This is a genomic window from Affinirhizobium lemnae (genome assembly GCF_022968395.1).
GTDB classification, from domain to species: domain Bacteria; phylum Pseudomonadota; class Alphaproteobacteria; order Rhizobiales; family Rhizobiaceae; genus Neorhizobium; species Neorhizobium lemnae.
Genome location: NZ_JALJQZ010000007.1, coordinates 110,484 through 157,079 on the forward strand (window position 1 = coordinate 110,484; position 46,596 = coordinate 157,079).

35 protein-coding genes and 1 tRNA gene (1 of these 36 cut by a window edge) are annotated in these 46,596 nt (G+C 58.6%); 20 read left to right on the forward strand and 16 right to left on the reverse strand.

The genetic code is table 11. From position 1 onward, the window contains the following. From MUU53_RS06705 to MUU53_RS06730, 6 genes are all read left to right on the forward strand, one after another. On the forward strand, window positions 1-953 hold the 3' end of the coding sequence (locus tag MUU53_RS06705) for a heme lyase CcmF/NrfE family subunit (RefSeq protein WP_247260210.1). The gene continues 1,045 nt to the left of window position 1, outside the view; 953 of the gene's 1,998 nt are visible here — the last part of the coding sequence; its start codon lies off the left edge, out of view; it ends in the stop codon at window positions 951-953. Window positions 954-1,117: 164 nt separating this feature from the next. Further along, on the forward strand, window positions 1,118-1,564 hold the full coding sequence (locus MUU53_RS06710; protein ID WP_377307103.1) for a cytochrome c-type biogenesis protein: 447 nt from the start codon (window positions 1,118-1,120) through the stop codon (window positions 1,562-1,564). Between the two features lie 144 nt (window positions 1,565-1,708). Beyond that, complete coding sequence (locus tag MUU53_RS06715) at window positions 1,709-3,256, forward strand: Do family serine endopeptidase (protein ID WP_247260212.1); 1,548 nt, start codon at window positions 1,709-1,711, stop codon at window positions 3,254-3,256. A 95-nt stretch (window positions 3,257-3,351) separates the two neighbouring features. Next, window positions 3,352-4,089, forward strand: coding sequence for a response regulator transcription factor (locus tag MUU53_RS06720; RefSeq protein WP_062553221.1), 738 nt, complete (start codon window positions 3,352-3,354; stop codon window positions 4,087-4,089). A 2-nt stretch (window positions 4,090-4,091) separates the two neighbouring features. Next, window positions 4,092-5,507 (forward strand): sensor histidine kinase, encoded by a 1,416-nt coding sequence (locus tag MUU53_RS06725; RefSeq protein ID WP_247260213.1) that lies wholly within the window; start codon window positions 4,092-4,094, stop codon window positions 5,505-5,507. 102 nt (window positions 5,508-5,609) lie between these two features. Beyond that, window positions 5,610-8,588, forward strand: a complete 2,979-nt coding sequence (locus tag MUU53_RS06730; RefSeq protein ID WP_247260244.1) for a bifunctional [glutamine synthetase] adenylyltransferase/[glutamine synthetase]-adenylyl-L-tyrosine phosphorylase — start codon at window positions 5,610-5,612, stop codon at window positions 8,586-8,588. Here the strand turns inward: MUU53_RS06730 and MUU53_RS06735 are convergent. After that, window positions 8,518-10,869 carry a PAS domain-containing sensor histidine kinase gene (locus tag MUU53_RS06735; protein WP_247260214.1) on the reverse strand — a complete coding sequence of 784 codons (2,352 nt, stop codon included), beginning with the start codon at window positions 10,867-10,869 and terminating at the stop codon, window positions 8,518-8,520. The two genes, MUU53_RS06730 and MUU53_RS06735, sit on opposite strands and share 71 nt — an antisense overlap. Window positions 10,870-11,031: 162 nt before the next feature. Further along, the gene (pepN, locus tag MUU53_RS06740) at window positions 11,032-13,683 is read right to left on the reverse strand and encodes an aminopeptidase N (protein ID WP_247260245.1); all 2,652 of its coding nucleotides are present in this window, start codon (window positions 13,681-13,683) and stop codon (window positions 11,032-11,034) included. Between the two features lie 291 nt (window positions 13,684-13,974). Here pepN and MUU53_RS06745 point away from each other — a divergent pair, with 291 nt between their 5' ends. After that, window positions 13,975-14,913 (forward strand): DMT family transporter, encoded by a 939-nt coding sequence (locus tag MUU53_RS06745; RefSeq protein ID WP_247260215.1) that lies wholly within the window; start codon window positions 13,975-13,977, stop codon window positions 14,911-14,913. An 18-nt stretch (window positions 14,914-14,931) separates the two neighbouring features. Here MUU53_RS06745 and MUU53_RS06750 read toward each other — a convergent pair whose 3' ends face one another. From MUU53_RS06750 to MUU53_RS06780, 7 genes are all read right to left on the reverse strand, one after another. Further along, on the reverse strand, window positions 14,932-15,078 hold the full coding sequence (locus MUU53_RS06750; protein ID WP_247260216.1) for a hypothetical protein: 147 nt from the start codon (window positions 15,076-15,078) through the stop codon (window positions 14,932-14,934). A gap of 17 nt (window positions 15,079-15,095) precedes the next feature. Further along, window positions 15,096-15,287, reverse strand: coding sequence for a hypothetical protein (locus MUU53_RS06755; RefSeq protein WP_247260217.1), 192 nt, complete (start codon window positions 15,285-15,287; stop codon window positions 15,096-15,098). Between the two features lie 135 nt (window positions 15,288-15,422). Next, on the reverse strand, window positions 15,423-16,298 hold the full coding sequence (locus tag MUU53_RS06760) for a uracil-DNA glycosylase (protein WP_247260218.1): 876 nt from the start codon (window positions 16,296-16,298) through the stop codon (window positions 15,423-15,425). Window positions 16,299-16,343: 45 nt separating this feature from the next. Further along, window positions 16,344-17,639, reverse strand: a complete 1,296-nt coding sequence (locus MUU53_RS06765) for an Hsp70 family protein (RefSeq protein WP_247260219.1) — start codon at window positions 17,637-17,639, stop codon at window positions 16,344-16,346. A gap of 202 nt (window positions 17,640-17,841) precedes the next feature. Continuing rightward, window positions 17,842-20,970, reverse strand: coding sequence for an efflux RND transporter permease subunit (locus tag MUU53_RS06770; RefSeq protein WP_247260220.1), 3,129 nt, complete (start codon window positions 20,968-20,970; stop codon window positions 17,842-17,844). Further along, window positions 20,967-22,298, reverse strand: a complete 1,332-nt coding sequence (locus MUU53_RS06775) for an efflux RND transporter periplasmic adaptor subunit (protein WP_247260221.1) — start codon at window positions 22,296-22,298, stop codon at window positions 20,967-20,969. The genes MUU53_RS06770 and MUU53_RS06775 overlap by 4 nt, the downstream gene beginning before the upstream one ends. Before the next feature lie 181 nt (window positions 22,299-22,479). Further along, the gene (locus MUU53_RS06780; RefSeq protein WP_247260222.1) at window positions 22,480-23,268 is read right to left on the reverse strand and encodes an SDR family oxidoreductase; all 789 of its coding nucleotides are present in this window, start codon (window positions 23,266-23,268) and stop codon (window positions 22,480-22,482) included. Between the two features lie 367 nt (window positions 23,269-23,635). Here MUU53_RS06780 and MUU53_RS06785 point away from each other — a divergent pair, with 367 nt between their 5' ends. The 6 genes from MUU53_RS06785 to MUU53_RS06810 all read left to right on the forward strand — a co-directional run bounded on the left by MUU53_RS06785 (window position 23,636) and on the right by MUU53_RS06810 (window position 30,369). Next, on the forward strand, window positions 23,636-25,294 hold the full coding sequence (locus MUU53_RS06785) for an electron transfer flavoprotein-ubiquinone oxidoreductase (protein WP_247260223.1): 1,659 nt from the start codon (window positions 23,636-23,638) through the stop codon (window positions 25,292-25,294). A 147-nt stretch (window positions 25,295-25,441) separates the two neighbouring features. Beyond that, the gene (locus MUU53_RS06790) at window positions 25,442-26,215 is read left to right on the forward strand and encodes a pentapeptide repeat-containing protein (protein WP_247260224.1); all 774 of its coding nucleotides are present in this window, start codon (window positions 25,442-25,444) and stop codon (window positions 26,213-26,215) included. 152 nt (window positions 26,216-26,367) lie between these two features. Beyond that, window positions 26,368-27,474: a cache domain-containing protein gene (locus MUU53_RS06795; protein ID WP_247260225.1), complete on the forward strand. Its 1,107-nt coding sequence runs from the start codon at window positions 26,368-26,370 to the stop codon at window positions 27,472-27,474. A gap of 3 nt (window positions 27,475-27,477) precedes the next feature. Then, window positions 27,478-28,548, forward strand: a complete 1,071-nt coding sequence (locus tag MUU53_RS06800) for a ligand-gated ion channel (protein WP_247260226.1) — start codon at window positions 27,478-27,480, stop codon at window positions 28,546-28,548. 78 nt (window positions 28,549-28,626) lie between these two features. After that, window positions 28,627-29,250 (forward strand): L,D-transpeptidase, encoded by a 624-nt coding sequence (locus MUU53_RS06805; RefSeq protein WP_247260227.1) that lies wholly within the window; start codon window positions 28,627-28,629, stop codon window positions 29,248-29,250. Window positions 29,251-29,412: 162 nt separating this feature from the next. Continuing rightward, window positions 29,413-30,369 carry a diacylglycerol/lipid kinase family protein gene (locus MUU53_RS06810; RefSeq protein WP_247260228.1) on the forward strand — a complete coding sequence of 319 codons (957 nt, stop codon included), beginning with the start codon at window positions 29,413-29,415 and terminating at the stop codon, window positions 30,367-30,369. Here MUU53_RS06810 and MUU53_RS06815 read toward each other — a convergent pair. Next, entirely contained in the window at window positions 30,366-31,724 is a 1,359-nt protein-coding gene (locus tag MUU53_RS06815) for a glutamine synthetase family protein (protein ID WP_247260229.1), read from the reverse strand. The two genes, MUU53_RS06810 and MUU53_RS06815, sit on opposite strands and share 4 nt — an antisense overlap. Before the next feature lie 142 nt (window positions 31,725-31,866). On the opposite strand from MUU53_RS06815, the gene MUU53_RS06820 reads away from it, so the two are divergent. After that, window positions 31,867-33,231, forward strand: coding sequence for an aspartate aminotransferase family protein (locus tag MUU53_RS06820; RefSeq protein ID WP_281435018.1), 1,365 nt, complete (start codon window positions 31,867-31,869; stop codon window positions 33,229-33,231). 8 nt (window positions 33,232-33,239) lie between these two features. Here MUU53_RS06820 and MUU53_RS06825 read toward each other — a convergent pair whose 3' ends face one another. Further along, window positions 33,240-34,757 (reverse strand): ArnT family glycosyltransferase, encoded by a 1,518-nt coding sequence (locus MUU53_RS06825; RefSeq protein WP_247260231.1) that lies wholly within the window; start codon window positions 34,755-34,757, stop codon window positions 33,240-33,242. Next, on the reverse strand, window positions 34,738-35,757 hold the full coding sequence (locus MUU53_RS06830; protein WP_247260232.1) for a glycosyltransferase family 2 protein: 1,020 nt from the start codon (window positions 35,755-35,757) through the stop codon (window positions 34,738-34,740). Before MUU53_RS06830 ends, MUU53_RS06825 begins: the two co-directional genes overlap by 20 nt. 126 nt (window positions 35,758-35,883) lie before the next feature. Here MUU53_RS06830 and MUU53_RS06835 point away from each other — a divergent pair, with 126 nt between their 5' ends. Beyond that, window positions 35,884-36,849 carry a lysylphosphatidylglycerol synthase transmembrane domain-containing protein gene (locus tag MUU53_RS06835; protein ID WP_247260233.1) on the forward strand — a complete coding sequence of 322 codons (966 nt, stop codon included), beginning with the start codon at window positions 35,884-35,886 and terminating at the stop codon, window positions 36,847-36,849. Window positions 36,850-36,959: 110 nt separating this feature from the next. Here MUU53_RS06835 and amn read toward each other — a convergent pair whose 3' ends face one another. Together amn and MUU53_RS06845 are read right to left on the reverse strand one after the other, a co-directional pair. Beyond that, window positions 36,960-38,456, reverse strand: coding sequence for an AMP nucleosidase (gene amn, locus MUU53_RS06840; protein WP_247260234.1), 1,497 nt, complete (start codon window positions 38,454-38,456; stop codon window positions 36,960-36,962). 404 nt (window positions 38,457-38,860) lie between these two features. Beyond that, the gene (locus tag MUU53_RS06845; protein ID WP_377307104.1) at window positions 38,861-39,193 is read right to left on the reverse strand and encodes a DUF2147 domain-containing protein; all 333 of its coding nucleotides are present in this window, start codon (window positions 39,191-39,193) and stop codon (window positions 38,861-38,863) included. A gap of 478 nt (window positions 39,194-39,671) precedes the next feature. Here MUU53_RS06845 and MUU53_RS06850 point away from each other — a divergent pair, with 478 nt between their 5' ends. Next, the gene (locus tag MUU53_RS06850; RefSeq protein WP_247260235.1) at window positions 39,672-39,938 is read left to right on the forward strand and encodes an SEL1-like repeat protein; all 267 of its coding nucleotides are present in this window, start codon (window positions 39,672-39,674) and stop codon (window positions 39,936-39,938) included. Between the two features lie 62 nt (window positions 39,939-40,000). Here MUU53_RS06850 and MUU53_RS06855 read toward each other — a convergent pair whose 3' ends face one another. Together MUU53_RS06855 and MUU53_RS06860 are read right to left on the reverse strand one after the other, a co-directional pair. Then, a complete protein-coding gene (locus MUU53_RS06855) occupies window positions 40,001-41,113 on the reverse strand; it encodes a pyridoxal phosphate-dependent aminotransferase (protein ID WP_247260236.1) in 1,113 nt (370 codons plus the stop codon). A gap of 113 nt (window positions 41,114-41,226) precedes the next feature. Continuing rightward, a complete protein-coding gene (locus MUU53_RS06860; protein WP_247260237.1) occupies window positions 41,227-41,577 on the reverse strand; it encodes a hypothetical protein in 351 nt (116 codons plus the stop codon). Between the two features lie 210 nt (window positions 41,578-41,787). Here MUU53_RS06860 and MUU53_RS06865 point away from each other — a divergent pair, with 210 nt between their 5' ends. From MUU53_RS06865 to MUU53_RS06880, 4 genes are all read left to right on the forward strand, one after another. Further along, window positions 41,788-43,005, forward strand: a complete 1,218-nt coding sequence (locus MUU53_RS06865; RefSeq protein ID WP_247260238.1) for an NAD(P)/FAD-dependent oxidoreductase — start codon at window positions 41,788-41,790, stop codon at window positions 43,003-43,005. A 114-nt stretch (window positions 43,006-43,119) separates the two neighbouring features. Next, window positions 43,120-43,210, forward strand: a tRNA-Ser gene (locus tag MUU53_RS06870). Between the two features lie 390 nt (window positions 43,211-43,600). Further along, window positions 43,601-44,641 carry a porin gene (locus MUU53_RS06875; protein WP_247260239.1) on the forward strand — a complete coding sequence of 347 codons (1,041 nt, stop codon included), beginning with the start codon at window positions 43,601-43,603 and terminating at the stop codon, window positions 44,639-44,641. 746 nt (window positions 44,642-45,387) lie between these two features. Continuing rightward, window positions 45,388-46,428: a porin gene (locus MUU53_RS06880; protein ID WP_247260240.1), complete on the forward strand. Its 1,041-nt coding sequence runs from the start codon at window positions 45,388-45,390 to the stop codon at window positions 46,426-46,428. The last annotated feature ends 168 nt before the right edge of the window (window positions 46,429-46,596 follow it).

Below are 46,596 nucleotides of genomic sequence, written 5' to 3' on the forward strand. Positions count from 1 at the left end.
GCGCCCTGGTTCTCAACAATCTGATCCTGACGGTATCCACCGCGACGGTGCTGACCGGCACGCTTTATCCGCTGGTTCTGGAGACGCTGACGGGTGAGAAGATTTCCGTCGGCGCGCCTTTCTTCAACCTGACCTTCGGCCTGTTGATGATTCCGCTTCTGCTGATCGTGCCCATGGGGCCGCTTCTGGCCTGGAAACGGGGGGATCTTCTGGGCGCGATGCAGCGGCTCTATCTCGTTGCGGGGCTGGCGCTGGTTGTAGGGCTCGGGCTCTACTACGTGGAAAATGGCGGCCCAGTTCTGGCCTTCCTCGGTCTGGCGCTCGGCATCTATCTTATTCTCGGTTCGCTGGTCGACCTCTGGTACCGCGCCAACTTCGGCAAGCTGGCTTTTTCCATTGCATTTGCCCGGTTGAAGGGGCTTCCACGCTCTGCCTTCGGAACGGCGCTGGCGCATATGGGCCTTGGCGTTACCGTGCTGGGCATCGTGGCAGTGACGGCTTTCGAGACCGAGCATGTGCTGGAAATGAAGCAGGGCATGACAGCGGATGCAGGCGGCTATACGCTCGTATTCGATGGCATGAAGGAAGCGGTCGGTCCGAACTTTACCGAAGAGCGAGCGCATTTCACGATCAGCAAGGCGGGCGTTGCCGTTGCCGACGTCTGGTCTTCGAAGCGCATCTACACCGCACGCCGCATGCCGACGACGGAAGCCGGTATCGTCAGCTTCGGTCTCAGCCAGCTTTATGTGTCGCTGGGCGACCCGATGGCCGATGGCGGCATCGTGGTGCGTATCTGGTGGAAGCCGTTCATTCTGTGCATCTGGCTTGGTGGCTTGATCATGATGATTGGCGGCTTTGTTTCGCTCTCTGACCGCCGCCTGCGCGTTGGTGCGCCGAGCCGCAGAGCAAAGGCAGCAAAGCCGGCCAAGCCCGCCATGGAGGCTGCGGAATGAGCAAGCGGTCTCGCTGGTCAACCCCTCCCCAACCCCTCCCCACAAGGGGGAGGGGCTTAACTTGCCGCACTCTCGCAGCCCAAATCTGGCGGAGACGCAGCCGCGAGTCTTCTCCCCCCTTGTGGGGGAGATGGCCGGCAGGCCAGAGGGGGCTCTTTGCGCTACTGATCCTTCTGCTCCTCGCTCCCCTGCCAGCCTACGCCGTCAATCCCGATGAGGTTCTGAAGGACCCGAAGCTGGAGCAGCGCGCCCGTGACCTGTCCGCTCAGCTTCGCTGCATGGTCTGCCAGAACCAGTCCATCGACGATTCGAACGCCGAGCTTGCCAAGGACCTGCGCGTCCTGGTGCGCGAGCGAATCACGGCGGGTGACAGTGACGAGCAGGTGATCAACTATCTCGTGTCGCGCTACGGTGAATTCGTGCTGCTGAAGCCGCGGCTGAGCGCCCAGACGATCGCACTTTGGGCAACGCCTGTTGTTCTGTTCATCATCGGCGGAGTGGCTGTCTACCGGCTGTCTCGTCGCTCCCGTCCCGCGACGGGTGCCGAGAAGGCCCTGACGGCGGAAGAGCAGGCTCGGCTGGCGGAACTGCTGCGCAAGGAAGAGGGCTGAGCGGCGCTAACCCGCTCTCCGCAACATTACAAACATTTCACCCGTCGGACACGTGCAGTTAAGGTCGCGGCACCTATATCTTCTGTCATCCACCGCCGCCGGACCTCCGGCAAACAGTCTGAATGAAGATAAAGGTATCGAACCATGAGCAAGATCGGACGCCCCTCCCTGAAGACCATTCTCAAGGGAACCACTGTGGCGGGCCTCGCAGCCGTAATGCTTTCGACCGGCATTCCCGCGCAGATCTATCAATCCTATGCTGAGCCGGTGACAGTTGCCTCGCCGCAGGTTCCAAGTTTCGCAGACGTCGTTTCCGCCGTATCGCCCGCCGTTGTTTCTGTCCGTGTAAAATCCGATACGACGCCAGCCTCTGACGATGCGAGCAACGGCTTCTCCTTCGGAGGGCGCGGCTTTGATGAACTTCCGGACGATCATCCACTGAAGCGCTTCTTCCGTGAATTTGGCGGCCAGATGCCGAACGGACGGAACCAAGAGCACGCCGAGCGCAATAACCGTAACCGCCAGCATTACATGCGTCCTGTCTCACAGGGCTCCGGCTTTTTCATCTCGGAAGACGGCTATCTCGTCACCAACAATCACGTCGTGGCTGACGGTTCGGCCTATACGGTTGTCATGAACGACGGGACCGAACTCGATGCGAAACTGATCGGCAAGGATAGCCGCACGGATCTCGCTGTCCTGAAGGTCGATACCAAACGCAAGTTTACCTATGTGAAGTTTGCCGATGACGCGAAAATTCGCGTTGGCGACTGGGTCGTTGCTGTCGGTAACCCCTTCGGTCTCGGTGGCACAGTCACGGCCGGTATTGTCTCTGCCCGCGGCCGTGATATCGGTTCCGGTCCCTATGACGACTTCATCCAGATCGATGCGCCGGTCAACCGCGGTAACTCCGGTGGCCCGACCTTCAACCAGAACGGTGAAGTGGTCGGTATCAACACGGCGATTTTCTCGCCCTCCGGCGGCAGCGTCGGCATCGCGTTCGCGATTCCCGCCTCCACAGCAAAGGATGTGGTGGCTGACCTGATGAAGAGCGGCAAGGTGGAGCGCGGCTGGCTTGGTGTCCAGATCCAGCCGGTGACGCAGGAAATCGCGGAATCGCTCGGTCTTGCCGAAGCCAAGGGTGCGCTGGTCGTGTCTCCGCAGAACGGTTCTCCGGGCGCCAAGGCTGGCATCAAGCAGGGTGATGTGATCACCGCCGTCAATGGCGAGCCGATCAAGGATGCCCGTGACCTGGCCAAGAAGGTTGCAGCCATCGGCCCGAACAAGAAGGTGGATGTTTCCATCTGGCGCGGCGGCAAGGCGCAATCCGTTGAAGTGACGCTCGGCAATCTCGCAAGCGACGAAGCCTCCAAGGCCGAAACGCAGCAGAGCCAGCAGCAGGCGCAGCCTTCGAGCGAAAAGGCGCTGGCCAACCTTGGCATCACTGTCGGCCCTTCCGATGATGGCACGGGCGTTGCGGTGACCGATGTCGATCCGGACTCGGAGGCTGCAGCCAAGGGACTGAAGGAAGGTGAGAAGATCACCGCCGTCAACAACCAGCAGGTCGCAACGGCAGCCGACATTACCAAGGCCATCGCCGCCGCCCGCAAGGATGGCCGTACCCGGGCGCTGTTCCAGATCGAATCGCAGAGCGGCAGCCGCTTCATCGCGCTTCCGATCAACGAAGGCTGATAGCTCGGCAAGGGTCCATTCTTGGGCACCGAGCCAGCGATGGTTCGGTGCCTTTCTTTTTGATGGAGGCGGATATGCAAACGCAGCAGGAAAGCATGGAGAAGCCCGCTGAAACCCCTTCCACCGGGCAGGGTCGCGAAGCTATTGTCCCGCACATGAAGATTCTTGTGATTGAAGACGATCTCGAAGCCGCCGCTTACATGACCAAGGCCTTTCGCGAGACGGGTATTGTGGTCGATCACGCCAGCGATGGCGAAAGCGGCCTCTTCATGGGTTCGGAAAACGCCTATGACGTGATGGTCATCGACCGCATGTTGCCACGTCGTGACGGGCTTTCCGTGATCAGTGAATTGCGCAAGCGCGGCATCAATACGCCCGTTCTCATTCTCTCCGCGCTTGGACAGGTGGACGACCGCGTGACGGGCCTGCGGGCGGGCGGCGATGATTACCTGCCCAAACCCTATGCCTTCAGCGAGCTTCTGGCGCGCGTGGAAGTGCTGGGTCGGCGAAAAGGTACGCCCGAGCAGGAGATGACCTACCGTGTCGGCGATCTCGAGCTTGACCGGCTTTCCCATGAGGTTCGCCGCCAGGGCAAGGAGATCCTCCTTCAGCCGCGCGAGTTTCGGTTGCTGGAATATCTCATGAAGAATGCCGGTCAGGTTGTGACCCGGACGATGCTTCTGGAGAATGTCTGGGACTATCATTTCGATCCGCAGACGAATGTCATCGACGTGCATGTTTCGCGCCTGCGCTCGAAGATCGAGAAGGATTTTGACAAGCCGCTGCTGAAGACCATTCGCGGTGCCGGTTACATGATCAAGGACGAAGCTTGAGCATGAGCCGCCTTCGCCTGCTGTTTCGCTCGACCAGCGTTCGGCTGTCGGCGCTCTACATCATCCTGTTCTCGCTCTGCGCTGCTTTTCTGGTCGTCTATGTGACGGCAATGTCAGAGCGAATTCTGACGCAGCAGGTTCGAGAGAGCATCAATCAGGAAGCCGCAGATATTCGTGCCGCCTATGATCGCGGCGGCATCAACCTGCTACTGAGGACCATGGAGCGGCGTGCACGGCAACCGGGCGCCAACCTCTATGTCATTGCCAGCCCGACCGGCGAAATGCTGGCCGGGAACGTGGCTTCCGTCGAGCCGGGCGTTCTGGATCAAGAGGGCTGGACGCGGATGCCGTTCCGCTACGAGCCCTTTACGGAGCAGGGGCCGCCGCGTCCGCATGTTGCGACGGCGAATGTATTTTTCCTCGACAACGGCCTGCGGGTGATGGTGGGACGCGACCTGGGCGAACCGGGGCGTTTCCGAGGCATTGTGCGCCGCGCGCTGATGGTGGCGCTGGCCATCATGGGTCTCGGTGCACTGGTGATCTGGTTCGGCATCGGGCGAAACGCCCTGCGGCGCATCGATCGCATGTCGGCAGCAAGCACTAAGATCATGGCGGGCGATCTGTCACAACGGCTGCCGGTCGGCGTTTCTGGCGACGAATTCGACCGGCTTTCCGAGTCTCTCAACGCCATGCTCGAGCGCATCGAGAAGCTGAATGAGGGGCTGCGACAGGTTTCCGACAATATCGCCCACGATCTGAAGACGCCTTTGACGCGGCTGCGCAACAAGGCAGCCGACGCGCTGGATGAGGATGACGGAGAGGTTCGGCGTGTGGCGCTGGAAGGCATCATCAGCGAGTCAGACCAGCTGATCCGGACGTTCAACGCGCTTCTGATGATCTCCCGGGTTGAGGCCGGTTCGATTGCAGCCGAAATGACGCCGGTGGACATCTCCGCCATCTGCGCCGATTCCGCCGAGCTTTACGAGCCGGTTGCGGAAGAGGCCGGACTTTCGCTGGTGACTGAAATCGAGCCCGGCCTGGCTGTGCAGGGAAACCGGGAGCTTATCGGGCAGGCAATGTTCAACCTGCTCGACAATGCCATCAAATATGCGGCCGAAGGCGAGCAGGACCGCCCGATCCTGATGCGTCTGAAGCGACAGGGCGAGGAATTGCATCTATCCGTCTGCGATCACGGGCCGGGCGTGCCGGAGGACAAACGCTCCGAGGTGGTGAAGCGCTTCGTGCGGCTGGACGAGAGCCGCTCAAAGCCGGGAACCGGTCTTGGCCTATCGCTCGTTGAGGCGGTCATGGAACTGCATGGCGGGCGTCTGGAACTGTCACAGACCAATGCCGGGGCAGATGTCCATCCGGGTCTGACCGCGACCATGGTATTTCCGGCTTCAGCGCGAAGCATGTAGCCTATTTATGCAGCATATGCCTCTTTTGTGGTGAGAGCGGGCTGACAGATTGCTATCCCCGCGCTACAGCCTGAACATGTGCGGCAGAATTGGGAGGTTCGTATCGTGGCTGAGCAGGTACACTCTCTGGGCGAGCTTCGCGACAACCCCTTGCGCGCCTTCAACCAGACGGAGGCGAGGGCTGCCAATGCGGTTCTGAAAGAGATCGCCGGACAGGAGCCCGTTGTCGCCGAGATGCTGAAGGATGGCGGCGTACTGAAGGAATTCCTGGCCGCCGCACTTTCGCTTTCTCCCTACCTGCGTGAGAGCCTTTCCATCCGTCCCGCGATGCTGGCGCGCTACCTGTCTGCACCGGTAGAACAGCTGCTGGCGCAATCCGTGGAGGCCGCGCGGCAAAGTTGGGAACCGCGTTCCGATGGATCCATGCCCACAGAAGCCGAAGTGATGACGGCGCTCCGAAATGCCAAGAGGGAGGTCAGTGTTCTTTTGGCGCTGGCCGATCTGGCGCGTCTGCACGATGCAACACAGACGACCCGCTGGCTGACAAGGCTGGCGGATGTGGCCGTCGCCGCATCGATTGATCATCTGTTGGTGACGGCGCACCACGCAAGCAAGATGACCTTGAACGATCCCGCACGACCCAGTGAAGGGTCCGGGCTGATCGTGCTCGGCATGGGCAAGCATGGTGCGGAGGAGCTGAATTACTCGTCAGACATCGATCTGGTTGTCTTCTATGACCCGGAAAGCGGCATCCTGCCGGACCCGCTGGAGGCGAGCGAGCTTTACGGTCGCATGATGCGCCGGATGATCCGCATGCTGCAGGAACGCACGGGCGATGGCTATGTGTTCCGCACCGATTTGCGTCTGCGGCCTGATCCAGGCTCGACCCCACTGGCCGTCTCCGTCGAGGCAGCGCTCGTCTATTACGAAGGGCGGGGGCAGAACTGGGAACGTGCCGCCTACATCAAGGCAAGGCCCATTGCTGGCGACCTTCAGGCAGGCACCGATTTCCTGCGCCAGCTGGTTCCTTTCGTTTTCCGCAAATATCTCGACTACGCAGCGATTGCCGACATTCACTCGATCAAGCGCCAGATCCATGCGCACAAAGGCCACGGCGCCATTGCCGTGAAGGGCCATGACGTAAAGCTCGGTCGCGGTGGCATTCGGGAAATCGAGTTCTTCGTGCAGACCCAGCAGTTGATCGCGGGAGGCCGCATGCCCCCCTTGCGGGCGCGCCGCACTGATGACGCACTTTCCGCTCTTGCCGATGCGCAGTGGATACGGCCCGAGATCGCCATGGAACTCACGGAGGCCTACTGGTTTCTGCGGGATGTGGAACATCGTATCCAGATGGTGCGCGACGAGCAATCGCACCGCTTGCCCGAGGGCGAGGCGGAGCTGAAGCGGATTGCCTTCATGATGGGCTTTGCCGATACCAAGGCGTTTGGCGACAGGCTGGAAGAGATCCTGCGCACCGTGGAGAAACGCTATGCGCGGCTGTTCGAGCAGGAGACAAAGCTTTCCGCCGCCGATGGCAATCTGGTTTTCACCGGCCAGAACGACGATCCGGAAACTCTGAAGACATTGGAGCGAATGGGCTTCGAGCGGCCTGCCGATATGTCCCGCATCATCCGCACCTGGCATTACGGACGATACCGCGCCACGCAATCGGTCGAGGCCCGTGAACGGCTGACGGAACTGATGCCGGAACTGCTGATGGCCTTTGGCAAGAGCAAGCGCGCCGATGAGGCGCTGCTGCGGTTCGATGGCTTTCTCAAAGCGCTGCCAGCCGGTATCCAGCTTTTCTCGCTTCTCGGCAACAATCCCAACCTGTTGAGCCTGGTGGTGACGGTCATGTCGGCGGCACCTCGTCTTGCGGATATCATTGCCGCGAGGCCGCATGTTTTCGATGGCATGCTGGACCCGGGCCTTATGGCCCAGATGCCGACGCGCGATTACCTGCAGGAACGATTGACCACCTTTCTCGGCGGTGCGCGGCACTATGAGGATTTGCTTGACCGACTGCGCATCTTTGCCTCGGAGCAACGCTTTCTGATCGGCATAAGATTGTTGACGGGCAGCATCAGCGGCATTCAGGCGGGGCATGCCTTTACCGATCTTGCTGACCTGATTATCGCCAAGGCGCTGGAGGGCGTGCGCAGCGAGATCCGGCAGGCGCATGGGGACTTTCCGGGCGGGCGGATCGCGGTGGTCGGCATGGGCAAGCTTGCAAGCTTCGAGCTGACCGCCGGTTCCGATGTCGATATCATCCTGCTCTACGACTATGATGACGGCGCCCTCGAGTCGGACGGAGATAAGCCGCTCGATTCCCTCCGCTATTTCACACGCATCACGCAACGGCTGATCGCAGCGCTGTCCGCTCCGACTGCGGAGGGCATCGTTTTCGAGGTGGATCTGCGCCTGCGGCCATCCGGCAACAAGGGGCCGGTTGCAACGCGGATCAATTCCTTCCGCAAATATCAGGAAGAGGAAGCCTGGACCTGGGAGCACATGGCGCTGACGAGAGCACGGCTGATCTGCGGCGACGACAGCCTGATGCGGGAGGCGGATGATGTGATCGCATCGATCCTCAACCGCCCACGGGAGCGTGACAGAATTGCAGCCGATGTGGCCGAGATGCGCGCGCTGATCGAACAGGAAAAGCCGCCACGCGACCAATGGGATCTGAAGCTTATACCCGGCGGCCTGATCGATATAGAGTTTCTGGCGCAGTTTGCCCGGCTGATGAACGGGCAAGCCAGCAGCCTGACCGGTGAGGAGCGTCAATTGACGGGCACCGGCAGAAGCCTGATGCTCTATGCGCAGGACATGATCAGCCGTGACGATCTGGATCTGTGCCTTCAGGCACTCGCCGTCTACACGGAACTTTCGCAGATCATCCGGCTGTGTGTCGGCGGCGAGTTCGACCCGAAGGATGCGCCCGCAGGTCTGATCGAGCGGCTATCCACGGCTGTGGACGCCCCGAACCTCAAACTTGTGGAGGCAGACCTCAAACGGCTGTCGAAGGGCGTGCGATCGGTTTTCCAGTCGACGACGCGCCGCCGTCCCCCGGGATCGTAAGCGCGACGACCGTGCCGTGCTTCATGCGGGAACGGATGCGCATGGAGCCGCCATGGAGCGTGACCAGCGAGCGGGAAATGGCAAGGCCAAGGCCCGAGCCTCCCTTGCTCTTGGCATACTGGCTCTGAACCTGCTCAAACGGCTGGCCGATCTTCCCAAGCGCCGCCTTCGGAATTCCAATCCCCGTATCGGCAATGGTGAGGCGCAGGCCCTTGGCCGTTTCCCGGGCGCGCAGTTCGATCCGTCCGCCTTCGTTGGTGAACTTCACGGCATTGGACAGAAGGTTCAACAGGATCTGCTTCATCGCGCGGCGATCGCCCACCATGCGCAGATCCGGGCTGAGGCGTTGCGTCACGATAATCGATTTTTCCTCAGCCGGGATTGAGGTGAGGCGAAGGCTCTCCTCGATCAGGGGCGCCAGATCAATCGACTCGCAATGGATCTTCATGTGGCCTGCTTCGATCTTCGACATGTCGAGAATGTCGTTGATGACGTTCAGCAGATGCTTGCCACTTTCGTGGATGTCCTTGGCATATTCGCTGTATTTCGGCGAGCCGACCGGGCCGAACATGCCGTTCAACAGGATTTCAGAGAAACCGAGAATCGCGTTCAAGGGTGTGCGCAACTCATGACTCATATTCGCAAGAAATTCGGACTTCGCCTTGTTCGCGGCTTCCGCTCGATCCTTCTCGGCCAGATAGTTGGCATTGGCGACGGACAGCTCTGCCTTCTGGCGCTCCAGCTTTTTCTGGGATGACGAGAGATCGCCGATGGTTGCCATCAGCCGACGCTCGGATTCGCGCAGGCGCCCCTGATGCCGCTTGAGCAGTGTGATGTCGGTACCGACAGACACAAGACCGCCATCACGCGTGCGCCGTTCGTTGATCTGCAGCCAGCGTTCGTCGGCCAGTTGCACTTCGATTGTGCGCGAAAAGCCGTTCTGGTCCGGATCCGCAATCCGCCGCTCCACCACCGGCCGAGAGGCCGCAGCCGTCACGATGGCCTTTTCCGTGCCGGGGACGAGAACATTGTCCGGTAGACCGTATGCCTGTTGGAAGTGCGTGTTGCACATGACCAGACGGTCGTTCTTGTCCCACAGGACAAAGGCTTCCGAGGTGCACTCGATGGCGTCCGCCAGACGCTGATCCGCCTCCGCATAGCGCTGGGCAAGACGGTGCTGTTCCGTCACGTCCATGGCGATGCCGATGACATGAGTCCGACCCATGCCTGTTTTCACCACCTGCGCGCGGGCCCTCATCCAGACGTAATGGCCGGCCGCATGGCGCATGCGGAAAACCTGATCGACCTGTTTTGCATTGCCGCGACCGACCGCGCGGGCAAGCGCAAAGAGATTGCCATCCGCCGGATGCATCATCCGGGCAGCCTCGCTGAAGGAAAGCACATTGCTGCCGGGGGGAAGCCCCAGCATTTCATACATGGAGCGCGACCAGAACAGCTTGCGGTTCGTGAGATCGAAATCCCAGAGACCGCAGCGTCCACGCGAAAGGGCCGTTTCGACGCGCATGTTGGATTCGAGAAAGATCTCGTCGGCTTCGCGGGCACGTTTGGCCTGCACGTAGTAAGCGTAGAGGATGACCAGCATGACCGAGGAAATGCCGGTGAAGAGCGTCACATTCAGTGAGACCTGCTGGCGCCAGTATTGATCGATCTCATCCAGAGAATGACCCGCCACCAGCAATCCGCCGCCGATGCTGCGAATGGCCGCATAATGGGGCGCGCCCTCAAAGGTGGTTTCGATGATGCCATTGCCTCCGCCGAAGCGTCGCAGGGCCACCATTTCCGGCAAAAAGGAATCGAACCGCGCCCCGATGAACGACTTGGCGCTGCCAGTCGCGCTGAAGATCCGACCCGTGCTGTTGACGAGAAGGATGAAGCTCTGCCGATCCAGATCCTGCGGCAGTGTTTTGAGGCGCTGCTCAGCGGCTGCCTGATCGGCGGCAACAAAAATCTCGTCGTGACCCTGTAGGGCGGAGGTGCCGATGGCGGCCAGAAGCGCTGTGGTTTGCCGGGCATCCTCTTCCATCCGGGCACGTTCGGACACGAGACCCATCAGTCGGGAAATGGCAATGACGCTGAGAAAGGCGATGATGAGGACGGGGATTGCGCGTTTCAGCCAGACATCGAGGTTCGGAATGGCCTGCAGACGCTGACCAATGCGCAGCGATCGGTCTCCGATGGCCAGCAGCCACAGCAGCACCCGATCCCAGAATTTGAAAAACAGCCGCCCTTCGGCCGCGGTTTCCCGCTGCACGTCCGCCATCGCTTTGCTTGATCCCTCGTGATTGATTCGCAAATCATGTTGCGATCCGAAGGCAGTGAATCATTGCTGATTCGCCTTGTCCAGATGCGGTTTTAAGAAAAATTTAACCATATTGCGGAAATGGCGCCCCGCGATCCGGCAGGGGCGCCAGACTGGCTGATCTCAGCTGTCTTTCAGCATCCGCTCGATAAGATCCCGAACATCGGTCGAGAGCTTTGGCGCGCGATCGATTTCCAGCAGTGCCGCACGTGCATGGTCGGCGCGGCTGGCATCCAGCGCCCGCCAGGAGCGCATGGCCGTCAGCAGTCTCGCAGCAAGCTGCGGATTGCGCGGATCGATCTGCGTGACCTGAGCGCCAAGCAAACGGTATCCTTCGCCATCGGCGCGGTTGAAGGCGGTCGGATTTGCAAATGCCAGCGAGCCGACCAGCGAACGAACTCGGTTCGGGTTCGTCGCAACGTAGAGCGGATGCTCCATCAGGGCGTTGACACGGTTCAGCGTATCTCCGCCCGGAATGGTGGCCTGCAGTGCAAACCACTTGTCCAGAACAAGCGGGTTGTTCTCGAAACGTTTGACGAAGGTTGCCAGCGCTTCTGCCGTTGCCGCATCCTCCGGGAAGCGGTGCGCCAGAACCGTCAGGGCCTGAACCATATCGGTCATGTTGTCCGCATCCGCGAAGGCCTTGGCGGCCCGCTCGGTGCCGCCCGTGACATAGGCTAGATAGCCGAGCGCGCTGTTGCGCAGTGCCCGTTTGCCAGCGCTTGCCGCATCAGGGCTGAAGGCGCCTTCCGGCTTCATCGTGTTGAACAGTCTTTCGAAAACAGACTGGCCGCTTTCGGCAATGGCCTTCAGGATAGCCTGACGGCCCTTATGGATGGCGTCAGGATCAATGTTGCTGCCAAGCTCACGGGCAATGTCTGCCTCGCTGGGAAGAGCGAGCGCCTGAGCACGGAAAGCCGGCTCGAGTGCTTCATCGGCTGCCGCTTCCAGCAAGGTGGAGATGAAAACCGGATCGCAGCTGATGGCCTTGCCCTCACGCGCATCCTTGGCCGCCTGCAGGAGGTTGGGGAGCGCCAGATCCGTCAGCGCCTGCCAACGGGCAAACAGGTCCGTATCGTGGCGGGCAATGCGCACCAGATCCTCGGTGCTTTGCTTGAAATCGAGATTGATCGGAGCAGAGAAGCTGCGGTTCAGCGAAAGCACCGGACGTGTCGGTACATTTTCGAAAACGAAGACCTGGGCCTTTTCCGTCAGGTGCAGAACATCGCCCGTGACCTGACCGCCGCTGACCTTGGGTGCATCAAGCAGGGCGCCATTGTCCTGAATGAGGGCATAGGACAGCGGGATATGCATCGGCTGCTTGGTGGATTGCCCCGGCGTGGCCGGGATCATCTGCTCCAGAGAGAGCGTGAAGGTCTTGGCCACCGCATCATAGATGCCGGATGCCGTCACCAGTGGCGTTCCCGCCTGATGGTACCAGAGCGAGAACTGCTTGAGATCGACGCTGTTGGCATCTTCGAAGGATTTCACGAAATCCTCGACCGTCGCCGCCTCGCCATCGTGACGCTCGAAATAGAGGTCCATCCCCTTCTTGAAGCCATCCTTGCCAAGAATCGTCGCGATCATCCTCGTGACTTCGGAGCCCTTCTCGTAGACGGTCGTCGTGTAGAAGTTGTTGATCTCGCGATAGGCTGTCGGACGCACCGGATGCGCCAGCGGGCCGCCATCTTCCTGGAACTGTTCGGCCTTCAGATGGCGCACTTCGGCAATCCGCTTGACTGCCCGCGAGCGCTGATCGGCGGAGAACTCGTGATCGCGATAGACGGTCAGGCCTTCCTTCAGGCACAGCTGGAACCAGTCGCGGCAGGTAATGCGGTTGCCCGTCCAGTTGTGGAAGTATTCGTGGGCAATGATGGCTTCGATATTGGCGTAGTCCTGGTCCGTTGCCGTTTCGGGATCTGCCAGAACATACTTGTCGTTGAAGACGTTGAGGCCCTTGTTCTCCATGGCCCCCATGTTGAAATCCGATACGGCGACAATCATGAAGATGTTGAGGTCGTATTCGCGACCAAAGACTTCCTCGTCCCACTTCATCGACCGCTTCAGCGCATCCATGGCATAGGCTGCGCGATCTTCCTTGCCGTGTTCGACATAGATCTTCAGCGCGACCTCGCGTTCCGACATCGTGATGAAGGTGTCTTCCACGACACCGAGATCACCGGCGACGAGCGCAAACAGGTAGCTTGGCTTGGGGAAGGGGTCGAACCAGGCGGCGAAATGCCGGCCTTCGTCGTAATTGCCGCCGCCCAGGAAATTGCCGTTCGATAGCAGAACCGGATTGGCTGCCTTGTCGGCAATGATGGTCACCGTATAGGGCGCCAGTACGTCCGGACGGTCCGGGAAATAGGTGATGCGACGGAAACCTTCCGCCTCGCACTGCGTGCAATATACGCCATTGGTGCGGTAGAGACCCATCAACTGGGTGTTGGCTTCCGGATTGATGGTCGTGATGACCGTCACTTCGAACGGTTCGCTTCCCGGCAGGTCGCGGATCACCAGCTGATCGGGAGAAAGATCGTACTGGCTGGCAGGCATCTCGTTCTGGTCGAGACGCAGTTCGGTGAGAACAAGTTCGTCACCATCCAGAACCAGAGGCGCCGATGCGTCCACGCCCTCACGCCGATGGAAGATGAGCCGGGATTCCAGGCGCGTTGCCTGCGGATCAAGTTCAAAGGTCAGATCGACGCGTTCCAGGACGAAATCGGTGGGGCGATAATCTGCCAGATGTACGATCTGACCCGTGTCTGTACGCAGCATGTTGCTTCCTGAAATGGAATGACCGATCGGTTTTGACGAGCTCTACTTGCCCAGTTTCGCGGCACTATTGCATCCAAAACTGAACGATTGCTAAAGCGGTCCCAAATAAAAACACTAATCACTCAACGCGTCTGCTAACACCTGCGTGTGATTTCCGAAAATGATCATTTTATCAAAAGTCGTGATGAAACGTTTCACCAAATCGGGTTACACTTTTCCCCAGCCCGCCTGATCCCCGAATTTTGCGAATGGCTTGGATCTCCCGAAACAAGCCGCCACGAGTGAAGAATGAGTTCCGAAGCCCCGGATCCCTTGAGGGGGATCCTCATGAAACTATTGTCCGTCATGGCTTTTCTTGGCATGCAGACCTTCATCAAGGCCGCAGGCTCAGGCATTCCGGCAGGACAGATTACGTTCTATCGCTCGTTCTTCGCGCTCATCCCGATTTTCGTCTATCTGGCTATGCGAAAGGAACTGGCCTCTGCCTTCCGGACGTCCAGCTTCACCGGCCATCTCAAGCGCGGCACGCTGGGAATGATCGCCATGGTCATGGGTTTCTTCGGCCTGATCCATCTACCGCTGCCGGATGCCATTGCCATCGGATATGCCTCGCCGCTGATGGCGGTGATCTTTGCCGCGCTGATCCTGAAGGAAAAGGTGCGGATCTATCGCTGGACTGCGGTTGCGATCGGGATTCTCGGCGTTCTGATCATTTCATGGCCGAAGCTGACCATGTTTGAACAGGGCGGAATGGGGGGCAACGAGGCGACGGGGGCCATAGCGGTATTACTCTCGGCAGTGATCGGCGGCCTTGCCATGGTTCAGACCCGCCAGCTCGTGAAGACAGAGAAGACATTTACGATTGTGCTCTATTTCTCGCTTCTGTCTGCGGCCTTCTCGCTCATCAGCCTGCCGTTCGGGTGGAACGGGCTTTCCTGGGAGACGAAATTGATCCTGGTCTGTGCAGGCATCTGTGGCGGACTCGGCCAGATTTTCCTGACACAGAGCTACCGGCTGGCCGATGTGTCGACCGTCGCTCCCTTCGACTATTCGTCGATCATCTTCGGGATCGCGATTGCCTATGTGCTTTTCGGCGATGTTCCGACCTGGCAGATGCTGCTAGGAACGACAATTACTGTCTCCGCCGGTATTTTCATCATCTACCGCGAGCACCAGCTTGGACTGGAACGCAAAGCGGCGAGGAAGGCATCCTCGCCGTCAACATAGCTGCTCAACAGTCGTCGATCAGATCGGGATACCGGCGAGCGGAGAATGGTCGCGCCCGCGGCTTTCCGCGCTCTGGCCGGCAGAACGGGTGTATTCGTGGCTGGCACGAACAGCGACAGAGATCGAGGCGAGCTTATCCCGGATCTGGCGAAGTCTGTACTTCATTGGCTCACACTCCTTGATCAACGTTCACGAAAATCGGTGAAGATTGCCGTCGGGCGAGACAAGCCGCCGCGACGCGCATAGGCCGAAGCCGTCAACTGCTCATTCGTAGCAGAGCCGAAGTTGTGGTAGCCTGCAGTTGAACGAGGCGATAGACCTGCAAGACGAAGCGTCTCGAAGCCGGAATGAATGGGGCGAATGCGTGTGCTCATGGCCTTGGTTCCTAAACGTTCCTCCCAAGACACCTCTGTATATTGCACCGCAATATGATTAATTCAAGAGCAGCTGCCGCTCCGCAGCAATGCAAAATACGCATATCTCATTTCATAAAAGTTTAAGAATTGAATTTAAGACTCGCAGGATAGAAGCCGTTGACGGAAGGTGAGAAGATCCTTCCAGGCAAGCGCCTTGTTAGCGGGTGCCGTCAATAGATCCTGCGGATGCAGGCTTGCAAGGGCGGGGATGATGCGACTGCCGACCTGCACATCTTTCCAGGTGCCACGCATGGCAAATATGGATTGCTCTTCTGCAAAGAAGAAACGCGCCGTGAAATTGCCAAGGATCAGAAGGTGGTTAGGAGCCGCAAGCTCTATCTGCCGTTCGATGAACGGACGGCAGATGTCCATCTCTGCGGGCGAGGGCGGACGATTGCCCGGCGGCCTCCACGCCACGACATTCGTCAGCAGCACCTTGTCGCGATGAAGCCCGATGGCAGCCAGCATCCTGTCCAGCAATTGGCCCTGTCGTCCGGAAAAAGGAATGCCGTCCCGATCGCACTCCGCCGAGGGCATTGGACCGATGACCATGATGCCGGAGGAAGGGTCGCCTGACGCAAACACGGTGGAGCGCGCGCCGTTCTTCAGGTTGCAGCCGGAGAAGCCTTCCAGCGCCGCTTTCAGCGCGTCCAGGCTGTTGGCGGCAGCGCAAGCCTGCCGGGCAGCCGTGACGGCCTCCGCATCCGGCATAGCGACATTTGCGGTGGGAGCAGGTGCCCGTGCCGCGGGTAAGGGCGCTGAACGCCTGCCATTCGCGGGCCGTTCGCTTGTCTGCGGGGCCGACTGCTGGCGATTGCGCATTTGCGCCTCGCGCTCAAGACGCTGGGCCTGGAACTCGGCAATACGATCAACGGCCTCCTCCTCCAGAAGCCAGTCGCATCCGGAATCCGCATAAAAGTGCAGAAGGGCTGCGAGTTCTGCTGGGGCAAGTTCCGATGCTGAGGTCATGACCTCACTCTATCCGAACCCGGTTGCCGGATAAAGCCTCTGGCCTCATGCAACCCACTGCTCAATGTCTTTGCTCTCGCCGATCAGCGACAGGCCGTGCGCAATGGACAGCAACTCGCCGCCGCTTTCGATCCGTTCCGTGCCGAAACGGTTGACGAACAGCTGGCGCACGGCAGGCACGAATGAGGTGCCGCCGGTCAGGAATACTTTGTCGACCTGCTCGGCATCTGTATTGGTTTTGACGAGAACTTCGTCCAGAGCCTCTTCGATGCGCGCGAGATCCTCCGAAATCCAGCTTTCGAAGTCGCTTCGTTTCACGGTTCTGCGACCGGCCTTGCCCAGCGGCGAGAAGTTGAACTCGGCCTCTTCAGCGTTCGAAAGTGCCATCTTGGTGGCCGAAATCGCCTGATAAAGCGGATAGCCTTCATCATGCTCGATAAGCTCGATGAACAGTTCAAGCTTGTCCGGCTCTGTCGCGGAGCGAACAAGCGATTGAAGATCGGTGAACTCACGCGTTGTCTTGAAGATCGACAGCTGGTTCCAGCGCCCGAAATTGGCGTAGTAGCCCGCTGGAACCTCCAGCAGTTTGTCGAAGCTGCGGAAATGGCTGCCCTTGCCGATTTCCGGCGAGACGAGATTGTCGATCAGGCGATAATCGAAGTGATCGCCCGCAATGCCGACACCAGAGTGACCGATCGGGATGGCGCGCAACTGCCCTGCATGGCGCTCGAACCGGATCAAGGAGTAGTCGGTGGTGCCGCCACCGAAATCGGCGACCAGAACATTGGCGTCCTTAGTCAACGACTGCGCGAAGTAATAGGCGGCTGCCACGGGCTCGTACACGAAATGAACTTCCGGGAAATCGAAGCGCTCCAGGGCGGTGCGATAGCGCTGCAGGGCGAGCGCTTCATCCGGGTTGGCGCCGGCAAACCGGACAGGACGCCCCACGACCAGCCGTGAAATCTCGTTCGGCCACGCGTCCCCGGCATAGGCCTTCAGCCTGCGCAGGAAGATCTCCATCAGATCCTCGAACTGCTGCCTGCGCGCGAAAACGAGGGTGGCCTGAAACGCCGCACTGGCGGCGAAGGTCTTGATCGACTGCAGAAAACGGCAATCGCCGGGATTATCGATGAACTGGCGGATGGCGGCCTGTCCCGCCTCAACCTTCAGGGCCTGCGCACCGAGCGCCTTGTCCTTCATGAAGGAGAGGGCGGTTCGCATGCTGTCGCTTGTTCCCGCACTGCTGATGAAAGGCACCGAATGCGTGGCATTGGCACCCGGTTCGCCGAGCGCGAGAACAGTATTGGTCGTGCCGAAGTCGAGCCCGAGCGCACGTGCCATGGCCGCATCCTTTCTGAAAGTGCTGGATACGAATGCGACTGGCGCATTCGATGGAGGCGCAAATGGCGCCGCCGAAAAATAGGGAGGCGGGCTGATCGCACAGGATCGCTCTATTGGCAAGAAGAAAGGGGCAGGAAAAACGGGTCAGCAAAGAGGGGCGAGAAAAACCCGCCCCTCTTTGTAAATGCTACGCGTGATCTGCCTATTCGGCGGCAGCACGGCTTTCGTGCTGGAAGGTGCTGTTGGCCGGATCGCCATGCCCCTTGCGGCGGAACAGGCGGCCAAGGGCTTTGCCCAGGCGATCCATCTCGACGAAGATCACCGGCGTGATGAACAGCGTCAGCAATTGCGAGACGATGAGCCCACCGACAACGGCAATGCCGAGAGGCTGGCGCAGTTCCGAGCTGGCCCCGGAGCCAAGCGCAATAGGCAACGCGCCGAGAAGAGCGCAGAACGTCGTCATCATGATAGGCCGGAAGCGGCGCACGCAAGCCTCATGAATGGCACGCGCGGTCGTTTCGCCCTTGTCGCGGATGAGTTCGACTGCGACGTCAATCATCATGATCGCGTTCTTCTTCACGATGCCGATCAGCATCAGAAGACCGATGAGGGCGATCACGGAAAGGTCGAAGTTCATCACCTTCAAAGCGATCAGCGCCCCGAATGCCGCCGCTGGCAGACCGGAGAGAATGGTCAGCGGATGGATGAAGCTTTCATAGAGCACGCCCAGCACCACATAGATGGTGAGAACCGCTGCAAGGATCAGCATGCCGGTATTGCCCTGGCTCTGCTGGAAGATTGCTGCTGTACCGCCATAGGACGTGAAGACATCGCTTGGCATGTTGATGCTGGATTTGATCTGGTCGATCCGCGCCGTTGCTTCCGAAAGCGCGACGCCTTCAGGCAGGTTGAAGGAGATCGTGGTGGAAACGAGCTGACCGGTCTGGTTGATCGTGACAGGTGCCGCGCGGCGCTCCACCGTTGCGAAGTTCGAAAGCGGAACCAGCGTTCCCGTCTGCTGGGACATGACGTTGATGTTGCGCAGGAACTCGTCATCGTAGGAACGGCTCTGGTCAAACTCGACAATCACGTCATAGCTGTCGCCCGTCGACTGGATCTGTGCCGCCGCATAGCCACCGAATGCCATTTCCAGCGTCTTGCGAAGCTGGTCGTTGGTGATGCCATAGGCAGCTGCCTTGTCCGTATCGATCTGGATATTGGCGGCAATCGCACCGTTCTGCGCATCGGTCGCAAGATCGGTGAACATCCGGTCCTGGCGCATCGCGGCCATCATCTTGCCAGACCATTCCGTGGTCGTGGCGGTATCGAGCGCCTGAACAACCAACTGGTACTGGCTCGCAGTCGAGCGGCCGCCGAAGCGCAGGCTCTGCTGTGGCGTGATGTAGGTCTTCAGGCCCGCTACTTTCGCAGTTGCTCCACGTAACTGGTTGATGGTCTCCGTCAGCGGTGCGCGTTCTTCCTTCGGCTTCAGTTCCACGAACATCGTGCCGTTGTTCAACGGGCTACGCGCGCTGCCACCAACGATGGAGGTGACATGCAGCACCGCCGGGTTCTTGCGAATAATGTCCGCCACCTGTTGCTGCAGGTCTCGCATGGCTTCATAGGAGATATCTTCACGGGCGCGGGTGGAGACCGAAAGCCTGCCGATGTCTTCCTGCGGAAAGAAGCTGGAAGGAAGTGTCTTGAACAGATAGCCTGAGGCCGCAACGCTACCGATGAAGACCACCAGAATCACTCCGCGATGCCGCAGGCACCAGGAAACAGCGCGATCGTAACCACGTAGCGTCCTGTCGAACCCGGCGTTGAACCAGCGGATGATGAGCGGCGGCCTGCCGGAATGATTCGTCAGGCGAGAGCCCAGCATCGGCGTCACCGTCAGCGAAACAACGGCTGAGGCCATGATGGCCATCGTGACGACCATGCCGAACTCGTTGAACAGCCTGCCCACGACGCCGCCCATCAGCAGAATGGGAATGAACACGGCCACGAGAGAAACGGACATGGAGATGATGGTGTAGCTCACCTCCGCTGCGCCCTTCAGCGCGGCCTCCCGCATGGACATGCCTTCTTCCGACAGGCGCAGGATATTCTCCAGCATGACGATGGCATCATCCACCACCAGCCCGACCGATAGCGTGAGGCCCAGCAGGGAAATGTTGTCGATACTGTAGCCCAGGACATACATGCCGCCGAAAGTCGCAATCAGCGAGAGGGGCACGGCAAGCCCCGGAATGAGCGTCGCGGTCAGGTGGCCGGTAAAGAGGTAGATGACCAGAATGACGAGCGCGATTGTCAGAAATAGCGTGAACTGTACGTCAGAAATCGCATCCTTGATGGCGGTCGAGGCGTCGTTCATGACGTTGAGATGCACGGAAGGTGGCAGTTGCGCCTTGAGCGCGGGCAGCTTCGCCTTGATCTCGTTCACGACATCGACGGTATTAGCGTCCGGCTGGCGTTGTACCGCCAGAATGATCGCCTGCTTGCCGTCATACCAGCTCCCGCCCTTCAGGTTTTCCACGCTGTCCTGCACCGTTGCCACGTCGCCCAGGTGGATGGGCGCGCCGCCCTTGTTGGCGATGACGAGTGTGCGGAATTCCTCCGCGTTCGTGCGCTGCGTCTTGGCATCGATGGTTAGCTGCTGGTTGCGGCTCTGAAGCGTTCCGACAGGCGTCTGGTTGTTGGCGTTGGCGATGGCTGTGGTAACTGTATCGACACCCAGATTTCGTGCCTGAAGCTTGGAAGGATCAAGTTCTACGCGCACCGCATAGGTTTGCGATCCATAGACGCTGACCTGCGCCACGCCCGACAGCGTGGACAGCATGGGGGAAATCACGTTCTGGGCGATCTCATCCACCTTGGAGCGTGGCATTTCGTCCGAATTGATGGTGATCAGCAGAATGGGCGCATCAGCCGGGTTTGTTTTGCGATAGCTGGGCGGCGTCGTCATGTTGGACGGCAGCTGCCTTGTGGCGTTTGAGATTGCTGCCTGTACGTCTGCCGCTGCCGCATCGATGTTTCTGTTCAAATCGAACTGCAGAACGATGGATGTATTGCCGAGCGAGTTTGACGCGCTGATTTCGCTGATGCCGGGGATCGTCTCGAACTGCTTGATGAGCGGTGTTGCCACCGAGGTAGCCATACTTTCGGGCGAGGCGCCGGAAAGGGAGGCGGAAACGTTGATCGTGGGAAAATCCACCTTCGGCAAGGCCGCGACGGGCAGTTGCTTGTAACCGGCAAGACCTGCAAGGACCACGCCGATGGCCAGCAATGTGGTGGCGACCGGGCGGCGAATACAAAAGGCCGGGATCATGGCTTGGCTCCCTCGATCAGCGCCGCCTGTTCCGTCAGTGCGGGCTTTGCCGCCGTCTGGCCGCCGGAGAACTGCTCGACAATCGTCTGGCCATCGGCTAGCTGCACCTGGCCTTCAACGACGATATGCTGTCCTTCGGTGAGGCCGGCCGCAATCGCGGCCTGATCGCCGTTCGTGCGCGCAAGGGCGATCTTCGTCGCGTGGACCTTCGACTTGTCATCCACCGTATAGACGAAGGGTCCATCGGCACCTTGGCGCACCGCCACCGTTGGAACGATCAGGCTCTTGGTGTCGGTCACGAAGTGCACCGTCACGTTCAGGCTTTCGCCGGGCCACAGAAGTGCACTGTCATTCTTGAATTCCGCCTTTGCGAGAACCGTTCCCGAGGCCTGATCGACATTGTTGTCGAAGAAGGAAAGCATCCCCTGATCGGCAACGCCACCGGTCGCTGACGGGTCTGCATCGACCTTGACACCCGATTTCAAGCCGGCGTGGAGCTGCGGCAGATAGCGTTGCGCCATGCGAAAATTCACATAAATCGGATCGTAACGGGTGATGGTCACGACGCTTGCACCCGCACTGAGATAGGCGCCGGGGCTGATGGCGATATTGCCTAGCCGTCCGTCGTAAGGCGCCTTCAGTTCGAGATTGCCAAGCGCGATCTGATCCGAAGAGAGGGTCGCCTTGTCGGCTTCCACTTTGGCAGCGGCGGAATCACGCGTCGCCTTGGCCTGCTCGTAACTCTGTTCCGATTGCACATTCTGCTTCAGCAGGTTCTGCGTTCTGGCGAATGCGGCATCAGCCTGCGCCAGGGCCGCCTGATCGCTGGCAAGGTTTGCCTGATCCTTTGCGACCAGCGCCCGTGCCGTGCGGTCGTCCTGTCTGGCAATGACGTCGCCTTTTTTGACCTCTTGACCGTCCTTCGCCAAAATCTCGACGACAGGACCAGACTGGAGTGCTGCAATCGTAGTGGTATCAGCCGCTTCCGCAAAGCCGGTCGCAACCACATCCATGGGCAGGGTGCCGGAGGTCACGGCAACCGTCTTGACGGAGGAGGGGCCACCGCCGCCTCTTCGGTTCTGACCCTGACCCTGACCACGACCTTCGCCATTTGCCTGCGCTGTCTCGCCCGAACCCGGCTTCTGTCCGCCTTGCCTGCGGCTGCCATCGGCCGCTGCCGGTTCAGGCCTATCCGATTTCAGCCCGGCTGCCAGAGCAAGCTGATGCCAGGTCGGTGGCCTAAGCTGTTCGGGGAGTTGATCCCTATAAAAAACGGCACTGGCGGCCAGTATCGCAAGAACTGCAACGCTCGAGAGAATTTTTTTCATGGGTTTGTCCGCGCAGGGGTAATGACGGGCGTGCTCTGCCGAAAGTCGACAAAGCTTTGATTATCAGGAAACGCCACAACTTACGCAAAAGCACCTTAAACTTCGGTAATGTAGACGTTTCTATTCTGCGCTGCGGGAGGGTTGCACTTTCCCGTCAGGCGGGCGGGAAAGTGCGCGTCTATCAGATTGACTTCGCAGCGCCGCCATCAACGCGAATGGTGCTACCTGTGACATAGGCGGCGGAGCCTGAGCACAGGAAGGCGCCGACCGCGCCAAATTCCTCGACAGTGCCGAGACGCTTTGCCGGAATGGAAGCGATCGAGGCAGTGCGAACCTCTTCCAGCGACTTGCCCTGGCGCTTGGCGTTGGCCCCATCCAACTCGTCGATACGGTCCGTATGAATACGACCCGGCAGGATCATGTTCGCCGTAATTCCGTAGGCCGCGACCTCTGTAGCAAGGGTCTTGTTCCAGCCGACAAGCGCCCCGCGCAGCGTATTCGACAGAGCGAGATTGGGGATAGGCTCAATGACGCCGGACGAGGCAACGGTCAGAATTCGGCCCCAGCCTTGTGCCTTCATGCTGGGCAGCAGAGCATTCGTCAGTGTAATGACGCGCAGGACCATGGTCTGGAAAAAGCTGTCCAGTTTCTCCGGCGTCATGTCCTCCGTCGTGCCCGGCGTCGGGCCGCCGGTGTTGTTGACCAGTATATCGACGCCGCCGAACTTCTCTTCCACCGCCTTGACCAATGCCGTGACTGCATCGTCTTCGGTAAGGTCAGACCAGATCCAATCGGCCTTGCCTTTGCCCAGCGCGTTGATTCGTGCGCAGTTCTCCGCCAGTTTTTCTCCGCTGCGACCACACAGGAGAACATTTGCACCCTCCTGAGCCAGCGCCGTGGCGATGCCAAGTCCAAGGCCTCGTGATGAGGCCAACACCAGTGCGCGTTTGCCGGTAATGCCGAAATCCATGATCAGTTTCCTTGCTGCATGCTTAGTTTGGTGCGGACGTTATCGCCGGACGGTCCGATGGTGAAGGGTTGTGGATAATCTTTTCATCCAATGGTGCCGACAAAGTTGCCCGTAAATCCAGCTCGCCTATAATCCAGCTATGGCATTTCCTCTGACATTCGAAACATACGAACAAGCACCTGTCTTCTTCGGCGCATTTTGTAGATCATCGTCAAATATTGACGTGAACGTAAACGTTATTTATCTTCGCTGCGAGATCTAGGAGGGGCCGGACGATCAACCCCCATGTCATATGTTCGCTCGACAAGGCGCGCAGGTTTTGACAAGGAAGTGGAAACATGGGAACCGGCCGAGGCGGAGTGAGAGAATGAGCGATATGGAGCTTCCTGAGCGCGAAAGCATGGAATTCGACGTGGTCATCGTCGGTGCAGGGCCTGCGGGCCTTTCGGCTGCGATACGATTGAAGCAGGTCAATCCAGAACTATCGGTCGTTGTGCTGGAAAAAGGCGCGGAAGTTGGCGCACACATTCTTTCCGGCGCTGTCGTTGATCCGATCGGGATTGATCGTCTCCTGCCGGACTGGCGCGACGATGCCAGCCATCCGTTCAAGACCCCGGTGACCGACGACCAGTTTCTTTTCCTCGGTCCGGCGGGCTCCATCCGGCTGCCGAACGCATTCATGCCGCCCCTGATGAACAATCACGGCAACTACATCGTGTCGCTCGGTCTCGTCTGTCGCTGGCTGGCCGAGAAGGCGGAGGCGCTTGGCATTGATATCTATCCGGGTTTTGCCGCCACTGAAGTGCTCTACAATGAACAGGGCGCGGTGATCGGCGTCGCAACCGGTGACATGGGCATCGAGAAGAATGGCGAACCCGGCCCGAACTTCACCCGCGGCATGGCGCTTCTCGGCAAATATGTGCTGATCGGCGAAGGCGTGCGGGGCTCGCTCGCCAAGCAGTTGATTTCGAAGTTCAAGCTCGATGAAGGTCGCGAGCCGCAAAAATACGGCATCGGGTTCAAGGAGCTGTGGGAGGTCAAGCCGGAACACCACAAGGCGGGTCTGGTTCAACACTCCTTTGGCTGGCCGCTCGACATGAAGACTGGTGGCGGCTCCTTCCTCTATCACCTGCATGACAATCTCGTGGCTGTCGGCTTCGTCGTGCATCTCAACTACAAGAACCCCTACCTCTTCCCGTTCGAGGAGTTTCAGCGGTTCAAGACGCATCCGGCCATTCGCGACACCTTTAAAGGTGCCAAGCGCATTTCCTATGGTGCCCGCGCGATCACAGAGGGCGGATACCAGTCGGTGCCGAAGCTTTCCTTCCCCGGCGGTGCGCTGATCGGCTGCTCTGCCGGTTTCGTCAATGTTCCGCGCATCAAGGGCAGCCACAACGCCGTTCTTTCCGGCATGCTGGCGGCGGAAAAGATTGCGGAAGCCATTGCTGCAGGCCGCGCCAATGACGAGCCGGTCGAGATCGAGAACGAATGGCGTTCGACCGCCATCGGCAAGGATCTGAAGCGGGTGCGCAACGTGAAGCCGCTTTGGTCGAAGTTCGGCACGGCGCTTGGCGTCGCGCTCGGCGGCATCGACATGTGGATCAACCAGATCTTCGGCACCTCACCCTTCACCATGAAACATGGCAAGACCGACGCCGCATCGCTGGAGCCCGCAGCCCAGCACAAGAAGATTGAATACCTGCGGCCAGATGGCGTTTTGACGTTTGATCGCCTGTCATCGGTCTTCCTGTCCAACACCAACCATGAAGAGGACCAGCCGGTTCATCTGAAGGTGAAGGACATGGACCTGCAGAAGCGTTCCGAGCTTGGCGTCTATGGCGGACCGTCCGCACGCTACTGTCCTGCAGGCGTCTATGAATGGGTGGAGAAGGATGGCGAGCAGGTCTACGTGATCAACGCGCAGAACTGCGTTCACTGCAAGACCTGCGATATCAAGGACCCGAACCAGAACATCAACTGGGTGCCGCCGCAGGGCGGCGAGGGGCCGGTCTATCCCAGCATGTAGCGACTGCGGAACCGCACGTCAGCGATTTCGTTGGGCGAACAGCCGTTAGCAGGGAAAGCGGTCAACAGGCATCGCTTTCCTCTTTCGGCTAAGGGGTAACCACGCTAAGACTGACGCAATTGTGTTGGAAAGTGCACTGGCAAGACCATGAACGCACCCGTCAAGCGGAAACCGAAGTCCTTCTGGTCGAGAGCCTGGAGCCGTATCCGCCGAAGCAAGATTAAGATCTTTATCCCGATCATCGTGATAGCGGGAGGGCTGGTGTTGCTTTTCCCAAACAAGCATACCGGGTTTGGCGGCGGCCACTGCCGCGCTGATGCAGGCCCGGAGGTCAACTGGGCCGACTGCAAGAAGCGGATGCTGATGCTGAAGGACAGTAACTTCGAAAAGGCGAAGATGGCGGAGGCGGATCTCAGCAATTCCGATTTCAGCCGCAGCAAGTTGGTTGGTGCGGATCTGAACAAGGCGGCCATCATTCGCACATCCTTCGTCAAGGCTGATCTCAGCAATGCCTCGCTTCTGAAGGTCGAAGGCTATCGCAGCGACTTCGGAAGCGTCGTAGCGACACAGACCAAATTCACCATGGCTGAGATGCAGCGCGCCAATTTCACGGAAGCAACGCTTTTGGGAGCAGATTTCACCAAAGCGGAACTTGGACGGGCAGTGTTCAAGGGTGCGGAACTGGGCGACACGCATTTTGCCATGGCAAATCTTGCACGAGCCTCGTTCAAGAACGCCTCCATGAAAGGTCCGGTCGATTTCGCCAATGCCTTTCTGTTCCTCACGCGTTTCGAGGGCGTAGACCTCAGCCAGGCGACGGGTCTCAAGCAGGATCAGATCGCTTTGTCCTGCGGAAACAGCAGAACGAAGCTGCCCCAAGGGTTGACCATCCCTGTTGAATGGCCCTGTGAAGATGATTGATCCAAGACCTGATCAGCCTCCTTTTCGTAATCGCAGCAGCAATTCTCAATCGGCGTTGATCGCCACTCCCGTGGGCAATCGTCGGGCTGATTGACTCAATTACACTTTACCGGCGAAACAGCGACAGTTTCCGCTGTTTAAAGCTTGTGTTCATGTCGCTCGATCGTTTTCTCGCCTTCGTTTCCTCGACCTGCGTTGGCCTCGTCCTGCTTCTCGGCGGTTGGCTGATGATTGCCGACCAGCAGGCACTGCTCACCGATGCCCGCCAACGCGAAATCGATCAGACCTCGGTGGTTTTTTCGACCACGATGGATCAGGCCGCCATTCTTTCCGCAACACATTCAGAGCTTCTGGCCGCTGATCCTTCCATCCGCACGCATCTTGCCGCGGGTTCTCGCAACGAGCTTCAGGCCTATGCCAAGCCGATGTTCGAGCGACTTGCGCGGCTCGCGGGCGTCAGCGTGGTGCATTTCCATGATGCGGCCATGAAGTCCTTCCTGCGCGTCTGGGAACCGCAGAATTTCGGGCAGGATCTTTCCACCTTCCGGCCCATGGTGGTGGCTGCCAATCACGACCGGCAGACACAGAAGGGACTGGAGCTTGGCGTGCGAGGCTTGAGCCTTCGCGCGGTATCGCCAGTCTTTGACATGAGCGGAAGCAACTTCATCGGAACGGTGGAGGTTGGCGTCGATCTGCAGGCGCTTGCCGATCTTGCCAAAGCTGCCAGCGGCAGTGATTTCGCGCTTGTGCTTGATCGTCGCTATCTGAAAGACGTGGGCAATGCTGCCGTGTCCGCCAATGGTCTTGTTCTCGATGCCGCCACCGACAAGGGTCTGTTCGAAAGCATTCTCGGTGCGGGCAAGGTTCAGCTTTCCCGCAGCGAGCTTCTTTTCTTCCATCGGCTGGGGGACCGGGATCTGACAATTCAGGGTCGCCCGCTGATCGACTATAGCGGCAACATGATCGGAACGATCCTGACTGTCAGTGATTTCGGATCGCTGGAAAGCTACTACAACCGTTCACTGGTCACGATCGGGTCAGTGTTTCTGGCCGGTCTCCTGATCGTGACCGCGATTTTCATGAGCGCGTTGCGCGCAGCCGTGATCAGGCCCCTGAAGGATCTGGCGGTCCGGGTGAAGGCGTCGCCTGAAGATGCCGCCAAATCGCAGGCGACCAGCGGACTGAGGGAGTTCCGCGATCTGCAAAAAGCCGTCTCCGATGCCGTGTCCACGAGGCGGGACCGGGCCGGGGAGCCTTGAACCATGCGCAATGTGTTTCTTCGGCTTGTCGTTGTGTGTCTCGTCATCCTGCTCGGATCGTTCGCTGCCTCTGCGCAGGAGGGGGCTGAACGTCAGCCGCTTCCGCAAGGCGTGCAGCGTCCCTTGCAGATCCATCTGGTTGTCCGTGTTCTCGATATTCTCAAGATCGATGAGACTACGGGCGATGCGCAACTGGTCGTCGAAGTTCAGCAGCGCTGGAAAGATCCCGCTCTTCAGTTCAATGCCATCCAGTTCGGTCGTGATCGGCAGGATTTCACCGGCGCTGAAGCTACGGCGAAGCTCGCCTCGATCTGGAACCCGGCTGTCGAGATCGAGAACCGCAGCGGAGATGAAACGCTTCAGCTCGAAGCCCTGTCGATCCGCAGCAACGGGGAAGTGACGTCGATGCGCAGGCTTGAGGGGAGCTTCCGTTTTGCCCGCGACCTCTCGGCCTTTCCCTTCGATCAGCAGCATGTGAGGCTAGCCTTTGTGTCCCAGTACTATCCGGCTGATGATGTGGTCTTCGTGCAGGACTTTCAGGATCGGCAGCTCTCTGGATTGCCGCCCCAGCTTTCCGCCTCGGACTGGAGCGCCAAGAACCTGTCCTTCACGACCGCCCAGTTTTATGGGTGGAGTGCAAGACCCTTTGCGAAGCTGACGGCAGAGGTTGCCATCGATCGCAAATGGCCGCGTTATTTCCTGCGCATTTTCATTCCGTTCATTGCCGTCCTGTCCGTATCGCTGTTCATCCTGTGGCAGCCGAAGGGATTGATCGGCGACAAGACGGGTGTCACCTATTCCGCGCTTTTGGCGCTAGCGGCGTTGAGTTTCACTTTCGAGGCAAGCTTCCCCGGTAGCATGTCGGTCACGTCGCCGATCGCCTTCATGATCTCGATCGGATATTTCTATCTGATCCTGGCGCTTTTGGTCGACCTCTTGATGGAAAGTGAGCGCTTTCCGGGACGCACGGCCTATCCCTTCCTGTCGAGCGAGGTTCGCCGGGTGGTCCGGTACGTCATGCCACTGATGTTCACCATTATCTGCATCTGCGTCACGCTGCGGTCGCTTGCGTGAGCCTGAATTAGTGCTTCATTAACCATAATGTCCGTAACGTGCGACTCATCTCAAGATGACCGCAATAAGGACACATTCATGTCGATCTCGCGCCGTGGACTGCTGATCGGGCTTCCGCTTCTCCTTGCCGGATGCGCCTCTACCTCCGGAACCCAGCAGGCAGATTACTCAGCTCGGCCGAACGAATTGCATCCCCTGAAGGAAGTGCCGCTCGACAAGATCAAGCCGGAGCTGCGCCGGACCGAAGTGGCCTATGCGACGGAACACAAGCCGGGCACGATCGTGGTGGATACGCCCGCGCGTCGTCTTTACTACGTGCTGGATAACGGTCGCGCCATGCGTTACGGCGTCGGTGTGGGTCGTGCTGGTCTGGCGCTGGCCGGAAATGCCTATGTCGGTCGCAAGGCCGAATGGCCAACCTGGACGCCGACCGCCAACATGCAGCGCAGGGAAGCCCGCTACAAGAAGCTTGCCGGTGGAATGCCGGGTGGCCCCAATAATCCGCTCGGTGCACGCGCGATGTATCTCTACCGGGGCGGTGCCGATACCCATTTCCGCATCCACGGCACCAACCAGCCAGAGTCGATCGGTCATGCCATGTCGAGCGGCTGCATCCGCATGATGAACCACGATGTCGTGGATCTCTATTCCCGCGTGAAGGTGGGCGACAAGGTTGTCGTCATTCAGGAAGCCCGCGCCTGATTTTCGCAAGCTGGAACAACATTGCGCTGCGAAACGGTTTAATTGGCGAATCGCAAACGGATTGTTCGGCAATGTGCTGGTCGGGCTTGTCGCATCCATAAAAGGCAACCATTTAACTCTGGCGCCGTTGTGGTGCGGATTTGAGATGGAACGCGGGCTTCAATGAAACTCATTGCGATCTTCAACCGTGACGGCGGTACCTTCAAGACGACCGACATGGACGCCTATTGCGATCATGCCGCGCGCATCTTCGCAGAGCAGGGGCATGACATCGAATGCCGGGTCGTGGCCGGAGATGATGTTGTAGGCGCCATGGAAAAGGCCGCGAAAAGTGGCGTCGATGGCCTGATCGCTGGTGGCGGTGACGGAACGATTTCAGCCGCTGCTGGCATTGCATGGAAAAGTGGTCTCGTGCTTGGCATTGTGCCCGCAGGCACCATGAACCTCTTCGCGCGCACTCTGAAGCTGCCTCTCGATATCTGGCAGGTGATCGATGTTCTGGCGCGAGGCGAGGTGGAGAACGTGGATATTGCCAGCGCCAACGGCCACAGCTTCGTGCACCAGTTTTCCGCCGGTTTGCATGCCCGCATGGTGCGATATCGCAACCAGATGAGCTATGCCTCGCGCCTTGGAAAAATGCGAGCCAATGCCAGGGCAGCTTTGGGCGTGATGTTCAATCCACCTGTTTTCGAGGTGGAGTTCAACGCCGAAGGCCGCCGCGGTCTTCGCAAGGTCTCCGCCATTTCGGTGTCCAACAACGAGTTCGGGCAGGATGCGCTTCTCTACGCCGACAGTGTCACGGGCGGCCACCTTGGCTTCTATATCGCAGATGCCTTGACGCCGCCGGGCGTTGCCAGGCTGACGATCGATATCCTGCGCGGCAGGCTGAAGGAGAACGAGGCCGTAACCGCCATGACGGCAACAGAACTGGAACTGCATTTTCCCAAGCGGCGGCACGATGTGCGCTGCGTCATCGATGGAGAACTGCTGCCCATGGCGAGAGATGTCAAACTGCGCATTCACGCCGGGGAGCTTAAAGTGCTGGTGCGTCAGCCGCAGCAGCCCACCCTTCAGGTGCAGGACCAGGAAGGCATGGTTGAACAGCAGCCGTCTATTTAGATTCGGGCCAGATAGGTCTGGTAATCGAAATCGGACACCGTGCGCAGGTAGGCAATGGCCTCCTTGCGTTTCGTATCCGCATAGAGGCGCTGATAGCCTTCGCCGAACGTATCGCGAATGAAATTCGACTGCGCGAAGTCCTCGACGGCGGTGAGAAAGTCATGGGTCAGTCTTCGGCCACTCGTGGCTTGCTGGCCCGCCTCGGTTGCCGGACCCGGATCCAGCGTCGAATCAAGCCCTCTCAGAATGCCGCCGAGAATCGCCGTCAGCAGCAGGTAGGGGTTGGCGTCTGCGCCTGCCACCCGATGCTCGATACGTGCGCCGGGTCCATCGGTTTCCGGAATACGGATTGCCGTCCCGCGATGGCCGACACCCCAATCGATATCCACGGGAGCAAAGGAGCCCGGCTGGAACCGACGGTAGGAATTGGCAAAGGGTGCAAAGACGAGCTGTGCTTCCCGCATCGTCTGCAGCATTCCGGCACAGACAGATTTCAAGGCGGTCGGTTCTCCACCTGCCGCATCCAGCACATTGCGCCCTGATCTATCGATGACGCTGGCATGCACATGCAGGCCGGAACCGGCATGGTCGCCATAGGGTTTGGCCATGCAGGTTGAGCGAAGGCCATGCTTGCGTGCCGCCATCTGCGCAAGACGCTTGAGGTAGATGCAGTCATCGGCCGCCGCCAGAGCATCCGGCCGATGGTTGAGGTTGATCTCGAACTGGCCAGGGCCGAATTCCGCTGTCGTGGCGTCCGCTGGCAGGCCCTGCAGATCCGCCCATTCGCGCAATGTATCCAGATAGCCTTGCAGGGCATCCACGGCGCTCATGTCGTAGAGCTGAAATCCGTTCGGTTCACCCCGGTAGGTGAGAGATTTTGGCGGGCGCGGCTTGCCGTTCTCACGCCAGTCGTCCTCGATCACGTAGAATTCAAGCTCGGTCGCAACAACCGGCGTCAATCCCCGCTCTGCGCACCGGGCAAGCATCGAGGACAGGATCGCCCGCGGATCCATGAAGCTCGGTTCGCCCGTCAGTTCATGCATGGTGGAAAGTACCTGCGCCGATCCTTGCGGCGCCCAGGGCATGGGTGCCAGACTTCTGGGATCGGGAATGCAGCAGCCGTCGGGATCGCCGAGCGTCAGTGAGAGGCCCGTGATATCGTCATTGTCGTCGCCCCAGATGTCCAGCGATTGCGTGGATGTCGGCAGGCGCACCTTGCCATCCCACACCTTGTTCTGCGCGCTGAGCGGAATCTGCTTGCCGCGAAGATCGCCGTTCATGCCGACGAGCAAGATTTCGATTCTCGGTTCCTGGGTCTCGACCGGCATCCGCGCCTCGCTGCTTTTTGTATTCATCAATGGCCATCAGTCCGGATGGACCTTGCTTGCCAAGCCTGTTGCTGTTGGTCCATGTTCGTAGCGGATCGAACAGGGGCTTACAACGTGGCGGCCTCTGTTCACTCGCCAACATCGTAAACAAGTCAGACGGGGGAAGTCTTTGGACCCGGTTCGTAACTCCGAGAACATGAGCGCAATCGACCTGGCGCATCACATCCATCCCTTTTGCGACATGAAGGACATGGCGCGGCATGGCGCGCAGATTATGGCGCGAGGCGAGGGAATCTGGATCTTCGATTCGCAGGGCAATCCCTACATGGATGCCTTCGCCGGTCTCTGGTGCGTGAATATCGGCTACGGGCGCAAGGAAATCGGCGAAGCCGTCATGCGGCAGATGAACGAGCTGCCTTATTACAATACCTTTTTCGGCACATCGACCCAGCCCGCGACCCTTCTAGCCCAGAAGGTCACGAGCTATACGCAAGGCCTGATGAGCCATGTCTTCTTCACCTCGTCAGGGTCCGAGGCAACAGACACCTGGTTCCGGCTGGCCCGGATCTACTGGAAAGTGTTAGGCCAACCTTCCAAGAAGCAGGTCATCGCACGGCGCAACGCCTATCATGGGTCCACCGTGGCTGGCGCATCGCTCGGCGGCATGAAGCATATGCACGAACAGGGCGATCTGCCGATCGAGGGTATTCACCACATCGGCCAGCCCTATTGGTACGCAGACGGCGGTGATCTGACGCCAGCGGAATTCGGGCTCAAGATGGCGCGCGAGCTTGAGGCCAAGATCGATGAACTGGGCGAGGAGAATGTGGCGGCCTTTGTGGGCGAGCCAATTCAGGGCGCAGGCGGCGTCATCATCCCGCCGGATACCTATTGGCCGGAGATCGAGCGCATTTGCCGGGCGCGCAACATTCTGCTGATTGCGGATGAAGTCGTTTGCGGCTTTGGCCGCCTTGGCAGCTGGTTCGGCCATCAGCATTTCGGCTTCAAACCCGATATGGCATCGATCGCGAAGGGGCTTTCATCCGGCTACCTGCCGATCGGCGGCGTGTTGATCAGCGAAAAAGTCGCCGCCGTGCTGGCTGAGGCCGGCGACATCAACCATGGCTACACCTATTCCGGCCATCCGGTCTGCGCCACGGCGGCGCTGGAAAACCTTCGTATCGTGGAAGAGGAAGGACTTGTGGAACGGGTGCGCGACGATATCGGCCCCTACCTCGCACAGGCCCTCAAGACCCTTGAGGATCATGAGGTGGTCGGCCAGGTCGAATCGGTCGGATTGCTGGGCGCGGTTCAGCTGGCCAAGGACAAGTCCACTCGCCAGCGGTTCAAGGATCCCGACCGCGCCGGACGCGTGGTGCGCGGCTTCTGCTACGACCACCAGCTCATCATGCGCGCGACAGCGGACCGGATGCTGATCTCGCCCGCCCTGATCATCAGCCGCGAAGAGGTGGACGGGCTGGTTCAATACATCCGGCACGGCCTCGACCATTTGCGAGAGCAGAATCTCGATTGAAAGCTGTCTCAGCGCTGGGGCAGGGCGACCTGCTCCAGCCAGACATAGCCGAACCGCATGGTATCGCCATCCTGCGCGAAGTTGTACGGAACATCGACATAGGTGATCTTCAGCGATGCGGGCGACACATCATTCGCTTTCAGGAAGCCGGCCAAGTCGTCCGAGAAACCTTCGCGGCCGTCCCGCAGTGGCCAGACGATGAGGCCGGGACCGCGCCGCACGGCATCGGCAAAAGCGATAGGCTGAAGCTGCGGCATCAGCACCGGAACGCTGGTGAACTCCAGCCGTGCATTGCCAGCCATCATCAGATCGTCGGTGAGAATGAAGGCAGGCCGCTCATTGCGTGCGCCCACGACTTGTTCCAGCATCGGCTGGTAAGGCGTGTGCTCCTTGCTGTAGCGGCCGATATAGGGCGCGATGATATTGGCGACTGCGAAATACAAGACGCTGACCGTCACGATGGCCATGACGGGAATGCCCATACGGGCCACGCTCTCCCGGGTGTCGATCCTTGCCGCTGCAATCTTCAGGGTGAGGTAAAGAGGAAGCAGCATCTGGAAGGGGGACAGCCATTTCTGGCGGATGCTGGACGCGCCGACGCCGAGGCCGATCAGCGTAACCAGCACAAGACAGACCACGATCATCCATCCGATGACCCGGCTCCAGCGATCGCTGGCTCTCAAAACCGCTCCCAGATCCCTGTAGAAGATGACGGCAAAGATTGCGATGACCGGCAAGGTGCCCTTCAGGGTCGATAGCAGAATGGAGATGAGGCCGCGGATACTGTCACGTGCCAAATCTCCGGACGCACCCTCGCGCATGGCTTCCACTGTACCGGTGGTCGCCATATCCAGGTTCATCAGCGCCCAGATCAGATGCGGCAAGGCAATGGCCGCCGCAACCAGCATGGCTGGAATCATGCGCCAGTCTAGCAACCGCTTGCGAAAATCGGGTTCCGGCAAGACGGCGATGATGGCCGCAATCGGGATGATGACAAAATTGTATTTCGTGAGAAAGCCAAGCCCGACCGTCAATCCGAGCAGGATGTACGAGCCGAGACTTGGCCTGTCGAGCGTCTTCAGGAATGCAAGCAGGAACAGCGAGACGAAGCAGAGCGTTGCGATGGCATGCGTCAGATCCCGCTGCGCCAGAACGCTGATGGAGGGAACCATCAGCAAACCCAGCATCGCAATGAGCGGCAGTCTTCTGTCTTCCATCACCTGACGCGCGGCAAGCCCGTAGAAGATGCAACAGAGAAACAACAGGCTGTTCTTGAGTGCCGAGAGCGTCGCAACCGACAGGCCGAACAGCGCATTCATGCCGATCTGCAGCCAGTCATACAGCGGCGGTTGCCGTCCATAGCCCAGCAGCAGCATCTGCGACAGAAATGCCTGCTCCGCCTCGTCATTCTGCAGGCTGTCGGAACGCAGAACCCGCATGATGACGCAGAGAATGAAGTAGGCGAGGACTGCCCACACAATGACGCCCGGCTGGCGGACGAGAAGATTACGGGTTCTGCTGATCACGGCTATAGATTTCCCTGACCACATAACTCAGGCTGCTGTCATCCTTGAAGTAAACGCGCGCCAGCATTTCCGCCAGAATACCGGTGGTGATCATCTGAACCGAGGAGAGGAACAGCATGATCCCGACGAGAAAGAGCGGCCGTGTGCCGATGTCATTGCCTAGAATGAACTTGTCGATGAACAGGTAAAACAGAATGAGCGCCGAGAGCGCGCCGATGCCAAGGCCGAGCGAGCCGAAAAAGTGGCCCGGCCGCGCCTTGAACTTCATGAAGAACAGGACCGACAGAAGATCGAGGATAACCCGGAACGTGCGCGAAATGCCGTATTTGGAAACGCCGTGCTGCCGCGCATGGTGCGTGACGGGCATTTCTCCGATGCGGGAACTCGGCACCACGTTTGCGACCCAGGCAGGGATGAAGCGGTGCATCTCGCCCATCAACCGAACCTGCTTGATCACCGACCCGCGATAGATCTTCAGGCTGCAACCGTAGTCGTGCAGGCGAACGCCGGTAATGCGCCCGATCAGGCGATTGGCGATCCAGGAGGGAATCTTGCGAAGGACAAGGCCATCCTGCCGGTTCTTGCGCCAGCCAACCAGAAGGTCCAGTTCGCGGCGCTCCAGTTCCGCCACCATGGCCGGAATGTCTTTCGGATCATTCTGCAGATCGCCATCGAGCGTTGCGATCAGCCGTCCGCGCGCCTCGGTGATTCCCGCCTGCATGGCGGCCGTCTGGCCGAAATTTCGCTGCATGGCGACGATGCGAAGCTCCAGCCCCTCGCGCCCGATGGCGGAACGTGCGGCGGTCAGCGTGGCATCGGTGCTGCCGTCATCGACGAGGATCAGTTCCCAGCGTCCGGCATATCCAGCCATTGCCTCCTGAACGCGCGCAATCAGCGGGCCGACGCTTTCCTCTTCGTTGAAGACAGGCACGACAAGCGAAAGTTCAAGCCCGCCTGTGCCCCCCGTATCCGCGCCGATCAATTCCACAGTTGTACGCACCTGGTCTTTCTCCTAAACCTCGGGGGCTTGCCTTGATGGCCAGCGACCCGGCCGGGTGATATCGCGTGGCGACACTCCTCCGGGAATTGCCGAAGTGGATCTATTGCTGATGGACGCGTCCTCTATATGAAGAACGAAAGGCTTGCCAGCCAAAAGCCATGGATTCTCCGCCATGCGACCACACTTGTGACACTTGTTGCGGTGGTGTGTTATGTCGGCTTCATCCAGTGGGTATGGGGATGGGCGCAAATCGTCGGCATCTGGAGAACAGCCGGTCTTGGCATTGCAAGCACCGCGCTCCTGCTTTTGCTGATGACCTATGTGCTTCGCACCTGGCGGATCTACGATTATTTTCCGCGAGAAACGAAAGGCAGCTTTCGCCGTCTGTTTCGTGTCGTGCAGGTCCATAATCTCCTGAACGTCATGCTTCCTTTCCGCAGCGGTGAACTGAGCTTTCCCTTGCTGATGAAGCAGGAGTTTGGCGTCTCCATCACACGGGCCAGCGCGGCACTGCTGGTCATGCGGCTTTTCGATCTGCATGCGCTCTTTGCGGCAGCGGGGTTCGGTCTGGCTTTGGAACACCGCAATCTCTGGCTTTGGCTTCTCTGGGCACTGTTCGCGTTCAGTCCGGCGATTGCCTTCGCGCTCAAGGAAGGTCTGCTGAGGCTGGCGCGCAAGATCTCTCACCCCAAGCTTCAGCACATGATGGCGGAACTCGAACAAGGACTTCCGGCCCACACATCGTCATTCATCCGCGCTTGGGGTGTAACCCTCGTCAATTGGTTCGTGAAGATCGCAGTCATGGCTTGGGTTCTGGTTCTGCTCGCAAACATCGGCCTTGCCGCAGGCTTCGGCGGCGGGCTTGGGGGAGAGCTCTCCTCAGTGCTTCCCTTGCATGCGCCGGGCGGCATCGGAACCTATCCGGCAGGAATAATAGCCGGAGCCTTAACTTTCGGTGCCGAACGTTCGGAAAGCGTATTGGCTGACTTGGGGCAGGCCGCCATCAACGCGCACCTGCTGATCATTCTCAGCTCCGTCATTGGCGCCGGTCTTGCGATACTGGTTGCGGGGCGTTCGAAAACACCCCGCTAAGCATCGGGCGAAAAAGTGGAATCCGGTTTTTCGCTCAACCGATGCGTCAACAAGGAATTTAGAGCGGCGGGCCGTTTCCGATTGGTCGCCCGACGCTCGAATCTCTCGGGTTACTGGAACGCCGTCTCGTAGAAGCTGCGCAGCTTGCGCGAATGCAGCGTTTCCGTCGGCATGGCGGCGAGCTTCTGCACGGCACGGATGCCGATCTTGAGATGCTGGCGAACCTGCGTCCTGTAAAATTCGGTCGCCATTCCCGGTAGCTTCAATTCCCCATGCAAGGGCTTGTCGGACACACACAACAGGGTGCCATAGGGAACGCGGAAGCGGAAACCGTTGGCCGCAATGGTGGCCGATTCCATGTCCAGCGCAATCGCGCGTGCCTGCGACAATCGCTTGACTGGTCCTGCCTGGTCGCGAAGTTCCCAGTTACGGTTGTCGATGGTGGCAACGGTGCCCGTTCGCATGATGCGCTTCAGCTCAAAACCTTCGAGGCCCGTGATTTCCTCGACCGCATCTTCCAGCGCCTGTTGAACTTCGGCGAGCGCCGGGATCGGCACCCAGACCGGCAGGTCGTCGTCCAGCACATGGTCTTCGCGCATGTAAGCATGTGCAAGAACGTAGTCGCCAAGCCGTTGGCTGTTGCGAAGCCCGGCACAATGACCAACCATCAGCCAGGCATGCGGGCGCAGTACGGCGATATGGTCTGTGATCGTCTTCGCATTCGAGGGGCCGACACCGATATTCACCAGCGTGATCCCGGCATGACCTTTCTTCTTGAGATGGTAGGCCGGCATCTGGGGCAGGCGCACAGGCGCCTCGTTTGTGCGGCTTCCGGCAGGGGTGATGATGTTGCCCGGCTCGACGAAAGCGGTATAGCCTTCGCCGCCATTCGCCATCAGTTCGCGCGCCCAGGCTGCAAACTCGTCGATGTAGAACTGGTAGTTGGTGAAAAGCACGAAATTCTGGAAATGATCCGCGCTCGTGGCCGTGTAGTGGCTGAGGCGGGCCAGCGAGTAGTCGATGCGCTGTGCCGTAAACGGCGCAAGCGGCGCGGGTTCACCCGGAACCTGATCATATTCACCATTCGCGATCAGATCGTCCGTGTTGTTGAGATCTGGCGTATCGAAGATATCGCGAAGCGGCATGTCCGATACCGTCGCGGACGCGGATGCCTCGATATGCGCGCCTTCTCCGAAGGCAAAATGCAAAGGAATCGGCGTCTGCGATTCGGAAACCGTGATCGGTACGTTGTGATTGCGCATCAGAAGGCCGAGCTGTTCCTTCAGATAATGACGGAACAGTTTCGGCCGCGTGACGGTGGTCGTGTAATGGCCCGGCGCCGTGACATGGCCGTAGGACAGGCGCGAATCGATATGCCCGAAGCTGGTGGTTTCTATGCTCACCTGCGGATAGCACGCCCGATAGCGACCTTCGATCGGCTGGCCCTTCGCCAGATTTCCGAATGCCTCGATCAGGAACCCGGTATTGCGCTCGTAAAGCTCAGTCAGCGCGTCCACTGCAGCGGCTGGATCACTGAAGACCTTGGGCTCATAAGCCGGTGGATTGATGAAGGTGGGGGCAGATTGGGAAAAGATTCGTTTTGTCATGAGCCATTATAGTGTGGACTTGTTGACAAGCCAATTACGGCCGGGAAGCAGATTGCCGAGTTTTGAACTCAGAGCAACGCGCCGCATTGTCCGCCTGTGGTCCGGCAGGAAAAGGCAGAGGCATCTGATAGGGCATTCGCTTTCCGCGTCTGGTTCACGAGTGCCGACATTGAAATGGCAAATACCATCATCGTCAGCGTTATGATTGTCATTCTGCGCGCCAGTCTTGTCATGTCCGTCCACCCCTTTTGCCTTATCCCGGTATCAAAGATGACAAGACTTGCCTGAACCTGCACTGAGGCAACCGTTCATCCGCAATTCAAAAGTCTTAACGAGACAAGAGCGAACAAAAAATCCGCCGGAGTGACCGGCGGACCTTCTGGACGAATCGTGTGAGAGCGAGTTTAGAGGCGCGTCCAGGTCTGCGATTTGCAGAATACCGACATGACGCAGCCCTTCATTTTCAGAGAGTTTCCGCTGACTGCGCCCGAACCGCTGTAGGTCTTGTCGGCTTCGGGATCGGTGATCTCACCGCTGTAATTGCCGCCGGTACCGCTCATCTTGCCGATCTGCTTGCCCGCATGTTTGCCGGTCTTCAGCGTTACACAGAAGGCAGAGCCACACTTGCTGATGGCTGCCGTCTCGCCACTGGCAGTCTTCCAGTTGCCTTCGATCGGTTCCGCGGCCCAGGCAATGCCTGACAACGCCAGCATTGCTCCTGCGATCAGTCCAGTCATGCGAATCATATGTGACGCTCCTCCGCCAAAGTGAAATTCGTCTCCCTGAACGCAGTTCCTCCTCCGCGTTCTCGAGCTGATGTGCTGAGATTAGCTTACGCACACGTAAAGGTAAATAGGTGCCATTTTTGTCAGGCCCGGTCCTGGCATCAGAGTTTGCATGCGAAATCATGGTCAAGAAAGGGTGAAAGCGCCATGGTTGCTGTAAACCTAACGAAACGCGGAATCCACTGGTCCGCAAGGGATGTGATGTTTAACAAAAACTGAGGTTTACCAACTGTTTGGACTTTGTTTGTTTCAAATTAATCATGCATTTTAGGCGAATTTTGAAGCCGCTGCCGCATAGTGAACCCATGAAGACGAGCAGAAAATCTGCCGGTCGGAGGTGATGAGAACCCGGAGAGGTTTCGCACTTTCGATGCCCGCAAGGGCTCTCGAAAACAGGGCAAGAATAACCGGTTCAACAGGGATTAAACCAATGGCACGCTTTGACATTCAGGAATGCGAAATGACGGCGATGGGTGGCGAGGCCCGCGCTGAACTCTTCTGTGACATGGGCCTGATGTATGCCACCGGACGCGGTTGCCCGGTGGATCTGGTCGCGGCTCACAAGTGGCTGAACATCGCCGCCATCAAGGGATCCGATCGCGCCGCAGAATTGCGGGCGGACCTCTCCCACATGATGACCAAGATGCAGCTCGCGGAAGCTCTCCGTGCTGCCCGCGACTGGATTACCACGCACTGACCCATCGCACGCCTATCCCTGAACCGTCAGACCGGCGAAGAGGCTGAAGAGCTTATTAATCTTCAGCCGATCGTCTTCAAGACCTGCGGCAGGGCCTCCGCCAGCAGTGCCATGTCCTGCGGCAGTCCCGTGCTGATGCGGATGCACCGGTTGAGCGGCGCAACACCCGGCATGCGGATGAACACGCCGTGCTCCATCAGGCCATCCACGATGGCCCGCGCATAGACGCCATCCCGACAGCAATCGATCGCGACAAAATTGGTTGCCGAAACCAGCGGCAGAAGCCCGTTCGCTCTGGCGATGTCGGAAATTGCGTCACGAGATGCAGAGATCTTCTGCAGCACATCCGTGAGATAGGCCTGATCCTTCAGGGCCGCCAAGGCACCAGCCACGCTGATCCGCGCCATTCCGAAATGATTGCGAATCTTGTCGAAAGCCTGCGCGTTTTCAGGCGTGGTGATGACATATCCAACCCGCGCCCCGGCAAGACCATAGGCTTTAGAAAGCGTGCGCGTGCGCATCACATTAGGCCGGTCGATCAAACGGGAAAGCGCCGGGGTCGTGCCGTCTGGTGCTGTTTCGCAATAGGCCTCGTCCAGGATCAGCAGACAGGTTTCCGGCAGCGCTTCGGCAAATTCGACCACGGCATCGGCATTCCACCAGCTTCCCATGGGATTGTCCGGATTGGCGAAATAGACCAGTGGCGCATTTTCGCGCTTCACAAGCTCAAACAGACCGGCCAGATCTTCCCGATCCTGCACGTAAGGTGCGGTGACAAGTCGGCCGCCATAGCCGGCGACATGAAAGTTGAAGGTGGGATAGGCGCCGAGTGATGTCACCACCGGCATTCCCGGCTCTATGATCATGCGAACGATATGGCCGAGAAGTGCATCGATGCCTTCGCCCACCGCGATATTGGTCGGGGAGCAGCCAAGATGCGCTGCCAAGGCCTGCTTGAGTTCGAAATTCTCCGGATCGGAATAATGCCAGGTATTGGAGGCAGCCTCTGCCATGGCGGCCACGACGGACGGTGCCGGACCGAAACCGCTTTCATTGGCGCCGATTCTGGCCCTCACTCTCAGTCCACGGTTTCGTTCTATTGCTTCCGGTCCGACAAACGGAACAGTGGCAGGCAGTGAGGAAAGAAGAGGTGTGAAGCGCGCAAAGCTTGGCATGATGTTCCCGGCTTGAAGGGCAGTATGGGCCACACCATAGAGTGCTCTCGCGCATCCGCAAGTATACTTGAAGCGTTAACGGCTCACTCTTCCATCAAACCCGGAACGCCTTATCAGGCGTCTTCAAAACCCCGCCGGATGACGTGATGCAGGAATTCTGGGGCCAAAAGCATGTTGAAGCCGACAACCACATGCTCAGCTTCGCGCCGGATCACCGTGCAGCCAATTTCGTCATGGATGCCGAGAATTTCGAGGAAAAAGTTTTTTGGCATCGTGAGGTTGGGGCTTACATCCAGATCCGCACCGTAAAGGGAGATGTTACGCACGATGCAGCGGAAGTGAGAGGCCGTGCTCAGATGGTGACCAACAAAGATAACTTTGCCCGGCCGATCGATGACATATTTAGGAAATACCTGGTCGCGCGGAATGTTCGCTTTCGGATCAAGGTTGATATTCAAGGACATGACGCCCTCCATCGCTATTGGAACTCGATAATAAGGGATATCACCTACCAAGCGGTAAAGGCGCTCTATAAAATATGACGGGCAGCTCAAGTTTAGACGATATGTCGCGCCAGCCGTCTCCTTCGTTGACGCTGCCGATACGCGGCGCTACCCAAGCGGTCTCTACGCTCGATAGGAAGAGGGCGGAAGACGCGAATGAAGGAGCAGGCGATGACGGTTGATCTGGTGGTTGTTGGGGGCGGACAGGCTGCTTTCTCGCTTGTGGCCAAGCTTCGCAGCCTTGGTGACAGCCGCTCGATCACGATCCTGACCGCGGAGGATGTCGCGCCCTATCAACGTCCGCCTCTCTCAAAGAAGTATCTGCTGGGCGAGATGGAGTTTGACCGTCTTCAGATGCGTCCAGACGGCTGGTACGCCGATCATACGATCGATCTGCGGCTTTCGACGTTTGTAGAGGAGATCAATCTTGCTTCTCGCTCTGTTCGCACGCAGGACGGATCTTCCCTGAATTACAGTAAACTCGTCCTCGCGACTGGAGCTGCGCCGCGACGACTTCCCGCAGCCATCGGGGGCGCTCTCGAAAACGTTTTCGTCATGCGGGACAAGCGCGATGCGGACCGGCTGGCGGCGGCATTTAAACCAGGTGCGCGGGCTCTGGTGATCGGCGGCGGTTATATCGGCCTGGAAGCGGCGGCCGTCGCCAGACACAAAGAGCTTCAGGTTACGCTTATCGAAATGGCGGACCGCATCCTCAAGCGAGTCGCCTCCTCACAAACGGCAGACGTCATACGTGACATCCACGAATCGCATGGCGTTACGATTCGCGAATCGACGGGCTTGCGTCGCCTGCTTGGGGAGGACGGCAAGCTGGTGGGTGCCGAATTGGCAGACGGAACCGTCATCGATCTCGATCTGGCCATCGTCGGAATCGGCGTAACGGCGAATACGGCGCTTGCCCAGGCTGCCGGATTGACGGTGACGGATGGGATAGTGGTCGACTCGATGACGCGGACATCTGATCCGGACGTCCATGCGATTGGCGACTGCGCTAGCATGCCGTGGCAAAATACGATGATCCGGCTGGAATCAGTACAGAACGCTGTCGACCAGGCGGAGGCGCTTGCAGAAATTCTCGCTGGCGGCAACAAGTCCTACGAGCCTAAACCGTGGTTTTGGTCCGATCAGTATGATGTCAAACTGCAGATTGCGGGCTTGAATCTCGGCTTTGACGAAACCTTTGTTCGGCCGGGAGCGCGACCGGGCAGCCAGTCGATCTGGTACTTTCGGGAGAAGCGGTTTGTTGCTGTCGATGCTATCAACGATGCCAAGGCCTATGTTACCGGCAAGAAACTGTTGGATTCGAACATGCCTTTGAATCGATCGATTCTTGAGGATCCGACGCGCGATCTCAAAGAGTTGCTTGCCTGAAGCCGTGTCTCATCGCAAAAAGCTCAAGGATTTCCAATGTTGTGTGGGATTTTGCAGGTACTCTCGCAAAATGCCTTGCAATCGGAGACGTGACAACATAATCACATCGGCAACGGAGAGGTGGCCGAGTGGTCGAAGGCGCTCCCCTGCTAAGGGAGTATACGTCAAAAGCGTATCGAGGGTTCGAATCCCTTCCTCTCCGCCACCTTTGATGCCAAAACGTGCATCGCAAATTTACAAAATATAACAATTAGTCGCGCAGCCTGAGGCTGTGCTGGTGCAATTTCGCAACAGGCTCTTGGCTGGCTTGATTGCGCGTAACACCCTGTCGGAAAACGACTTTCTTAACCATTTGTAAAATTTGAAACGTTCTCCACGGCCTTTTGTGTCGTTTGAGCAACAGGCCTTGGTGAAGCAACTTGGCTTGTTGGATTAGGCTCAACTTCACGATTGCAAGCGCCAGACGACCGAGTATGTTCACCAACAGAAGCGAGGCGGTGGATCGTCTACCTTCTGATTAAACGGGTGTGGGGCAGGGAAGGTCGTTGTTCGATCTAAAAACCCAAACCCTCGTTAAACTTGACTGGAGGTCATTATGAACATCAAGAGCCTTCTTCTCGGCTCCGCTGCTGCGCTTGCAGCAGTATCCGGCGCCCAGGCTGCCGACGCTATCGTTGCTGCTCAGCCGGAGCCGATGGAATACGTTCGCGTTTGCGACGCATTCGGCGCTGGTTTCTTCTACATTCCGGGTTCTGAAACCTGCCTCAAGATCGACGGCTACGTTCGTTTCCAGACGGACTTCCGCCGTGACCTGTCGGGTACGTCTGACTGGAATTCCTTCACCCGCGGTCAGGTGAACTTCGACGCCCGTTCTGACTCTGAACTCGGCACGCTTCGCGGTTACATCGCTCTGCAGGGTAACGCACTGAACAGCGCAAGCCGTGGCGTAAACGTCGACCAGGCCTTCATCGAAGTCGGTGGCCTCAAGGTTGGTTACTTCTTCAACTGGTGGGATGACGGCCTCTCTGGCGAAACCGACGCTCTGGCCAACAACACGGCCTGGAACGCAATCCGTTACACCTACACAGCTGGCGCATTCTACGCTGGTCTTGCTGTAGACGAGCTGGAAAGCGCTTCCTACACGTCTCAGCTTGCTCCGTTTGGTGTTGCTCGCGCTGTTCAGCCGAACAACAACATTGGTATCGAAGGTACCGTTGGCGGCGCATTCGGCTCCGTTAAGGCTGCCATAGTTGGCGGTTACGACATCGACCAGGAAAACGGCGCTCTGCGCATGATCGCAACGGCTGACCTCGGACCGGGCACGCTCGGCTTCGCAGTTGCTTGGGCATCTGGCCAGAACGCCTACTACGACGCGTCTGAGTGGACTGTTGCAGCTGAATACGCTGTAAAGGTCACCGACAAGTTCAAGATCACCCCCGGCTTCCAGTACTTCTGGACGATCGACCAGAATCGCTTCGGCGACTTCGTTGGTTCGCGCGATGCCTGGAAGGCTGGTCTGACGCTTGACTACCAGCTGGCCAAGAACCTGTCTGCAAAGGCTTCGGTACAGTACTACGATCCTGATCGCGCTCAGGAGTCCTGGTCTGGTTACCTGCGTCTGCAGCGTTCGTTCTAATCTGACCGTTAGGGTCTGATTGCGGAAACCCGGCCTTGCGCCGGGTTTCTTGCGTTTGATGGCCACAGGATAGCCCCTTGACCTTTTGCATCTTGGTCGCCAGTTCTCAACCTCCCTATGCTCCTGCATCGGCCAATTGCTGTCTTGGGCTGTTGATCTCAGGCGCATAGTTCGGTGCTTGTCAGCATTTCTGATTGTCCAAGAAGCGATCGAATTCGGCCGACTGAAATTTCTCGTGAGTGACACATCACCTCTTCGTAGGTATGCGTGATTGGAGATTTTCTTTAGTGCGCAGTGGAGACGGGAATCGTTGCGCAGAATCCCGCAGTTTAACGATTCGAATGGTCGTGGCGCGAAAGGGCCGCGCAGTTTTGCGGGCGCACTTTTCGCAATTCCAGTCCCATTCCGCGTTACCGATGCGTGCAGTGATTCTCTTACGCGCAGAAATTAAGGCAATTCTGGTCGAAATAAGGCAGAAATGTGCCTGGGAAGCCGTTGAATTTATTAATATTTCGTTAGTTTAGCGCCTGCTTTGCGTGTGCTGGAGAGACATGATTAACTATTAGATGTTGCTTCGCCACGAATGTGTCACGCTTTCGCAACAATCTAGAATTCAACGGCCGTTGATAGTGACAAAATATAGTTTTTTAATTTTGCGACCGCGAAAGCTGGTGCTTTAATACGCCTACATCAGGTTGACCCAAGCCGACCTGACGCCCGATGGTTTCAATTCTCGAGGGAAAAACATGAACTTTAAGGTTCTCGCCGCAAGCTCTGTAGCTGCGCTTTCTTTTGCTTCGGCATCCTACGCTGCCGATGCTATCGTTGCCGCTCAGCCTGAGCCGATGGAATACGTTCGCGTATGCGATGCATTTGGCGCTGGCTTCTTCTACATTCCGGGTTCTGAGACCTGCCTCAAGATTGGTGGCTACGTTCGTTTCCAGACAGGTTTCGGTCGCGACTCTTCTGGTACGTCTGACTGGGACAGCTTCACCCGTGCGCAGCTTGAATTCGACGCCCGTTCGGACTCCGAACTCGGCACGATACGTGGCTTCATTGGCCTGCGCGGCGATGCCGATAACAGCACCAACCGCGGCGTAAACGTGGACCAAGCCTTTATCGAAGTGGGCGGCCTCAAAGTCGGCTTCTTCTATAGCTGGTGGGATGACGATCTGTCCGCCGAAACGGATCTCCTGTCGTCTAACACAACTCAGTATAACGCTATCCGTTATACTTACACTTCTGGCGCATTCTTTGCAGGTCTCGCTGTTGAAGAACTTGAAAGCGCCTATGCTGGTGGTTCAAATCTCGGCGTAGCGTATGGTTTCGTTCCGAAGGCCAATAACAATGTCGGCATCAGCGGCGCAGTTGGGATTTCCGAAGGAGCTATCCGCGGCAACCTGATCGGTTCATACGATATCGACCAGGAAAACGGCGCTCTGCGTGCGATTGCCTATGCGGATCTTGGCCCTGGCACGCTCGGCCTTTCCGCTGCCTGGGCTAGCGGTGCAAATGCTTACTACGATGAGTCCGAATGGACTGTCGCCGGTGAATACGCCATCAAGCTGAACGACAAGTTCACGATCACTCCGGCTGCTCAGTATCTCTGGAAGGTACAGACCAACCGCTTTGGTGACTTTGTTGGTGGCGATGCATGGCGCGCTGGCGTCACCGTAGATTATCAGTTGGCCACGAACTTGTCGGCCAAGGTTACTGCAAATTACCAGGATATCGACAACGGTCCGGAAAGCTGGACTGGCTTCTTCCGTCTGCAGCGCGCATTCTAAGAGCGCCTGAGGATAAGATATCGAAAACCCGCCGAAAGGCGGGTTTTCTCGTTTAAGGCGGCCCGTCAGATGCGTACTGTCGGAATTGCGCCCTAGGTCGTGGTGATGATTTAAGGATTGGGATTCCCAAAAGAGCGCAAATCGGATTCAAAGCTGATTTTGGAGATC

Bases quoted from the DNA above. Each gene is read 5' to 3' on its own strand.
- MUU53_RS06715 (WP_247260212.1), top strand. From the start codon at position 1,709: ATGAGCAAGATCGGACGCCCCTCCCTGAAGACCATTCTCAAGGGAACC.
- MUU53_RS06720 (WP_062553221.1), top strand. From the start codon at position 3,352: ATGGAGAAGCCCGCTGAAACCCCTTCCACCGGGCAGGGTCGCGAAGCT.
- MUU53_RS06725 (WP_247260213.1), top strand. From the start codon at position 4,092: ATGAGCCGCCTTCGCCTGCTGTTTCGCTCGACCAGCGTTCGGCTGTCG.
- MUU53_RS06735 (WP_247260214.1), bottom strand. From the start codon at position 10,869: ATGGCGGACGTGCAGCGGGAAACCGCGGCCGAAGGGCGGCTGTTTTTC.
- MUU53_RS06745 (WP_247260215.1), top strand. From the start codon at position 13,975: ATGAGTTCCGAAGCCCCGGATCCCTTGAGGGGGATCCTCATGAAACTA.
- MUU53_RS06750 (WP_247260216.1), bottom strand. From the start codon at position 15,078: ATGAAGTACAGACTTCGCCAGATCCGGGATAAGCTCGCCTCGATCTCT.
- MUU53_RS06755 (WP_247260217.1), bottom strand. From the start codon at position 15,287: ATGAGCACACGCATTCGCCCCATTCATTCCGGCTTCGAGACGCTTCGT.
- MUU53_RS06760 (WP_247260218.1), bottom strand. From the start codon at position 16,298: ATGACCTCAGCATCGGAACTTGCCCCAGCAGAACTCGCAGCCCTTCTG.
- MUU53_RS06765 (WP_247260219.1), bottom strand. From the start codon at position 17,639: ATGGCACGTGCGCTCGGGCTCGACTTCGGCACGACCAATACTGTTCTC.
- MUU53_RS06770 (WP_247260220.1), bottom strand. From the start codon at position 20,970: ATGATCCCGGCCTTTTGTATTCGCCGCCCGGTCGCCACCACATTGCTG.
- MUU53_RS06775 (WP_247260221.1), bottom strand. From the start codon at position 22,298: ATGAAAAAAATTCTCTCGAGCGTTGCAGTTCTTGCGATACTGGCCGCC.
- MUU53_RS06780 (WP_247260222.1), bottom strand. From the start codon at position 23,268: ATGGATTTCGGCATTACCGGCAAACGCGCACTGGTGTTGGCCTCATCA.
- MUU53_RS06785 (WP_247260223.1), top strand. From the start codon at position 23,636: ATGAGCGATATGGAGCTTCCTGAGCGCGAAAGCATGGAATTCGACGTG.
- MUU53_RS06790 (WP_247260224.1), top strand. From the start codon at position 25,442: ATGAACGCACCCGTCAAGCGGAAACCGAAGTCCTTCTGGTCGAGAGCC.
- MUU53_RS06795 (WP_247260225.1), top strand. From the start codon at position 26,368: ATGTCGCTCGATCGTTTTCTCGCCTTCGTTTCCTCGACCTGCGTTGGC.
- MUU53_RS06800 (WP_247260226.1), top strand. From the start codon at position 27,478: ATGCGCAATGTGTTTCTTCGGCTTGTCGTTGTGTGTCTCGTCATCCTG.
- MUU53_RS06805 (WP_247260227.1), top strand. From the start codon at position 28,627: ATGTCGATCTCGCGCCGTGGACTGCTGATCGGGCTTCCGCTTCTCCTT.
- MUU53_RS06810 (WP_247260228.1), top strand. From the start codon at position 29,413: ATGAAACTCATTGCGATCTTCAACCGTGACGGCGGTACCTTCAAGACG.
- MUU53_RS06815 (WP_247260229.1), bottom strand. From the start codon at position 31,724: ATGAATACAAAAAGCAGCGAGGCGCGGATGCCGGTCGAGACCCAGGAA.
- MUU53_RS06835 (WP_247260233.1), top strand. From the start codon at position 35,884: ATGAAGAACGAAAGGCTTGCCAGCCAAAAGCCATGGATTCTCCGCCAT.
- amn (WP_247260234.1), bottom strand. From the start codon at position 38,456: ATGACAAAACGAATCTTTTCCCAATCTGCCCCCACCTTCATCAATCCA.
- MUU53_RS06845 (WP_377307104.1), bottom strand. From the start codon at position 39,193: ATGACTGGACTGATCGCAGGAGCAATGCTGGCGTTGTCAGGCATTGCC.
- MUU53_RS06850 (WP_247260235.1), top strand. From the start codon at position 39,672: ATGGCACGCTTTGACATTCAGGAATGCGAAATGACGGCGATGGGTGGC.
- MUU53_RS06855 (WP_247260236.1), bottom strand. From the start codon at position 41,113: ATGCCAAGCTTTGCGCGCTTCACACCTCTTCTTTCCTCACTGCCTGCC.
- MUU53_RS06860 (WP_247260237.1), bottom strand. From the start codon at position 41,577: ATGTCCTTGAATATCAACCTTGATCCGAAAGCGAACATTCCGCGCGAC.
- MUU53_RS06865 (WP_247260238.1), top strand. From the start codon at position 41,788: ATGACGGTTGATCTGGTGGTTGTTGGGGGCGGACAGGCTGCTTTCTCG.
- MUU53_RS06875 (WP_247260239.1), top strand. From the start codon at position 43,601: ATGAACATCAAGAGCCTTCTTCTCGGCTCCGCTGCTGCGCTTGCAGCA.
- MUU53_RS06880 (WP_247260240.1), top strand. From the start codon at position 45,388: ATGAACTTTAAGGTTCTCGCCGCAAGCTCTGTAGCTGCGCTTTCTTTT.